This window comes from Mesorhizobium sp. M0028 (assembly GCF_040323855.1).
Taxonomy (GTDB): domain Bacteria; phylum Pseudomonadota; class Alphaproteobacteria; order Rhizobiales; family Rhizobiaceae; genus Mesorhizobium.
Map to the genome: position 1 here is coordinate 1 of NZ_JAMYVG010000011.1, position 57,671 is coordinate 57,671.

General features: G+C 63.4%; 49 protein-coding genes and 1 pseudogene (1 of these 50 running past the window's edge). 24 read left to right on the top strand and 26 right to left on the bottom strand.

The annotated features are described in order from the left end of the window. Positions 1–120: 120 nt before the first annotated feature. Positions 121–2,400: an NADP-dependent malic enzyme gene (locus NKJ93_RS20190; RefSeq protein WP_023717919.1), complete on the bottom strand. Its 2,280-nt coding sequence runs from the start codon at positions 2,398–2,400 to the stop codon at positions 121–123. 203 nt (positions 2,401–2,603) lie between these two features. On the opposite strand from NKJ93_RS20190, the gene mutS reads away from it, so the two are divergent. Further along, the gene (mutS, locus tag NKJ93_RS20195) at positions 2,604–5,252 is read left to right on the top strand and encodes a DNA mismatch repair protein MutS (protein WP_352548835.1); all 2,649 of its coding nucleotides are present in this window, start codon (positions 2,604–2,606) and stop codon (positions 5,250–5,252) included. Positions 5,253–5,475: 223 nt separating this feature from the next. Here mutS and NKJ93_RS20200 read toward each other — a convergent pair whose 3' ends face one another. The 3 genes from NKJ93_RS20200 to NKJ93_RS20210 form a co-directional block, all read right to left on the bottom strand. Further along, positions 5,476–6,321: an aldo/keto reductase gene (locus tag NKJ93_RS20200; RefSeq protein ID WP_352483314.1), complete on the bottom strand. Its 846-nt coding sequence runs from the start codon at positions 6,319–6,321 to the stop codon at positions 5,476–5,478. Positions 6,322–6,430: 109 nt separating this feature from the next. After that, the gene (gene copM / locus NKJ93_RS20205) at positions 6,431–6,817 is read right to left on the bottom strand and encodes a CopM family metallochaperone (RefSeq protein WP_023676379.1); all 387 of its coding nucleotides are present in this window, start codon (positions 6,815–6,817) and stop codon (positions 6,431–6,433) included. A gap of 43 nt (positions 6,818–6,860) precedes the next feature. Next, a complete protein-coding gene (locus NKJ93_RS20210) occupies positions 6,861–9,365 on the bottom strand; it encodes a heavy metal translocating P-type ATPase (protein WP_352590767.1) in 2,505 nt (834 codons plus the stop codon). 228 nt (positions 9,366–9,593) lie between these two features. Between NKJ93_RS20210 and NKJ93_RS20215 the strand changes: the two genes are divergently transcribed. The 5 genes from NKJ93_RS20215 to NKJ93_RS20235 all read left to right on the top strand — a co-directional run bounded on the left by NKJ93_RS20215 (position 9,594) and on the right by NKJ93_RS20235 (position 16,946). Beyond that, complete coding sequence (locus tag NKJ93_RS20215; protein WP_352483311.1) at positions 9,594–12,392, top strand: [protein-PII] uridylyltransferase; 2,799 nt, start codon at positions 9,594–9,596, stop codon at positions 12,390–12,392. 46 nt (positions 12,393–12,438) lie between these two features. Continuing rightward, the gene (gene murJ / locus NKJ93_RS20220) at positions 12,439–14,037 is read left to right on the top strand and encodes a murein biosynthesis integral membrane protein MurJ (protein ID WP_352493727.1); all 1,599 of its coding nucleotides are present in this window, start codon (positions 12,439–12,441) and stop codon (positions 14,035–14,037) included. Between the two features lie 293 nt (positions 14,038–14,330). Next, positions 14,331–15,413 (top strand): tryptophan--tRNA ligase, encoded by a 1,083-nt coding sequence (trpS, locus tag NKJ93_RS20225; protein ID WP_352493729.1) that lies wholly within the window; start codon positions 14,331–14,333, stop codon positions 15,411–15,413. Between the two features lie 193 nt (positions 15,414–15,606). Next, positions 15,607–16,098 (top strand): universal stress protein, encoded by a 492-nt coding sequence (locus NKJ93_RS20230; RefSeq protein WP_023717912.1) that lies wholly within the window; start codon positions 15,607–15,609, stop codon positions 16,096–16,098. A gap of 278 nt (positions 16,099–16,376) precedes the next feature. After that, on the top strand, positions 16,377–16,946 hold the full coding sequence (locus NKJ93_RS20235) for a NifU family protein (protein ID WP_023676386.1): 570 nt from the start codon (positions 16,377–16,379) through the stop codon (positions 16,944–16,946). A 167-nt stretch (positions 16,947–17,113) separates the two neighbouring features. Here the strand turns inward: NKJ93_RS20235 and NKJ93_RS20240 are convergent, their stop codons facing one another. Further along, entirely contained in the window at positions 17,114–17,731 is a 618-nt protein-coding gene (locus NKJ93_RS20240; protein ID WP_023717909.1) for a L,D-transpeptidase, read from the bottom strand. Between the two features lie 222 nt (positions 17,732–17,953). On the opposite strand from NKJ93_RS20240, the pseudogene NKJ93_RS20245 reads away from it, so the two are divergent. Continuing rightward, positions 17,954–18,037 (top strand): annotated as a pseudogene (locus tag NKJ93_RS20245) (Cu(I)-responsive transcriptional regulator); the annotation flags it as partial. 54 nt (positions 18,038–18,091) lie between these two features. Here the strand turns inward: NKJ93_RS20245 and NKJ93_RS20250 are convergent. From NKJ93_RS20250 to NKJ93_RS20260, 3 genes are all read right to left on the bottom strand, one after another. After that, positions 18,092–18,217 carry a hypothetical protein gene (locus NKJ93_RS20250; protein WP_352483308.1) on the bottom strand — a complete coding sequence of 42 codons (126 nt, stop codon included), beginning with the start codon at positions 18,215–18,217 and terminating at the stop codon, positions 18,092–18,094. After that, on the bottom strand, positions 18,218–18,346 hold the full coding sequence (locus NKJ93_RS20255; protein ID WP_352590769.1) for a hypothetical protein: 129 nt from the start codon (positions 18,344–18,346) through the stop codon (positions 18,218–18,220). A 162-nt stretch (positions 18,347–18,508) separates the two neighbouring features. Next, entirely contained in the window at positions 18,509–18,835 is a 327-nt protein-coding gene (locus NKJ93_RS20260; protein ID WP_352483306.1) for a GYD domain-containing protein, read from the bottom strand. A gap of 152 nt (positions 18,836–18,987) precedes the next feature. Here NKJ93_RS20260 and NKJ93_RS20265 point away from each other — a divergent pair, with 152 nt between their 5' ends. From NKJ93_RS20265 to NKJ93_RS20275, 3 genes are all read left to right on the top strand, one after another. Next, positions 18,988–19,287 (top strand): DUF1330 domain-containing protein, encoded by a 300-nt coding sequence (locus NKJ93_RS20265; protein ID WP_023717905.1) that lies wholly within the window; start codon positions 18,988–18,990, stop codon positions 19,285–19,287. 825 nt (positions 19,288–20,112) lie between these two features. After that, entirely contained in the window at positions 20,113–20,613 is a 501-nt protein-coding gene (locus NKJ93_RS20270) for an MmcB family DNA repair protein (protein ID WP_352493730.1), read from the top strand. A 72-nt stretch (positions 20,614–20,685) separates the two neighbouring features. After that, positions 20,686–20,946 (top strand): hypothetical protein, encoded by a 261-nt coding sequence (locus NKJ93_RS20275; RefSeq protein ID WP_198030469.1) that lies wholly within the window; start codon positions 20,686–20,688, stop codon positions 20,944–20,946. Positions 20,947–20,972: 26 nt separating this feature from the next. On the opposite strand, the gene NKJ93_RS20280 is transcribed toward NKJ93_RS20275, so the two are convergent. From NKJ93_RS20280 to NKJ93_RS20305, 6 genes are all read right to left on the bottom strand, one after another. After that, positions 20,973–21,281, bottom strand: coding sequence for a formate dehydrogenase subunit delta (locus NKJ93_RS20280; RefSeq protein WP_352483304.1), 309 nt, complete (start codon positions 21,279–21,281; stop codon positions 20,973–20,975). After that, positions 21,271–22,098, bottom strand: a complete 828-nt coding sequence (fdhD, locus tag NKJ93_RS20285; protein WP_023717901.1) for a formate dehydrogenase accessory sulfurtransferase FdhD — start codon at positions 22,096–22,098, stop codon at positions 21,271–21,273. The genes NKJ93_RS20280 and fdhD overlap by 11 nt, the downstream gene beginning before the upstream one ends. 183 nt (positions 22,099–22,281) lie before the next feature. Beyond that, positions 22,282–25,194 carry a formate dehydrogenase subunit alpha gene (gene fdhF / locus NKJ93_RS20290; RefSeq protein ID WP_352483303.1) on the bottom strand — a complete coding sequence of 971 codons (2,913 nt, stop codon included), beginning with the start codon at positions 25,192–25,194 and terminating at the stop codon, positions 22,282–22,284. A gap of 12 nt (positions 25,195–25,206) precedes the next feature. Next, positions 25,207–26,763: a formate dehydrogenase beta subunit gene (locus NKJ93_RS20295; protein WP_352590771.1), complete on the bottom strand. Its 1,557-nt coding sequence runs from the start codon at positions 26,761–26,763 to the stop codon at positions 25,207–25,209. Then, complete coding sequence (locus NKJ93_RS20300; protein ID WP_352590774.1) at positions 26,760–27,239, bottom strand: formate dehydrogenase subunit gamma; 480 nt, start codon at positions 27,237–27,239, stop codon at positions 26,760–26,762. Before NKJ93_RS20300 ends, NKJ93_RS20295 begins: the two co-directional genes overlap by 4 nt. 133 nt (positions 27,240–27,372) lie before the next feature. Further along, complete coding sequence (locus tag NKJ93_RS20305; protein WP_023717897.1) at positions 27,373–28,272, bottom strand: LysR family transcriptional regulator; 900 nt, start codon at positions 28,270–28,272, stop codon at positions 27,373–27,375. 194 nt (positions 28,273–28,466) lie between these two features. Here NKJ93_RS20305 and NKJ93_RS20310 point away from each other — a divergent pair, with 194 nt between their 5' ends. Both NKJ93_RS20310 and NKJ93_RS20315 read left to right on the top strand, forming a co-directional pair. Next, the gene (locus NKJ93_RS20310; RefSeq protein ID WP_023717896.1) at positions 28,467–29,108 is read left to right on the top strand and encodes a DUF47 domain-containing protein; all 642 of its coding nucleotides are present in this window, start codon (positions 28,467–28,469) and stop codon (positions 29,106–29,108) included. Further along, the gene (locus tag NKJ93_RS20315; RefSeq protein ID WP_352493734.1) at positions 29,108–30,112 is read left to right on the top strand and encodes an inorganic phosphate transporter; all 1,005 of its coding nucleotides are present in this window, start codon (positions 29,108–29,110) and stop codon (positions 30,110–30,112) included. The genes NKJ93_RS20310 and NKJ93_RS20315 overlap by 1 nt, the downstream gene beginning before the upstream one ends. A 43-nt stretch (positions 30,113–30,155) precedes the next feature. On the opposite strand, the gene NKJ93_RS20320 is transcribed toward NKJ93_RS20315, so the two are convergent. Continuing rightward, positions 30,156–30,533, bottom strand: coding sequence for a VOC family protein (locus NKJ93_RS20320; protein ID WP_352493735.1), 378 nt, complete (start codon positions 30,531–30,533; stop codon positions 30,156–30,158). A 195-nt stretch (positions 30,534–30,728) separates the two neighbouring features. Here NKJ93_RS20320 and NKJ93_RS20325 point away from each other — a divergent pair, with 195 nt between their 5' ends. The 4 genes from NKJ93_RS20325 to chrA all read left to right on the top strand — a co-directional run bounded on the left by NKJ93_RS20325 (position 30,729) and on the right by chrA (position 36,423). After that, entirely contained in the window at positions 30,729–31,901 is a 1,173-nt protein-coding gene (locus NKJ93_RS20325) for an Mrp/NBP35 family ATP-binding protein (RefSeq protein WP_352483316.1), read from the top strand. A gap of 227 nt (positions 31,902–32,128) precedes the next feature. Next, positions 32,129–33,934: an IlvD/Edd family dehydratase gene (locus tag NKJ93_RS20330; RefSeq protein ID WP_352493736.1), complete on the top strand. Its 1,806-nt coding sequence runs from the start codon at positions 32,129–32,131 to the stop codon at positions 33,932–33,934. A 264-nt stretch (positions 33,935–34,198) separates the two neighbouring features. Continuing rightward, positions 34,199–35,038, top strand: a complete 840-nt coding sequence (locus NKJ93_RS20335) for a chromate resistance protein ChrB domain-containing protein (protein WP_352590777.1) — start codon at positions 34,199–34,201, stop codon at positions 35,036–35,038. Further along, entirely contained in the window at positions 35,035–36,423 is a 1,389-nt protein-coding gene (gene chrA / locus NKJ93_RS20340; protein ID WP_352590780.1) for a chromate efflux transporter, read from the top strand. The genes NKJ93_RS20335 and chrA overlap by 4 nt, the downstream gene beginning before the upstream one ends. A 3-nt stretch (positions 36,424–36,426) precedes the next feature. On the opposite strand, the gene NKJ93_RS20345 is transcribed toward chrA, so the two are convergent. Together NKJ93_RS20345 and pdxR are read right to left on the bottom strand one after the other, a co-directional pair. Further along, positions 36,427–38,016, bottom strand: coding sequence for a trimethylamine methyltransferase family protein (locus NKJ93_RS20345; protein ID WP_352483296.1), 1,590 nt, complete (start codon positions 38,014–38,016; stop codon positions 36,427–36,429). A 194-nt stretch (positions 38,017–38,210) separates the two neighbouring features. Further along, entirely contained in the window at positions 38,211–39,704 is a 1,494-nt protein-coding gene (gene pdxR, locus NKJ93_RS20350; protein ID WP_352467513.1) for a MocR-like pyridoxine biosynthesis transcription factor PdxR, read from the bottom strand. A 255-nt stretch (positions 39,705–39,959) separates the two neighbouring features. On the opposite strand from pdxR, the gene pgi reads away from it, so the two are divergent. After that, positions 39,960–41,606, top strand: a complete 1,647-nt coding sequence (pgi, locus tag NKJ93_RS20355) for a glucose-6-phosphate isomerase (protein ID WP_352493739.1) — start codon at positions 39,960–39,962, stop codon at positions 41,604–41,606. Positions 41,607–41,611: 5 nt separating this feature from the next. Next, entirely contained in the window at positions 41,612–42,334 is a 723-nt protein-coding gene (locus tag NKJ93_RS20360) for an HAD family hydrolase (RefSeq protein ID WP_023717885.1), read from the top strand. Here the strand turns inward: NKJ93_RS20360 and NKJ93_RS20365 are convergent. Together NKJ93_RS20365 and NKJ93_RS20370 are read right to left on the bottom strand one after the other, a co-directional pair. Beyond that, positions 42,318–42,974 carry a class I SAM-dependent methyltransferase gene (locus NKJ93_RS20365; RefSeq protein WP_084642516.1) on the bottom strand — a complete coding sequence of 219 codons (657 nt, stop codon included), beginning with the start codon at positions 42,972–42,974 and terminating at the stop codon, positions 42,318–42,320. The genes NKJ93_RS20360 and NKJ93_RS20365 overlap by 17 nt on opposite strands. 85 nt (positions 42,975–43,059) lie before the next feature. Continuing rightward, a complete protein-coding gene (locus tag NKJ93_RS20370; RefSeq protein WP_023717883.1) occupies positions 43,060–45,021 on the bottom strand; it encodes a long-chain fatty acid--CoA ligase in 1,962 nt (653 codons plus the stop codon). Positions 45,022–45,499: 478 nt separating this feature from the next. Between NKJ93_RS20370 and NKJ93_RS20375 the strand changes: the two genes are divergently transcribed. The 5 genes from NKJ93_RS20375 to NKJ93_RS20395 are packed head-to-tail and all read left to right on the top strand — an operon-like array spanning position 45,500 to position 50,784. Continuing rightward, positions 45,500–47,092 carry an ABC transporter substrate-binding protein gene (locus tag NKJ93_RS20375; protein WP_352590783.1) on the top strand — a complete coding sequence of 531 codons (1,593 nt, stop codon included), beginning with the start codon at positions 45,500–45,502 and terminating at the stop codon, positions 47,090–47,092. 58 nt (positions 47,093–47,150) lie between these two features. Then, on the top strand, positions 47,151–48,158 hold the full coding sequence (locus NKJ93_RS20380; protein ID WP_023676822.1) for an ABC transporter permease subunit: 1,008 nt from the start codon (positions 47,151–47,153) through the stop codon (positions 48,156–48,158). 1 nt (position 48,159) lies between these two features. Continuing rightward, entirely contained in the window at positions 48,160–49,077 is a 918-nt protein-coding gene (locus NKJ93_RS20385) for an ABC transporter permease subunit (protein ID WP_023717881.1), read from the top strand. A gap of 4 nt (positions 49,078–49,081) precedes the next feature. Further along, entirely contained in the window at positions 49,082–49,957 is an 876-nt protein-coding gene (locus NKJ93_RS20390; protein ID WP_352493740.1) for an ABC transporter ATP-binding protein, read from the top strand. Beyond that, a complete protein-coding gene (locus NKJ93_RS20395) occupies positions 49,954–50,784 on the top strand; it encodes a dipeptide ABC transporter ATP-binding protein (RefSeq protein ID WP_352483289.1) in 831 nt (276 codons plus the stop codon). The genes NKJ93_RS20390 and NKJ93_RS20395 overlap by 4 nt, the downstream gene beginning before the upstream one ends. Positions 50,785–50,806: 22 nt before the next feature. On the opposite strand, the gene NKJ93_RS20400 is transcribed toward NKJ93_RS20395, so the two are convergent. Beyond that, a complete protein-coding gene (locus tag NKJ93_RS20400) occupies positions 50,807–51,724 on the bottom strand; it encodes a LysR family transcriptional regulator (RefSeq protein ID WP_352590786.1) in 918 nt (305 codons plus the stop codon). A gap of 93 nt (positions 51,725–51,817) precedes the next feature. Between NKJ93_RS20400 and NKJ93_RS20405 the strand changes: the two genes are divergently transcribed. After that, positions 51,818–52,690: an NAD(P)H-dependent oxidoreductase gene (locus NKJ93_RS20405; RefSeq protein WP_352483288.1), complete on the top strand. Its 873-nt coding sequence runs from the start codon at positions 51,818–51,820 to the stop codon at positions 52,688–52,690. Here NKJ93_RS20405 and NKJ93_RS20410 read toward each other — a convergent pair. The 6 genes from NKJ93_RS20410 to NKJ93_RS20435 form a co-directional block, all read right to left on the bottom strand. Continuing rightward, a complete protein-coding gene (locus NKJ93_RS20410; RefSeq protein ID WP_023717876.1) occupies positions 52,621–53,913 on the bottom strand; it encodes a cysteine desulfurase-like protein in 1,293 nt (430 codons plus the stop codon). The two genes, NKJ93_RS20405 and NKJ93_RS20410, sit on opposite strands and share 70 nt — an antisense overlap. 30 nt (positions 53,914–53,943) lie before the next feature. Next, complete coding sequence (locus NKJ93_RS20415; RefSeq protein WP_023717875.1) at positions 53,944–54,618, bottom strand: amino acid ABC transporter permease; 675 nt, start codon at positions 54,616–54,618, stop codon at positions 53,944–53,946. A 109-nt stretch (positions 54,619–54,727) separates the two neighbouring features. After that, complete coding sequence (locus tag NKJ93_RS20420; protein WP_023717874.1) at positions 54,728–55,519, bottom strand: ABC transporter substrate-binding protein; 792 nt, start codon at positions 55,517–55,519, stop codon at positions 54,728–54,730. Between the two features lie 177 nt (positions 55,520–55,696). Further along, the gene (locus tag NKJ93_RS20425; RefSeq protein WP_352483286.1) at positions 55,697–56,092 is read right to left on the bottom strand and encodes a RidA family protein; all 396 of its coding nucleotides are present in this window, start codon (positions 56,090–56,092) and stop codon (positions 55,697–55,699) included. A 75-nt stretch (positions 56,093–56,167) separates the two neighbouring features. After that, positions 56,168–57,316 (bottom strand): acyl-CoA dehydrogenase family protein, encoded by a 1,149-nt coding sequence (locus tag NKJ93_RS20430; RefSeq protein WP_352483285.1) that lies wholly within the window; start codon positions 57,314–57,316, stop codon positions 56,168–56,170. A 231-nt stretch (positions 57,317–57,547) separates the two neighbouring features. Beyond that, on the bottom strand, positions 57,548–57,671 hold the 3' end of the coding sequence (locus NKJ93_RS20435; RefSeq protein ID WP_352483284.1) for an enoyl-CoA hydratase family protein. The gene runs 689 nt beyond the window's last position; only the last 124 of its 813 coding nucleotides appear in the window; its start codon lies beyond the right edge, outside the window — the gene reads right to left on this strand; it ends in the stop codon at positions 57,548–57,550.

The following is a 57,671-nucleotide window of genomic DNA, read 5'->3' on the forward strand; positions in this document are numbered from 1 at the left end:
CGTCAAATCCCCCGCAAACAAGCGAACAACCGCCGCAACCCCGCCGCCGCAAGCTTTTGCTCATGACTGCGCAACAGGTCCACAAGGGGAGAAGGAAAGGGCGCTGCCGCTACGTGCCCCTCAAGCCCCAGCGCTATACGCCGCGATCGCCGCCATATTGACGATGTCCGAATCCTTGGCATTCAGCGAGACGATCTGAACCGGCTTGTTCAGGCCGACCAGCAGCGGGCCGATGACGGTCGAGCCGCCGAGTTCCTGCAGCATCTTGGTCGAGATCGAGGCCGAGTGGAAAGCCGGCATGATCAGCACATTGGCCGGACCGGTGAGGCGGATGAACGGATATTGCGCCATGGCACGGGCGTTGAGCGCCACGTCGGCGGCCATTTCGCCGTCATACTCGAAATCGACGCGCCGCTTGTCGAGGATGCGCACCGCTTCCTGGACGCGCTCGGAGCGCTCGCCTTGCGGATGGCCGAAGGTCGAATAGGCGAGCATGGCGAGCCTCGGCTCGTAGCCCATGCGGCGGGCGAAGCCGGCGGCCTCCTCGGCGATGTCGGCGATCTGTTCAGCGTTCGGCATGTCGTGCACGGCGGTGTCGGCGACAAGCACGGTGCGACCCCGCGCCAGCACGATCGACACGCCGATGACGCAATGGCCGGGCCTTGCGTCGATGACGCGGCGGATGTCGTCGAGCGCCGTCGAATAGTTGCGGGTAACGCCGGTGACGATGCCGTCGGCATCGCCCAGCGCCACCATGCAGGCGGCGAAATGGTTGCGGTCGTTGTTGATCAGCCGCTGGCAGTCGCGGAACAGGAAGCCTTTGCGCTGCATGCGCTCGTAGAGATAATCGGTGTAGACGGAGTTGCGCCGCGACAGCCGCGCATTGATGATCTCGATGCCTTGCTTGCCGAGGTCGATGCCGGCATTCCGGGCGTTTTCCTTGATGATGTCGTCGCGGCCGAGCAGGATGGCGGTGCCGAGCCGCTGGTTCACATAGGAGACGGCGGCGCGCATCACCTGCTCCTCCTCGCCCTCGGCAAAGACGATGCGCTTGGGCTGGCGGCGCACGCGGTCGTAGATGCGCTGCAGCGTCGAGGCGATCGGGTCGCGGCGGGCGGAAAGCTCCTGCGCGTAGCGGTCGAGATCGAGGATCGGCTTGCGCGCGACGCCGGAGTCCATCGCCGCCTTGGCGACCGCGATCGGGATCGCCGAGATCAGCCGCGGGTCGAACGGCACCGGGATGATGTAGTTGGGGCCGAATTTCGGCCGGTTGCCCTGATAGGCGGCGGCGACGTCGTCGGGCACGTCCTGGCGCGCCAGCTCCGCCAGCGCCCGGGCGGCGGCGATCTTCATGTCGTCGTTGATGGTGGTCGCCCGCACATCGAGCGCGCCGCGGAAAATGTAGGGGAAGCCAAGCACGTTGTTGACCTGGTTGGGATAGTCGGACCGTCCGGTCGCCATGATGGCGTCGGTGCGGATCTCGGCGACCTCCTCCGGTGTGATCTCGGGGTCGGGATTGGCCATGGCGAAGATGATCGGGTTCTTGGCCATCGACTGCACCATCCTGGTGGTCAGCGTGCCCTTGGCCGAGAGGCCGAGGAACACGTCGGCGCCGTCCAGCGCCTCGGCCAGCGAGCGCGCGCCGGTTTTGACGGCATGCGCCGATTTCCACTGGTTCATGCCTTCGGTGCGGCCCTGGAAGACGACGCCTTTGGTGTCGCAAAGGATGATATTCTCAGGCGCAAAGCCCATCGCCTTCATCAATTCGATGCAGGCGATGCCGGCAGCACCGGCGCCGTTGCAGACCATTTTCGTGGTCTTCATGTCGCGGCCGGTGATTTCCAGCGCGTTAATCAGCCCGGCGGCCGAGATGATGGCGGTGCCGTGCTGGTCGTCATGGAACACCGGTATGTCCATCAATTCGCGCAGCCGCTGCTCGATGATGAAGCATTCCGGTGCCTTGATGTCCTCGAGGTTGATGCCGCCGAAGGAGGGGCCGAGAAAGCGCACGCAGTTGATGAATTCGTCGGCATCCTCGGTGTCGACCTCGAGGTCGATGGAATCGACATCGGCGAAGCGCTTGAACAGCACCGCCTTGCCTTCCATCACCGGCTTCGAGGCCAGCGCGCCGAGATTGCCGAGGCCGAGGATAGCGGTGCCGTTGGAGATGACGGCGACCATGTTGCCGCGAACCGTGTAGTCGAAGGCGCGGCTCGGGTCCTCGGCGATGGCGAGAACCGGCACCGCGACGCCCGGCGAATAGGCGAGGCTGAGATCGCGCTGCGTCGCCATCGGTTTTGTGGCGACGATCTCCAGCTTGCCCGGACGGCCCATGGCGTGGAATTCCAGCGCCTCCTGGGCGCTGACTGAGGGCCCGTTGCTTTCGGTTTTCTTGGCCATGGTACTCTTGGTTTCCTCGCCCGTACGGCACCGCTTGAGATGGGTGCGCATGCTTTCTTTTGTGGAAGGTTCGGGATTAAGGCTACACTTCGCCGCTGTAAACCGCCAAGCATGGCTTGGAAAATTTTGGAAGCAGCTTTTTGAACGACGAGACGCCCATTCGAAGCGACAACGCCACGCCGGCCTTCGCGCCGGCGACGCCGATGATGGAGCAGTACATCGAGATCAAGGCGGCGAACCCGGATTCGCTGCTGTTCTACCGCATGGGCGATTTCTACGAGCTGTTCTTCGACGATGCCGAGAAGGCAAGCCGGGCGCTCGGCATCGTGCTGACCAAGCGCGGCAAGCACCAGGGGCTCGACATCCCGATGTGCGGCGTGCCGGTGCACGCCGCCGACGATTATTTGCAGAAGCTGATCGGCCAGGGGTTCCGCGTCGCCGTCTGCGAGCAGATCGAGGATCCAGCCGAGGCCAGGAAGCGCGGCGGCAAATCGGTGGTGCGCCGCGATGTTGTGCGGCTGGTGACGCCAGGCACCATCACCGAGGACAAACTGCTGGCGCCGTCGGAATCGAGTTTTCTGATGGCGCTGGGACGGGTCAAGGGCGGCGCCGAGCATTCCTTCGCGTTGGCCTGGATCGAGATCTCGACCGGTGTCTTCCGCGTCGCTGAAACCACCGCCGACCGGCTGCTCGCCGACGTCTTCCGTGTCGATCCGCGCGAGCTGATCGTCGCCGAACCGGTGTTTTACGACCCGGAGCTGAAACCGGTGTTCGACGTGCTCGGCCGCGTCGCCAGCCCGCAGCCGCCGTCGCTGTTCGATTCGGCTTCGGCCGCCGGCCGCATCGCCCGCTTCTTCGAGGTGGCGACGCCTGACAGTTTCGGCTCGTTTTCGCGCGCCGAGCTGTCGGCGATCTCAGGCGTCATCGCGTATGTCGAGAAGACGCAGAAAGCGGAGCGGCCGCCGCTGTCGCGGCCGGAGCGCGAGGAGCAGGGATCGACACTGTTCATCGACCCGGCGACGCGCGCCAATCTGGAGCTGCTGCGCACGCTGTCCGGCAGCCGCGAGGGGTCGCTGTTCAAGGCGATCGACCGCACGGTGACCGGTGGCGGCGCAAGGCTGCTCGCTGACCGGCTGATGGCGCCGCTGACCGACCCGGCGGCAATCGCTGCAAGGCTGGATTCGGTGTCGTTCTTCCGCTCCGAGACGCGCCTCTGCCAGGCGGTGCGGGCCAGCCTGAAGAGCGTCGCCGACATGCCGCGCGCGCTGTCCAGGCTGGCGCTCAACCGCGGGGGTCCGCGCGATCTCGGCGCGCTGCGCGCCGGTTTCGAAGCGGCCGGCGCCATCGCCGGACTGTTCGGGCAAACCGCCTTGCCCGCCGAACTGGCGGCGGCGCTAGCGGCCATCAAGGCACTGCCCGGCGCGCTGGCGACGCATCTGGCACAGGCGCTCAGCGACGAGCTGCCGCTGCTCAAGCGCGACGGCGGCTTCGTCCGTTCCGGTTACCACGCCGAACTCGATGAGATGCGGGCACTGCGCGACGAGTCGCGAAAAGTGATCGCCGGGCTGGAGCGCTCGCTGATCGACGAGACCGGCATCCGCTCGCTGAAGATCAGGCACAACAATGTGCTGGGATACTACATCGAAGTCACCGCCAACCACCATGCGCTGATGACCGGCAGCGACGGCGCCAAGGCGCGCTTCATCCACCGCCAGACCATGGCCAACGCCATGCGCTTCACCACCACGGAACTCGCCGAGCTGGAATCGAAGATCGCCAATGCCGCCGACCGGGCGCTGGCGATCGAGCTTGCCGCTTTCGAGGCGCTGACGGCGGAAGTCGTCGGCCAGGCCGACAGGATCCGCGCCGGCGCCGAAGCGCTCGCCGCGCTCGACGTTTCGGCAGCCCTTGCCTTGCTTTCCGAAAGCGAGGCCTGGTGCCGGCCGCTGGTCGATGCGAGCCTTGCCTTCGAGATTTCGGGCGGACGCCATCCGGTGGTCGAACAGGCACTGCGGCGTTCCGGCGAAGGCCCGTTCGTCGCCAATGATTGCGATCTGTCGCCGCAAGGCGATGCCAAGGCCGGCGCGATCTGGCTGCTGACCGGCCCCAATATGGGCGGCAAGTCGACCTTTCTCAGGCAAAACGCGCTGATCGCCATCCTTGCCCAGACCGGCTCCTTCGTGCCGGCGGCATCAGCCCATATCGGCGTCGTCGACCGGCTGTTTTCGCGGGTCGGCGCCTCCGACGATCTGGCGCGCGGCCGCTCGACCTTCATGGTCGAGATGGTCGAGACAGCGGCGATCCTCAACCAGGCCGGCGAACGCGCACTGGTCATCCTCGACGAGATCGGCCGCGGCACCGCCACTTTCGACGGCCTCTCGATCGCCTGGGCGGCGGTCGAATATTTGCACGAGAAGAACCGCTGCCGGGCGATCTTCGCCACGCATTTCCACGAGATGACGGCGCTCGCCGGAAAACTGCCGCGGCTCTCCAACGTCACCATGCGGGTCAAGGAATGGGAGGGCGACGTGGTCTTCCTGCACGAGGTCGGCAAGGGTGCCGCCGACCGTTCCTACGGCGTCCAGGTAGCGCGGCTTGCCGGCTTGCCGGAAGCCGTCGTCGGCCGGGCCAAAGAAGTGCTGCACCAGCTTGAAGCCGGCGAGGTCTCGGGCAAGGCCAACCGTCTGGTCGACGACCTGCCGCTGTTTTCCGTGGCGGCGAAGCGGGAAGCGTCGAAGCCGGCCAGGAGTGATGGGCTGGGTGAAGCGCTAGCGGAGATCAATCCCGACGAGATGACGCCACGCGAGGCGCTGGAAGCGCTGTACCGGCTGAAGGGGCTTGTGGGGAAGTAGTGCTCGTCCGATAGCGCTCTACGGCGCCCCCCTCTGTCCTGCCGGACATCTCCCCCTCAAGGGGGGAGATTGGCAGTTTCGCTGACAGCGCTTTTTCCTTCGACGTTCGAAGTTGGCGAAAGCCGATGCGAGATCCAATCTCCCCCTCAGTGGGGGAGATGTCCGGCAGGACAGAGGGGGGTGTGACGGAACGCTGCTTTGGCTTGCCTTCCGCCCCACCCCCTCAAATCATCGCCAGGCCCGACTTCCGCCTCGGCGGTGGGAAGGCGCGGTCAATTTCGGCGAAATCTTCGCTCGTGAGCTCGATGTCCAACGCCGCGACATTCTGCCGGACATGCTCCGGGCGGCTAGCTTTGGGAATGGCGATCACCCCGTCCTGCGCCATCACCCAGGCAAGCGCGATCTGCGCCGGCGTCGCACCGTGGCGAGCGGCGATGGCATCTAACCTGGCATTGCGCGCCAATACCCCCTGATCGACCGGCGAATAGGCCATCAGCGGCATACCGCGTTGCCGGCTCCACGGGGCGAGGTCGAACTCGACGCCGCGCTGCGACAGATTGTAGAGCACCTGATTGGTCTGGACGTTGCCGCCGGCCGGCAATCGGACCAGCTCTTCCATCTCGCCGGTATCGAAATTGCTGACGCCCCAATGGCGGATCTTGCCGGCTGCCTTCAACGCTTCGAATGCCTCGACCGTTTCCGTCAAGGGCACGCTGCCCGGCCAATGCAGCAGATAAAGATCGATGCGGTCGGTGGCGAGATGCCTCAGGCTGTTCTCGCAGGCCCGTTTCACGCCGGCGCGCGAGGCATTGGACGGCAGCACCTTGGAGACCAGGAAAACCTCGTCGCGGCGACCAGCGATGGCCTCCGCCACCACCTCCTCGGCACCGCCGCTGGCATACATTTCGGCGGTGTCGATCAGCGTCATGCCGAGATCCAGCCCGAGCTTCAGGGCATTGGCCTCGTCGGTACGGCGGCGGCCGTCTTCGCCCATCTTCCAGGTGCCCTGGCCGAGCACCGGCACGGCTTCGCCGCAGGGCAGGGTGGTCGTTCGTATCGTCGATGGCATGGCATGCTCCAGTCCGAGGCCCGGATAGCACCATAGCCGCCAAGGGAAATCCAGGTGAAGCAGAAATCCAGGTGAAGCCTCTCGCCTGGATTCCCCGACAGCGTGACGCCTACTTCACCGGATGGGCGGCGAGCCAGTCCTGCATCTGCTTGATCTCGGCTTGCTGCGCGGCGATCACCGCTTCGGCCAGCTTGCGGATTTCCGGATCCTTGCCATTGGCGAGCTCGACCTTGGCCATGTCGATGGCAGCCTGGTGATGCGGGATCATGCCGCGGGCGAAATCGACATCGGCATTGCCGGAATATTCGATCGCCATCATGTCGGTATGCATCTTGTCCATCGCCGCCTTGTAGCCCTCGGTCGAGGGGCTCTGCGCGCCCATGGCGCCCATGTCGTGCTTCATCTCCTCGGCTTGTGCAGGAACGCTTTCGAGGAAAACAGCAAGCAGCATTCCCGCCGCCATCATCAGCAGCACGATCTTCTTGGCCAAGGTCATTCATCGTCTCCTTTTTTGAACAGGGTGTATCTGGAAGTTTTACTCAGAGTTTCAATGTCCTGAGCCGCAATGCGTTGGCGATGACCGAAACCGAAGACAGGCTCATCGCCGCCGCCGCAATCATCGGCGACAACAGCGTGCCGGTGAGCGGATAAAGCACGCCGGCAGCCACCGGCACGCCAAGCACATTGTAGAGAAAAGCGAAAAACAGGTTCTGGCGGATGTTGCGGATCGTCGCGCGGGCCAGCGTCCTGGCCCTGACGATACCGTTGAGATCGCCCTTGACCAGCGTAATCCCCGCACTTTCGACCGCAACATCGGCGCCGGTGCCCATGGCGATGCCGACATCGGCGGCGGCAAGTGCCGGCGCATCGTTGACGCCATCGCCGGCCATGGCGACGCCGGCACCGCCGGCGCGCAACTCCTCGACCAGCGCGTTCTTCTGTTCGGGCAAAAGCCCGGCATGCACCGCGTCGATGCCGAGCTTGGCGGCGATGGCCTTGGCGGTGCGCTCATTGTCGCCGGTCGCCATGACGATCTTCAGCCCGCTGTCATGCAGCGCCTTGATCGCCTCGGCGGTGGTCGCCTTGATCGGGTCGGCGACGGCGACGAGGCCGGCGAGCTTGCTTGCGACAGCGACGAACATCGCGGTCTTGCCGTCGGACTGCAGCGCCTCGGCACTGGCCAGGACCGAAGCCGTATCGATGCCGAGATCGGCCATCATCGCGGCATTGCCAAGCGCCACCTTCTGTCCCGAAACCGTGCCGGAAACACCCTTGCCGGTGACAGCCTCGAAACCGCTCGCGTCGGGGACCTTCACCCCGCGTCCGCGGGCGCCGTCAACGATCGCCTCGGCCAGCGGATGCTCCGAGCCTTTTTCCAGCCCGGCGGCGAGCGCCAGCAACTCGTCTTGCGCCATGCCTTCGACGGCAACGACGTCGGTCAGTCGCGGCCGGCCTTCGGTCAGCGTTCCCGTCTTGTCGACGATCAGCGTATCGACCGAGGCAAAGCGCTCGAGCGCCGCCGCTTCCTTGATCAGCACGCCGGCATGCGCGCCGCGCCCGGTGGCGGTCATGATCGACATTGGCGTCGCAAGGCCGAGTGCACACGGACAGGCGATGATCAGAACCGAGACCGCCGAGACGATGGCAAACACCAGGCTGGGTTCCGGTCCGACGATCGCCCAGGCTACAAACGCAATGATCGCAACGAGAACAACGGCCGGGACGAAGTAGAACGAGACGCGGTCGGCCAACCCCTGGATCGGCGCGCGCGACCGCTGCGCCTTGGCGACCAGTTCGACGATGCGCGCCAGTGTCGTCTCGGCGCCGATCTTTTCGGCGCGCATGATCAGTGAGCCATTCTTGTTGAGCGTGCCGCCGGTGAGGTTGTCGCCTTCGGTCTTTTCGACCGGCAGCGGCTCGCCCGTGATCATCGATTCGTCGACGGAAGAGCGCCCTTCAAGCACAATGCCGTCGACCGGTACAGCGTCACCTGGGCGGATGCGCAGGCGGTCGCCGGCCTTGACAATATCGAGCGGCACGTCGTTTTCGGAACCGTCCGCGCCGATCAGCCGCGCCGTCTTCGGCGCCAGGTCGAGCAGCGCACGGATCGCCGAGCCGGTTTTCTCGCGGGCACGCAATTCCAGCACCTGGCCGAGGAACACCAGCGCGACGATTACCGCCGCCGCCTCGAAATAGACCGGCACGGTGCCGTCATGGCCGCGGAACTGGTGCGGAAAGAGGCCTGGAAACAGTGTGGCGACGACACTGTAGAGATAGGCGGCACCGACGCCGAGCGAAATCAGCGTCCACATATTGGGGCTGCGATTGAGGATCGAATCCCAGCCGCGGTGGAAGAACGGGAATGCCGCCCACAGCACCACGGGGCTCGCCAGCGCCAGCTCCAGCCAGACCTTCGCGCGGTCGTCGATGAAGGCCTGGAATGTCAGGCCGAGCATCGGTGCCATGGCGATGACCAGCAACGGCACGGACAGCACCGCGCTCACCCAGAAGCGCCTGGTGAAATCGACCAGTTCGGGGTTAGGCCCCTCGTCGCCGGTCGGCACGCCCATCGGCTCCAGCGCCATGCCGCAGATCGGGCAGGAGCCGGGCTTGTCGCGGATGATTTCGGGATGCATCGGGCAGGTGTATTGCGTGCCCTTGGGCATCGCCTGCGGCGCCGGCTTGTCGCCGAGATATTTTGCCGGCTCGGCCTCGAACTTCGCCTTGCAGCCGGCGGAGCAGAAATAGAAGCCTTGGCCCTCGTGGCGCAAAAAGTGCTTGGCCGTGGCGCGATCGACGCTCATGCCGCAGACGGGATCGGTTGCGGTCAGATATTTTTCAGGTTCGGCGACGAATTTCGAACGGCAGCTTTCGCTGCAGAAATGATAGCGATGGCCGTCATGCCCGGCGGTCGGCTTGCCGGCGGCCGGATCGACGGTCATGCCGCAGACCGGATCCCGGACGACGGCGTCCGCGGCAGGCGAGGCGCTCTTTGCCGAGCAGCAGCTGCCATGGCTGTGATGATCGTGGTCGGAATGCGTCATGCCGAAAGCCCCTGTATTTCGATGTTGCAGCGGAGGTAGTGCTTCCAGTAACTGGAAGGTCAAGGGGCCGATTTTCGATTTTTCGCGGCCAGGCCCAAACCGAACCGGCTGCGGGCACGAGACGATCGTCCCGTCGGCGGCCGCGGAGAACGCGTCCGTCCGCCCCATACCCAGCGCCGCGAAAACGCGCTATAGACGCCGCCGAAACGGCGAGGCCGAACGGCATTTATGGCAAGAATATCCCTGAAGCTCGAGGAACTGATCGACGGCGAAGCCTTGCGCCGCGAGATGACCGAACTGACCGCGGCCACGGCAGGCGACGGTTCGGGCAAGGCCGCGCGCGGCGGCGTCCTCAAGCTGCTCAAAAGCCGGCTCGCCGACGGGCGCACTGTCGCCGAACGCATGCTGATGGACGACGGCAGCGGCACCGCCTGCGCCGCCCGGCTGTCGCATCTGATGGATGAGATCATCCGTGCGCTCTACGATTTCGCTGCCACCCATGTCTACCGCGTGAAAAACCCATCGTCGGCCGAGCGCATGGCGGTCGTTGCCGTCGGCGGCTATGGCCGCGGCACGCTGGCGCCGGGCTCCGACATCGACCTGCTGTTCCTGCTGCCCTACAAGCAGACGCCATGGGGCGAGCAGATCGTCGAATATATGCTCTACATGCTGTGGGACCTCGGGCTGAAGGTCGGCCACGCGACGCGCAACATCGACGAGTGCCTCAGGCTGTCGCGCACCGACATCACCATCCGCACCTCGATCCTGGAGGCGCGGTTCCTGTGGGGCGAGCAAAAGCTCTATGACGAGCTTCTGCAGCGCTTCGACCACGAGGTGGTGCGCACCACCGGCCCCGAATATGTCCAGGCCAAGCTTGCCGAACGCGACGAGCGTCACGCCAAGGCCGGCGAGAGCCGTTACCTGGTCGAACCTAACGTCAAGGACGGCAAGGGCGGCCTGCGCGACCTGCAGACGCTGTTCTGGATCGCCAAATATTTCTACCGGGTGCGCACCGGCGAGGAACTGGTCGACAAGGGCGTCTTTACCGACGCCGAATACAGGGAATTCCAGAAGGCCGAGGACTTCCTGTGGGCGGTGCGCTGCCACATGCATTTCCTCACCGGCAAGGCGGAGGAGCGGCTGCATTTCGACATCCAGCGCGACATCGCTGAGCGGCTCGGCTACACCACCCATCCCGGCCTGTCGGCGGTCGAGCGCTTCATGAAGCACTACTTCCTCGTCGCCAAGGATGTCGGCGACCTGACCCGCATTTTCTGCGCCGCGCTCGAGGAGGAGCAGGCCAAGCATGTGCCGGGCTTCAACCGCATCTTCCTCACCTTCTCGCGGCGCAAGCGCAAGCTCGCCGGCACGGCCGATTTCATCGTCGACAACCACCGCATCAACATTGCCGACGACGAGGTGTTCGAGCGCGATCCGGTCAACCTGCTCAGGCTGTTCTGGTTTGCCGACAAGCACGGCCTGGAATTCCACCCCGATGCGCTGAAGCTTTTGACCCGCTCTCTCGGCCTCGTCGGCAAGGCGCTCAGGCGCGACGAGGAGGCCAACCGGCTGTTCCTCGACATCTTGACCTCGGACCGCAACGCCGAGCTCAATCTGCGGCGAATGAACGAGGCCGGACTGCTTGCCAAGCTGATCCCGGACTTCGGCAAGATCGTCGCCATGATGCAGTTCTCGATGTATCACCACTACACCGTGGACGAGCATTTGATCCGCTGCATCGGCGTGCTGGCCGAGATCGAGCGCGGCGACGGCGAAAAGGTGCATCCGCTTTCCCACGCGCTGATGCCGGGGCTGAAGAAGAGCCGCGAGGCGCTCTATGTCGCCGTGCTGCTGCACGACATCGCCAAGGGCAGGCCTGAGGACCATTCGCAAGCCGGCGCCAGAATCGCGCGGCGCATCTGCCCGCATATGGGGCTCTCGCCGGCCGACACCGAAACGGTCGCCTGGCTGGTCGAGAACCACCTCGTCATGTCGATGACGGCGCAGACCCGCGATCTCAACGACCGCAAGACGATCGAGGATTTTGCCGCCATCGTGCAGTCGGTCGAACGGCTGAAGATGCTTTTGGTGCTTACCGTCTGCGATATCCGTGGCGTCGGGCCGGGGGTCTGGAACGGTTGGAAAGGCCAGCTGCTGCGTACGCTCTACTACGAGACCGAGCTTTTGTTGACCGGCGGGTTTTCGGAGGTGTCGCGCGCCAAGCGGACTGCGGCGGCGCGCGAACAACTGGCCGAGGCACTTGCCGACTGGCCGGAAAAGGCCCGCAAGCGTTATGTCGGCCAGCACTACGAGAACTATCTGCTGGCGGTCGATCTTCCCGACCAGCTGCGCCATGCCGAATTCATCCGCGAGGCCGATCACGCCGGCAAGAAGCTCGCCACCATGGTCAAGACCCACCAGTTCGAGGCGGTGACCGAGATCACGGTGCTGGCGCAGGACCATCCGCGCCTGCTCTCGGTGATTGCCGGCGCCTGTGCTGCGGCCGGCGGCAACATCGTCGACGCGCAGATATTCACCACTTCGGACGGCCGCGCGCTCGACACCATCCTGATCTCGAGGGAGTTCGACCGCGACGAGGACGAGCGTCGCCGTGCCGAGCGCGTCGGCCGGCTGATCGAGGACGTGCTGTCGGGCAAGAGCTGGCTGCCCGAAATGATCGAGAAGCGCACCAAGCCACGGCGCGGCGCCAAGGTCTTCCGCATCCCGCCACGCGCCGAGATCCGCAACACCCTGTCGAACCGGTTCTCGGTGATCGAGGTCGAAGGACTGGACAGGCCGGGCCTTCTGTCGGAGATCACCGGCATGTTGTCGGACCTGTCGCTCGACATAGCCTCGGCCCACATCACCACCTTCGGCGAAAAGGTCATCGACACGTTCTACGTCACCGATCTCACCGGCCAGAAGATCGACAGCCCGTCGCGTACGGCGACCATCCGCAACAGGCTGATCGCGGTGCTCGAGGGCACGGCGTCCGAGCGCGGCAAGACCAAAACGGCCGCCGAGTGACTGTTACCTTCCATTTGCCCCAATCCCACAGGCAGTCTTCAAGCGCATGAGCCTTGTCAAGAAATTCGCCACGGTCGCTTCCGGCACGCTGATGAGCCGCGCCCTCGGCTTTGGCCGCGAGATGCTGATGGCTGCCGCACTCGGCACCGGGCCGATCGCCGACGCCTTCAACGCCGCCTTCCAGTTTCCCAACACCTTTCGCCGGCTGTTCGCCGAAGGCGCCTTCAACGCCGCCTTCGTGCCGCTGTTCGCCAAAGAGATCGAGACGCACGGCACCGACGGCGCCAAGCGTTTTTCCGAAGAGGTGTTCGGCGTCTTGTTCACCGCGCTTCTGGCGCTGACCATCGCCATGGAACTGGCGATGCCGCTGATCGTGCGCTACCTGGTGGCGCCGGGCTTTGCCGACACGCCCGGAAAATTCGAGATGACGGTGGCACTGGCGACCGTCATGTTCCCTTACCTGATCTGCATGTCGCTCGGCGCCATGATGGCCGGCATGCTGAATTCGCTGCGCCGCTATTTCGCCGCCGCGGTGGCGCCGGTGTTCCTCAACATCATCCTCATCGCCGTGCTTGCCTATGCCTGGTACAAGGGTTCGGACGCCCGCACCGTCGGTTTCGGGCTGGCCTGGGGCGTACTGGCGGCCGGCTTGGTGCAGCTGGCGATCGTCTGGGCGGCGGTGCGCCATGCCGGCATTTCGATCGGCTTCCGCCGGCCGAAGATGACGCCCAGCGTCAAGCGGCTGCTGATCCTGGCACTGCCGGCGGCGATCACCGGCGGCATCACCCAGATCAACCAGCTGATTGGCACGGCGATCGCGTCGGCGCAGGACAGCGCGGTGTCGTCGCTGGCCTATGCCGACCGCGTTTACCAGCTGCCGCTGGGCGTTGTCGGCGTCGCCGTCGCCATCGTGCTTTTGCCGGAACTGTCGCGGGCGCTGAAGTCAGGCAATCTGGTCGAGGCGGCCAATCTGCAGAACCGCTCGGTCGAGTTCACCCTGTTCATGACCTTGCCGGCGGCGGCCGCCCTGCTGGTCATGTCCGAGCCGATCGTGCGGCTGGTCTATGAGCGCGGCGCCTTCGCCGCCAACAATTCGACGCCGACGGTCGCGGCAATCCTGGCGATCTTCGGCCTCGGTCTGCCGGCCTTCGTGCTGATCAAGGCCTTCACCCCAGGCTATTTCGCCCGCGAGGACACGCGCACGCCGATGATTTTCGCCGCCATCTCGGTGGCGGTTAACATTACGACGGCACTGACGCTGTTTCCGACGATGGGCGCGCCCGGCATTGCCGTTGCCTCCGCCGTCGCCGGCTGGGTCAATGCGGCGATGCTGCTGGCCGTGCTGATCCGGCGCGGCCACTGGGGCCGCGACTTGCCGCTCATGAAACGCATCCCGCGGCTGGTGCTGTCGGCGGCGGTGATGGCGGCGGCGCTCTATTTTGCCGAGCACTGGTTCGCCGCAAGTCTCGGCTCGGGCTCGCCGCTGGTGATCAAGGCGGTAACGCTGCTTGCGCTCGTCGCCGGCGGGGCGCTGCTTTACTTCGTCACTGCGTTTGCCACCGGGGGTGCGGATTTCGGCATGATCCGCCGCAATATCGGGCGTAAAGGCTCCCAGCCGGTCAAGGAGCAATCTCCGGATTCGTGAGGCGGAAAATTCGTCAGGTCCAATTTTGTTCTTGCTTTGTGCCTGCAGCTATGCTACTAATTTGCGTATGGTGCTGATTCGCACCGACGACCCCGCCGCAAGGCGGGTTTTTGATTCTGGTCGGCGCCATCCCCTTCAAACAGCCTTCTGTGGCGTCTTGCTCGGCCACGGTCAAAGCCCCGCGCGGCCTAGCCAACACCCCTCTTGATCGTCTCCTCGCTCTCGTCCATAAGCGCGCCGTCGCAAGACTTTCGCCGCGCGCGAAACGGCCCTCCACAAGCCAGGGATACACCATGACCGGCCTCAACCAGCCCGCCTTCAAGCCACTCGTCTTTTCCGGCGTCCAGCCAACCGGCAATCTGCATCTCGGCAATTATCTCGGCGCCATCAAGAAATTCGTCGCCCTGCAGGACACCTCCGACTGCATCTACTGCGTCGTCGACCTGCATTCGCTGACCGCGCAGCTCGTCTATGAGGATCTTCAGGACCAGACGCGTTCGATCACCGCGGCGTTTCTCGCCTCCGGCATCGATCCGACCAAGCACATCGTCTTCAACCAGTCGCGGGTGATGCAGCACGCCGAGCTTGCCTGGATCTTCAACTGCGTGGCGCGCATTGGCTGGATGAACAGGATGACGCAGTTCAAGGACAAGGCCGGCAAGGACCGCGAGAACGCCTCGCTCGGCCTGCTCGCCTACCCCTCCCTGATGGCCGCCGATATCCTCGTCTACCGCGCCACCCATGTGCCGGTCGGCGACGACCAGAAGCAGCATCTGGAGCTGACCCGCGACATTGCGCAGAAATTCAACAACGATTTTTCGGACCGTATCGCGGCGCTTGGTGTCGGCGTCGAGATGCAGGTGGGCGAAGAGACGGTGAACGGCTATTTTCCGCTGACCGAGCCGGTCATCGGCGGCCCGGCGGCGCGCATCATGTCGCTGCGCGACGGTTCGAAAAAGATGTCGAAGTCCGACCCGTCGGACCTGTCGCGCATCAACCTGACCGACGATGCCGACGCCATCTCGAAGAAGATCCGCAAGGCCAAGACGGACCCGGAGGCTTTGCCCGGCGAACTGGACGGGCTTGCCGGCCGGCCGGAAGCGGAAAACCTCGTCGGCATCTATGCCGGCCTCGCCGAAATATCGAAAGAGGCGGTGCTGAAGGAATTCGGCGGCCAGCAGTTTTCGGTGTTCAAGCCGGCGCTGGCCGATCTCGCGGTGGAAAAGCTGGCGCCGATCGCCGGCGAGATGCGCCGCATCTCCGGCGACCGCGCCTATGTCGACGCGGTGCTGCGGGATGGCGGCGAGCGTGCCGGCACATTGGCCGAAGCGACGATGAAGACCGTGCGCGACATTATCGGCCTGCTGCAAGGCTAATTTATGTCGCGCAAAAGTGTGCAGCGGTTTTGCGATAACGACATGCATAAAACAAGAACCTGAAGCGCGTCGCATGAGGCCGGTCGAACGCGACGCGCTTTAAGCTGCACCAACATCGCCACAGCCGCCGGTCGCTTGCGGGCGGGCTGTGGCGGTGGCAGATTGCGGCCGAAAACCATCGAGCAGGGTGAATATGGTCTCCAAACGCCTCAGCCGCGAAGCCGGTCATCGCCGCAAGTTCCTGGCGATCATCGACGACACGCCGGAATGCGAGCGCGCCGTCGCCTACGCCTCGAAGCGGGCGCAAAGCACGGGCGGCGTGCTGGTGCTGCTCTATGTCATCGAGCCGGATGATTTCCAGCACTGGCTGGGCGTCGAGAAGATCATGCGCGAGGAGGCGACCGCCACGGCGCGCGCCGCGCTCGACAGCTACGCCAACAAGGTGCGCCAGAAGCTCGGCATCGAGCCGGAACTGGTGGTGCGCGAAGGCAAGCCGACCGAAGAGATCCACAAGCTGATCGAGGAAGACCAGGACATCGCCATCCTGGTGCTGGCGGCAGGCGCTGGCAAGGAAGGGCCTGGGCCGCTGGTCGGCGCGGTTGCCGGCAAGGGCGCCGCCTTTCCGATTCCAGTGACTGTGGTGCCGCAGAACCTGTCGGACGAGGAGATCGACAGCCTCGCCTGAGATGTGCCGATATTCAGGTGAGGCCGGCCTACAAATGGCGGCTTCCTGCGCTTCCGGTGCTCACGTACCAAAAGTACGCTCCGCTCCGGTTCTCGGAAACCATCATTTTCGGCTCGGCCTGACCTGAATCTCAACACATCTCCAATTGTTTCAGCGAGCTAGCAAAACATTCCACCAGCCAGCCGTTCCCCGCGATGCCTTTCGCTTGAATGTCGGGCGGATAAAGCCTAATTAGAATTATTCCAAACTAGCTGCCCGAAACGGGCACGGAGATGGCCATGTTCATCCAGACCGAGTCGACGCCAAACCCGGCGACGCTGAAATTCCTGCCCGGCAAGGAAGTGCTGCAAGAAGGCACCGCCGATTTCCGTGATGCCGACAGCGCCGCGACGGCTTCGCCGCTGGCCGGCCGTCTGTTCGAGATCCCCGGCGTCACCGGCGTCTTCTTCGGCTATGATTTCATCACCGTGACCAAGGACGGTCCCGACTGGCAGCATCTGAAGCCGGCTATCCTCGGCGCCATCATGGAGCATTTCATGTCCGGCGCCCCGGTGATGGCCAAGGCCGGCCCCGCCGCCGAGACCAGCCAGACCGGCGAATTCTACGACAAGGCCGACGAGGAGCTGGTCGTCACCATCAAGGAGCTGCTCGACACGCGGGTGCGCCCGGCGGTGGCCCAGGATGGCGGCGACATTACCTTCCGCGGCTTCGAGAACGGCACCGTATTCCTGCACATGAAGGGCGCCTGCGCCGGTTGCCCGTCCTCGACGGCGACGCTGAAGCACGGCATCCAGAACCTGCTCCGGCACTTTGTGCCGGAAGTGCAGCACGTCGAACAGGTCTCCTGACGCGCCGTTCCATCGTCAACGTCGATAGACAACAAAAAACCGGGCCAAAGTGCCCGGTTTTCTGTTTGCGACGTCTGTGTGTTGCCTAGACGGTCCGCGTATAAAGCTCTTCTTGTTTGACCATGATCTTGTCCGAAAACCGGGTCCCGCTTTTCGGGATCATGGTCTTACAGCACAATGACCTTGGCGCCGACCGAGGTGCGGTCGTAGAGGTCGATAATGTCCTGGTTCATCAGCCGGATGCAGCCCGACGACATCGCCTTGCCGATCGAATTCCATTCCGGGCTGCCATGCAGGCGGTAGCCCATGTCGCCGCCCTTGTTGAACAGGTACATGGCGCGCGCGCCGAGCGGGTTCTTCAACCCCGGCTCCATGCCGCCGGCAAACTTGGCCAGCTCCGGCTGTCGCCTGATCATCTGCGAAGGCGGCGTCCAGGTCGGCCATTCGCGCTTTAGTGCGATACGGGCGGTGCCGTGCCATTCGAAACCTTCACGGCCGACGCCGATGCCGTAGCGCATCGCTTCGCCGTCGCCCATGACGAAATAGAGGAACTTGTTCTGCGTATCGACGATGATGGTGCCCGGCTTTTCCCTGGTGTCGTAGTCGACGATCTGCCGGCGGTATTTGAACGGCACCTTTTCGATCGGGATGCGCGGCAGATGATAGCCGGCATCGGTCACCGCGCCATAGTTGTTGGTGAAGATCTGAGAGCCGATGGTGCTGCAACCGGCGACAGCCGTCGACAGCGCCAGGGCCGCGACGATTGCAAGTGACTTCATGCGCATGAAAAGGTCCGATGCCTGCCCAAACAACAGCGGCTCGAGTCGGCCGCTTTTTTCATCTTCATTCATGCTGGCATTTGCTTTGCTTGCCAAGCGGGCGATGCCTATATCCTTGGGCTTGCGTGCTGGTAAACCTGCGACTATGGCATTTCGGCAACAGCCCCCGCAGGATTATGCTGCAAAATCAATGGGCCAAGAACAAGAACCCCGAGACGGGGAATCACCATGAATGTCGGTGACGCTGGCTGGCGCTCTGGCCGGCCAGCCAAGGCCATCCGTTACTACGAGGAGATCGGCCTGATCTCGCCTGAGACGCGGCCGCTGCAGGAGATAATCCTGACAAGCCTGGTTCAATAGGCCGGTTCAATAAAGAACGCCGCGAAGCACCGTCCAAGCCAGAAGCCCGAACGTGCCGATCACCACCACTGCACCAAGGACCGTGCCGATCTTTTCAGGCAGTCCATCGGGGCGACCAGGATCGTCGGCCATTCAACTATCGATCATGACGTAGGCGGCACCAAACACGGCAACGATGATTGCCCCAAGCACCGCCCATCCTCTAACGGCCGTGCGGATTTCCTCCGGTGTCGCCGATTTGCGTCCGTCATCGTCCGTCATCTAATGCTCCTCGTAAAAATCCCGTGGCCGACATTGAAAGCGCAAGCTGCCGGCGCTGCCAAGAGGGTGCAGCGGACTCTTTTGCGCAAAAGTTTAGGAGCGTGCGCCGTTCGATAGCAAGCGTTACCTAGCCTTCGACACTCCGCAAAGCACGGGCGGCCGTCACGATCCCGGTGGGCGATACCGGATCGACTTCGCCCTGCCAAGCGCTTCCATCGTCTCTTCGACACTTAGCAGCACGGTGGTCTCGTAGGAGCTGAGCGCGCCTCCCGCACCAATGGCAAGCATGACCGATGCCATGGAGACGTTGTCCGGCGCCTCCCACAGATTCCAGCCGTCGTGTTCTCCGAAGGCATACCAGAACCCGTGCAGCTTTCCGCCCACCGACTCGATGTAGGAGCGGGCAGCCTCGCGTCTGTCCTCGGGGTTGTCCATCAAGCGCGCCCACGTTTCGGGCCTGTAGCTGAATCGCGTGAGATACATCGGCATGGTTCGTCTCCTCCCAGAGCTACCCCCACGAATGTAGTAAAGCGCCCCAATCCGGGAGAACGCGAGTCGTTTCCGAGGCGTAGTACCGCTGGCTTAGTTGCGGGACCGCTAATGGACCTGCTTCAATGCCTTTCCTAAGGGGAGTAAGGTCAATGGCAGCCTATCTTATTGCCGATGTCGACATAACCGACGCCGCCGTTTTCGAGGAATACCGCCGGGACGTGCCTGCAACCGAAGCCCGCTACGGGGGAAGGTACATCGCTCGTGGCGGAGCCACCAAAGTGCTGGAAGGCGATTGGGAGCCTCATCGCCTTGTCATCGTCGAATTTCCCGACATGGCCTCGCTCCTCGCATGGTACGACTCTCCGGAATACGGCCGCCTCAAAGCCATCCGCGAACGCTGTGCAAAGACGAGGATCATTGCTCTGGAGGGCATGATGCCGGTTAGTTAGAGGGGGTTGTCAACCAGATAATCGCCGCCCAGAAGGCGGCTATATATTTGACAAACCCGGATGACCGCTGACCAAAGCTCCGCTACAAATCAGCCGTGACGCCCGCGCCTATTAGTAGTTTCATTGGAGCCATGATCCTCAGTTTGGTTGGGGTTCTAGCCTACCGCTGGTTTGGCCCTATCGCGCTGGTTATTGTCGGAGGCATTGGTCTTCCAGCGGTGCTCGCCTGTTCCTTATACCGATTTGATTTGAAAAACCGGAAGGCGCGTGAGTGGCTTAATCCGACAGACAAGAGCTCCTAGACCAGCACTGGCCCCAGCACAAAGGCGATTATCTGGTTGGCAACCCGCCTTGGCAGCGGCGACAAAACATGATTCAAATGCGGTTGTGTTGGGGGAAAACATGATCCGCATAGCCATCGTTATAGCCATTGCCGTCAGTGCATCGGCATGCACTAGCCAGGCGAACGTTCCTTATGACACGAGTAAAAAAACCTGTAGAATCTATGTTGAGCCGGGGTCAGGCCACAAGCGTGAACTTTGTCTTCCGGACACTCCAAATAAATACTGTGTGCGTGCTTATTATATAAACACACCAGGTGGAGAAAGGGTAATGTGCGGCCCACTAACCCGCAAGGCAACCACTGCCGAGGGTCGTGCCAGACAGCTTGCAGGCAGTAAATACCCGTAGGAAAACACCCACGGTGGGCCGCTTGCGCTTCAGGGTTCTGCACCGGCGGTGTCCCGTTCTGGTTGGGTTTGTCAACCGGATAATCGCCCCAAAAACCGGGTTCAAACCGTGAACAAAATCTGACATGGTGCGGCCATGCCTATCATCTCACCTCTACCCCTCAACCCCCTTCTCGACGGTCGCCAGTCGGAGCGTGCCATGCTGGTCAGGCGTGGCGTGCAGCGGCTGCTCAAGCAGATGGGCGCGCATGTCTTGCCCGAACTGTCGCTGGCCACCGGGCGCCGCGCCGATCTCGTAGCGCTGACCCGCCAGGGCGATATCTGGATCATCGAGATCAAATCCTCGATCGAGGATTTCAGGGTCGACCGCAAATGGCCGGACTACCGGCTGCATTCCGACCGCTTCTTCTTCGCCACCCATCCCGGCGTGCCCGCGGAGATCTTTCCGGAAGAGTGCGGCTTCATTCTCTCCGACGGCTATGGTGCCGAGGTCCTGCGCGATGCGCCCGAGCACCGGATGGCGGCGGCGACGCGCAAGGCGCTGATGCTGAGGATCGCGCGCGCCGGTGCCGCGCGGTTGCTGGCGGCGGAGCTTGCCGGGGTGTCGGTGCCGGCGCTGGAGGGTGAGAGTGAGTAGGGGGTTTCCCTCTCCGTAGTCATGGAGGCTTGCGCTGCCCCGGCTGCCGCCACCTTGCATAAGAGACGATGTATGACTGCGGTGTTCCGCAAGGAACGCCAACAGCCGGCTGTAGCCTTCGTCTTCCCAGTGCAGGTCGAGATTGGAAATGAAACCCGGCACGAAGACGAGATCGAGCGATCCCTGGCCGACCACCTGATAGGCGATCCGCACGTCGCCGCTGAGCGCGTAGCGAGTTTCGATCGGCCTCACGAGGTTTGTCCGCCCGACCCGACGATTTCTTATCGCCGGATCATAGCAGAGCCGCGAGACTTGCGGCAGATGAAACCTTAGAGGGTGTGAATGTAGGCCCGCGGCGCCTACTTCTGTGACGCAGCCGTAGTCTCGGTGCTCGCTCCGCCGACGCTAAAACCTGCGCCCTCCGGCGCGCCCGGCCGCTTGATGTGTGGGGCGGCCGCGACGACAAGCTCGTTGAAGCCTTCGCCGCCGCTGTCGAGCATCTCGAACAATTGCCGGCGCATCCTCGGCTCCCAGAACTTGTTGATGTGCTCGGCGACGCCGGCAATGCCTTGCTCGCGCGGCTTGGAGTGGAAAAAGGCAGCGATCTGGTTGGCCATGCGAACCAGCTTTTCGCTGGTGCTCATGAGGTGGCCTTCGTCATGCGACATGCTTGGCAACTCCGGAAACCACGCGGTCAGGATGGGTGAAAATATCGAAATCATCGCCGCGCACCAGCGCCACCAGCGTCATGCCGGCGTCGTCTGCGGTGCGGATGGCAAGTGCCGTCGGCGCCGAGACGGCGATGATGAAGGCAGCACCGATCGCCGCGGTCTTCTGCACCATCTCGACCGAAACGCGCGACGTCACGACGACGGCCCCCGACCTGCCGTCGATACCGGCTTTGGCCAGCGCGCCGGCCAGCTTGTCCAGCGCATTGTGACGGCCGACATCCTCGCGCGCCATGACGATGCCCTTGCCGGGGAGGTAAAAACCGGCGGCGTGGACCGCGCCGGTCTCGGCGTGCAGCGGCTGCACCTTCGACAAAAGCTTGACCGAGCGGACGATGTCATCGGCCTGAAGTGTAAGTTTCGACGCACCGACCGGATCGACCGAGCGCATCGCTTCCTCGATCGATTCGATGCCGCACAGCCCGCAGCCGACCGGGCCGGCGAGCCGTCTGCGACGCGCCTCGAAACGGGTGTTGGCCTGGTCCTTCAGCCGGATCTGGATATCGATGCCGGCGCCGTGATCCTCGACCTCGATGGCTTCGATTTCGTCTGGCGAGGCAATGATGCCTTCGGTCAGCGAGAAGCCGAGCGCGAAATCCTCGAAATCGGCCGGGCTTGCCATCATCACCGCATGCGTGGTGCCGGCAAAGGAGAATGCTACCGGCGTCTCTTCCGGCACCATGCGGTTGGCGGCCGCGGTGCCGCCGGCGCGGCGCGCGAGGCGGCTGATCTGGGTGACAGCACGACGTTTGGGCATCACGCGGCACCCCCCTCTGGCCTACCGGCCATCTCCCCCTCAAGGGGGGAGATTGGCAGTTCAGACGTAAGGCACCCTTCGACGCTGGTGATTGGCGAAAGCCGAGATGACATCCAATCTCCTCCCTTGAGGGGGAGATGGCCGGTAGGCCAGAGGGGGGTGCTCCGGCACGACGCCAAAACGCTACTCCGCTGCTTGCAGCGAGGCGATGCGGCGGCTTTGCTTTGCCTGCTCGTCATAGTCGCGCTGCCATTCCGACGGGCCGTTGGATGCACCCACCTGCACCGCGGTCACCTTGTATTCCGGGCAGTTGGTCGCCCAGTCGGAGAAGTCGGTGGTGATGACGTTGGCCTGGGTGTCGGGATGGTGGAAGGTCGTATAGACGACGCCCGGCGACACCCGGTCGGTGATCAGCGCGCGCAGCGTCGTCTCGCCCGAGCGGCTGGTCAGCCGCACCCAGTCGCCATCGCGCAGGCCGCGATTTTCGGCATCATGCGGATGGATCTCCAGCCGATCCTCGCTGTGCCACACGACGTTGTCGGTGCGCCTGGTCTGCGCGCCGACATTATACTGCGACAGGATGCGGCCGGTGGTCAGCAGCAGCGGGAAGCGCGGCCCGGTCCTCTCGTCGGTCGCGACATATTCGGTGCGGATGAACTTGCCCTTGCCGCGCACGAAGCCGCCAATATGCATGATCGGCGTGCCTTCCGGCGACTTCTCGTTGCAGGGCCACTGCACCGAGCCCACCCGGTCGAGAAGGTCGAAGGAAACGCCGGAGAAGCTCGGCGTCGTCTTGGCGATCTCGTCCATGATCTCGGAGGGATGCGTGTAGTTCCAGCCGAGGCCGAGCGCCTTGGCGAGCTCCTGCGTCGTCTCCCAGTCGGCATAGCCGCATTTCGGCTCCATCACCTTGCGCACCATGTTGATGCGGCGCTCGGCATTGGTGAAGGTGCCGTCCTTCTCGAGGAAGGTCGAGCCGGGCAGGAACACATGCGCGTAGTTGGCCGTCTCGTTGAGGAAGAGGTCGTGCACGACGACACATTCCATCGCGGCGAGACCCGCGGCGACATGCTTGGTGTCGGGGTCCGACTGCAGGATGTCCTCGCCCTGTACATAGAGCCCCTTGAACGAGCCGTCGACGGCCGCGTCCAGCATATTGGGGATGCGCAGGCCGGGCTCGTCGTCGAGCTTGACGCCCCACAGGCTCTCATAGATGGCGCGCACCGCGTCGCCCGAAATGTGGCGGTAGCCGGGAAGTTCGTGCGGGAACGAACCCATGTCGCAGGAGCCCTGCACATTGTTCTGGCCGCGCAGCGGATTCACGCCGACGCCCGGCCGGCCGATATTGCCGGTCGCCATGGCGAGGTTGGCAATGGCGATGACGGTGGTCGAGCCCTGGCTGTGCTCGGTCACGCCGAGGCCGTAATAGATCGCGCCGTTGCCGCCGCGCGCATAGAGCCGCGCCGCGCCGCGTATGTCGTCGGGATCGACATTGGCGAGCTGACCGACGACCTCCGGGCTGTTTTCCGGCAGTGCCACGAACGATGCCCAGTCCTGGAACTCGTCCCAGTCGCAGCGCTCGCGGATGAACGCCTCGTCGAACAGGCCTTCGGTGACGATGACATGGGCAAGTGCGGTCAGCATGGCGACGTTGGTGCCCGGCTTCAGCGGCAGATGGAACTGCGCTTCGACATGGGCCGAGCGCACGATATCGGTGCGGCGCGGATCGAGCACGATCAGCTTGGCGCCCTGGCGCATGCGCTTTTTCATACGCGAGGCGAACACCGGATGCGCATCGGTCGGATTGGCGCCGATCAGCAGGATGACGTCCGTCTGCTCGATCGAATCGAAATCCTGCGTGCCGGCGGAGGTACCGAAGGTCTGGCCCAGGCCATAGCCGGTCGGCGAATGGCAGACGCGGGCGCAGGTATCGACATTGTTGTTGCGGAAGCCCTGCCGGACCAGCTTCTGGACGAGGTAGGTCTCCTCGTTGGTGCAGCGCGACGAGGTGATGCCGCCGATCGACGTGCGGCCGTACTGGTACTGGATGCGGCGGAATTCATTCGCCGTATGGGTGAGCGCCTCTTCCCACGACACTTCGCGCCACGGATCGCTGACCCGCTCGCGGATCATCGGCTTCAGGATACGGTCCTTGTGTGTCGCATAGCCATAGGCGAAGCGGCCCTTGACGCAGGAGTGGCCGTGGTTGGCCTTGCCTGCCTTGTAGGGCATCATGCGAATGACCTCGTCGCCCTTGACCTCGGCCTTGAATGAGCAGCCGACGCCGCAATAGGCGCAGGTGGTGACGGTCGAGCGCTCGGGCAGGCCTTTCGCAAGCACGGTTTTCTCCCTCAGCGCATCGGTCGGGCAGGCCTGCACGCAGGCCCCGCACGACACGCATTCGGAATCGACGAACGCCTCGTGCATGCCGGCCGAGACCCTGGATTCGAAGCCGCGGCCCTCGATGGTCAGCGCGAACGTGCCTTGCACCTCTTCGCAGGCGCGCACGCAGCGCGAGCAGACGATGCATTGCGCCGGATCATAGGTGAAATAGGGGTTCGATTCATCGCGGGCGATGTAGTCGATGGTCAGCGAGCCATGGCCGGGCGCCACGCCGTTTTCTTGCTCGACGTGGTTGCGGCCGTCCACGCCATAGCGGTTCTCGGTCAGGCCGACCGTCCTGACGACCTTGTCGAACTCGCTGGCGCCGGTGCCGGCCGTCTCGCCCCACGCAGCCGGATGGTCAGAGACATAGAGCTCCATCACGCCGCGACGAATGGCGTTCAGCCGGTCGCTCTGGGTATGCACGACCATGCCTTCGCCAACCGGCGTCGTGCACGAGGCCGGCGTGCCGCCGCGCCCGTCGATCTCGACGAGGCAGACCCGGCAGGAGCCGAACGAGTCCAGCATGTCGGTGGCGCAGAGTTTCGGGATTTCAACGCCCGCTTCCATCGAAGCGCGCATGATCGAGGTACCCGCCGGCACCGTCACCGGCTTGCCATCGACGGTCAGCGTCACCTGCTGTTCCGCTTCGGAGGCGGGTGTGCCGTAGTCGATTTCCTGGACCAGCGATTTGATGTCGAATGCCGCGTTCATGCCTGTCCGCTCCTATTCCGCTGCTTCGGCGACCGGCGTCGGCCGAAAGTCGTCCGGGAAATGGTTGAGTGCACTCATCACCGGATATGGGGTGAAGCCGCCGAGAGCGCAAAGCGAGCCGAACTTCATCGTGTTGCAAAGGTCGGTGACCAGCGCGATCTGCTTTTCCGGTTCGATGTTCTCAGCGAGCCGGTCCAGCACCTCGACGCCGCGCGTCGAGCCGATGCGGCAGGGCGTGCACTTGCCGCAGCTCTCGATGGCGCAGAATTCCATGGCGAAGCGCGCCTGCTTCAGCATGTCGGCGCTGTCGTCGAAAACGACGATGCCGGCGTGGCCGATCAGCCCGTCCTTGGCCGCGAACGCCTCGTAGTCGAACGGCGTGTCGAACAGGGCGCGCGGGAAATAGGCGCCGAGTGGGCCACCGACCTGCACCGCTTTGACTGGGCGACCCGTTGCCGTGCCGCCACCGATATCGTCGACGATCTCGCCCAGAGTCATGCCGAACGCCGCCTCGTAGAGACCAGCATATTTGACGTTGCCGGCGATCTGGATCGGGATGGTGCCGCGCGAACGGCCCATGCCGAAATCCTTGTAGAAGGCGGCACCCTTGTCCATGATCACCGGTACCGAGGCCAGCGAAATGACGTTGTTGATCACCGTCGGCTTGCCGAACAGGCCCTTATGCGCCGGCAGCGGCGGCTTGGCCCGCACCTGTCCGCGCTTGCCTTCGAGGCTGTCGAGCAGGGCGGTCTCCTCGCCGCAGACATAGGCGCCGGCGCCGACGCGCACTTCCATGTCGAATGAATTGGGTGACCCGAGCACATTGACGCCGAGCACGCCGGCCCTGCGGGCGATCTCGACGGCCTTCTGCATCACCGCCACCGCATGCGGATATTCCGAGCGGATATAGATGAAGCCCTTGGTCGCGCCGGTGGCGATGCCGGCGATCGCCATGCCTTCGATCAGCACGAAGGGGTCGCCTTCCATGATCATGCGGTCGGCGAACGTACCGGAATCGCCTTCATCGGCATTGCAGACGATGTATTTGCGGTCGGCCGACGTATCGAGGACCGTCTTCCATTTGATGCCGGTCGGGAAGCCGGCGCCGCCACGACCGCGCAGCCCGGACTCGGTCACCTGCTTGACGATGTCGGCCGGTGTCATCGCCACCGCATTCTGCAGGCCGTTCAGCCCGCCATGCGCCTTGTAGTGATCGAGCGACAGCGGATCGGTGACGCCGCAACGTGCAAAGGTCAGCCGCGTCTGTTTGGCCAGGAACGGGATCTTGTCCGGTGCGCCCAGCCAGCGCTTGTGATGGCCGCCGGTGAGGAAGCCGCAGTCGAACAGGCTTTTGACGTCGGATGGCTTGACCGGCCCATAGGCGACGCGGCCATTGGCCGTCGCCACTTCGACCATCGGCTCGAGGAAATAGGCGCCGCGCGAGCCGTTGCGCACGATCTTGGCCTCGATGCCGCGCTCGGCCAACTCCGCCCGAACCGCCTTGGCGACCTTTTCCGCACCCAGCGCCAGCGCGCCGGAATCGCCGGGAATATAGATGCGCGGGATCATGAGCGCACCTCGGCAACGATTTCATTGAGCTTTTCGTCGTCGAGCCGCCCGATCACCTCGCCGTCCAGCATCGCCGATGGCGAGCAAGCGCAAAGGCCAAGGCAATAGACCGGCTCCAGCGTCACCGAACCGTCGCGGGTTGTCTCGTGGAAACCGATGCCCAGCATTGATTTGAGCTTGGCGGCAATCGCATCCGAGCCCATCGACTGGCAGGCTTCCGCCTGGCAAAGCTTCAGCACATGGCGGCCGGCGGGCTGGCTGCGGTAATCGTGATAGAAGGTGACGACGCCATGCACCTCGGCCCTGGAGATGTTCAGCGCCTCGGCAATGACCGGCAGCGCGTCCCGCGGCACATAGCCGAACTCTTCCTGTATGCCGTGCAGGATCGGCAACAGCGGGCCTTCGAGGCCTTTCAGCTCGTGGATGATCGCCGCCGTGCGCGATGCGATCTCGGTACTTGCAGGCTGCATCGTCATGCAGCGCCCTCCCTGGTCGTGGCGGTCTTCCGCTAAGTGCTTAGGAAATCAGAGGAAACCCGCTAAATCAATAAAGCCGATCCGTTGCTCGATAGAAATTTTCTATCGATCTCGATCACCAGCATTATCTAGCCTAGCGGCGGGCGCGGAAATCGTCCGCCAGCGCCATTGCCTCGTCCAACAGCGCCGAGACCAGCGGCGTGTGCGGTTCGCGCGGCGCCGCCACCAGCCCGACGGTGTGGCTGGCATCCGGCTCGACGATCGGGATAGCCCGGATCGGCTCGGAAAAGCCGAACGTTTCCGCAAGGTTAAGCGGCATGATGGACGACCATTTGCCGGTGCGGATATGCGAGAACAGCACGATCATCGAGTTGGATTCCAGTGTCGGCCGCACCTGCACGCCGGCTTCGGCCAGATGCTGGTCGATGATGCGGCGGTTCTGCATGTCCGGCGTCAGCAGGCAGAGCGGCAGCTGGGAGAGTTCCGCCCATGTCACTTTGTCGCGGTCGAAATAGGGGTTCCCGACAGCGGTGATCAACTGGTAGCGCTCGTCGTAGAGCGGCACGCTGGTGACGCGTCCGAGCGGCTCGTTGTCGAGATAGGTGATGCCGGCGTCGATGTCGAAATTGCCGAGCAGCGACAGCACCTCGATCGATGTCCGCGACAGCACCGAGAAGGTGACGCCGGGATGCTTTGCCCGAAACGGCGTCGTCAATCGCGCCACCATGGCGAGGGCCGTCGGGATCGCGGCGATGCGGATGCGTCCTGACAGGCCGTGGCGTGCCGCCCGCATCTCCTCGCGCATGGTCCTGCTATCGCCGACGATGCGGCGCGCCCACACCAGCACCTGCTTGCCTTCCGGCGTCAGCCCCTGGAAGCGCGAGCCGCGCAGCACCAGCATCACGCCGAGCTGGCCCTCCAGCTGCTTGATGCCGGCCGAAAGCGTCGGTTGGGTGACGCCGCACACCTCCGCCGCGCGGCCGAAATGTTCTTCCCTGGCGAGTGCTATGAAGAATTCCAGCTTGTCGATCATGCCGTCGGGAGCCTGTCACGGACGCTATGTCCGATCTTAGCGCGCAAGGTCGGGGAAATCGCCTTCGGCCGCAAGCCGCCTGTGCAAATCGCCCGCATCCACATCTTTCAGCCGGCTTACTGTTTCCCGCGATGGAACGCGGCGCTATGTGGATGGGACGGGGTCGTGGACTGGACACGACGGGAGACCGAAACATGCTGGGCTGGTTCCGCAAGCTTTTGCCGCGCGAAGATCGCTTCTTCGACCTGTTCGAGCGGCATTCCCGCACTGTGGTCGGCGGCGCTGAGGCACTGCAGCAGCTTTTGCAGGGCAACGACATCGACCGCTGGTGTCAGACGATCATCGATCTCGAGGACGAAGCCGATCAGATCACCGCGGAAGTTCTGCTGGCCGTGCGCCGCTCCTTCATCACGCCCTTCGATCGCGGCGACATCAAGGACCTGATCCAGTCGATGGATGATGCCATCGACATGATGCACAAGACCGTCAAGACGGTAAGGTTGTTCGAAAAGAAGGAATTCGACCCGCTGATGCAGGAAATGGGGGCCGTCATCGTCGAGGCCGCCAAGTTGGTGGCCGAGGCGATCCCACTGCTCGGCAAGGTCGGGGCGCATACGGTGCGCCTCAACGCCATCGCCGAGGAGGTCATGCGCGCCGAAGGCCGGGCCGACGACCTGCACGAACAGGGCCTGAAGGACCTGTTCAAGCGGCACGGCCGCAGCGATCCGATGGCCTATCTGATCGGCAGCGAGATCTACGGCCAGCTGGAAAAGGTGGTCGACCGCTTCGAGGACGTCGCCAACGAAATCAGCGGCATCGTCATCGAGAACGTATAGTGGAAGCCGCGATAGCCTTTCCGGTGCTGGTCGGCCTTGTCGCCGTCGCACTGTTCTTCGATTTCCTCAACGGCCTGCACGATGCCGCCAACTCCATCGCGACAATCGTCTCCACCCGCGTGCTGAGGCCGCATTATGCGGTGTTCTGGGCGGCTTTCTTCAATTTCATCGCCTTCATGTTCTTCGGTCTTCACGTGGCGGAGACGCTGGGAACCGGCATCATCGACGCCAGCATCGTCACGCCGGCAGTGATCTTCGCAGCACTTGTCGGCGCCATCGTCTGGAATATCGTCACCTGGCTCGTCGGTATCCCGTCCAGCAGCTCGCACGCGCTGATCGGCGGTTTGGTCGGCGCCGGCGTTGCCAAGGCCGGCACCGGCGCCATCGTCTGGGCCGGATTGGGCAAGACGACGGCGGCCATCGTGCTGTCGCCGGCGGCAGGCTTTCTGCTGGCGCTCGTCTTGATCCTCGCGGTCTCCTGGCTGTTCGTGCGGCAGACGCCGTTCGCCGTCGACAGCACCTTCCGCGTCATGCAGTTCTTTTCCGCCTCGCTCTATTCGCTCGGCCATGGCGGCAACGACGCGCAGAAGACCATGGGCATCATCGCCGTGCTGCTTTATTCGCAAGGCATGCTCGGCGCGAATTTTTACGTGCCGCTGTGGGTCGTCATCACCTGTCAGTCGGCGCTGGCGCTGGGCACGTTGCTCGGCGGCTGGCGCATCGTCCACACAATGGGATCGAAGATCACCCGGCTGAACCCGATGCAGGGTTTCTGCGCCGAGACCGGCGGTGCGATCACCCTGTTCGCCGCCACCTGGCTCGGTATTCCGGTATCGACCACACACACGATCACCGGCGCCATCATTGGCGTCGGCGCCGCCCGCCGCGTCTCAGCCGTTCGCTGGGGCATTGCCGGCAACATCGTGGTTGCCTGGATTATCACCCTGCCGGCAACCGCGGTGATTGCGGCCCTCACCTACCTCGCGGTCGGCCTGGCAAGGTGAGAGCACCGCAGCACTGCGCGGCGGCGGTGCGTGAACGCCGTATCTACCTGTCCACAAGGTTCAGGATGTTGCCGTCCGGATCCTTGAACCATGCGACCTTCATGCCCTGACCCACATGAACGTCACCCTCCAGCGTCAGGCCGGGCATGTCGTAATGCTCGAAGGCCACGCCCTTCGATTTCAACGCCTCAACGATTTTGCCGAGCTCGTCGCCGACCGTCCAGGTCACAGCCGTCGCCTTGTTGGTCCCAGCGAAATTCGAACGGTACACGTTGATGCTGGTATCGCCGCTTTTATAGACGATCAGTTCGCCACCTTCATTGTGCACCTCTTTCAGGCCGAGCGTCCCTTCGTAGAAAGCCCTGGCCTTGGCCAGGTCCTTCACTGCGAGATTGGCCGTTGCGTTGCTGTTTGCGAGCATGATCGTCTCCTTCCCTTGATGTCGTGCTCATGCTGCTCCTTCAGATAGGTCGTAGCGGATGGTTGGCGACCGTCGATCAGGCAAATCTGACAGCGTCGGTCCGTTTTCCGGGGCACACCAGGCCGGCTGTTGCTCCACGACTTGGTTCTCTCCGGAAACTGCACTATCTCAGGCGCGAGCTTGCATAAGGAAGATCTGATGTCCGTCACCAAGGAAATCGTCATCGAACGCCTGAAGACGGTCAACGGGCCGGATTTCACCGGCAATATCGTCGACCTCGGCATGGTTTCCGAGATTTTCATTGCCGATGCCAAGGTGTTCTTCTCGATCACCGTTCCCGCCGCCCGTGCCCAGGAGATGGAGCCGCTGCGTGCGGCCGCCGAGCGTGTCGTCAAGGCGATCCCCGGTGTCGCCGGCGCCGTGGTCGCGCTGACGGCGGAAAAGAAGGGCGGCGGCATGGAGGCGCCGGTTCCGCAAAGACCGGCTCAGAGGCCCGCTCCGCCGGCCGCACCTGCTCGTCCCGCGCCGCAGGCGCCCGCCTCGCACAGCCATGGCAAGCGCGGCGTACCAGGCATCGACGCCATCATCGCTGTTGCTTCCGGCAAGGGCGGCGTCGGCAAGTCGACCACCGCCGTCAATATCGCCCTTGGCCTGGCCGCCAACGGGTTGCGGGTCGGCGTGCTCGATGCCGATATTTATGGCCCGTCCATGCCACGTCTGCTCAACATTCATGGCCGGCCGCAGACCGTCGACGGCAAGATCCTGAAGCCGATGCAGAACTATGGCCTCAAGGTCATGTCGATGGGCTTCCTCGTCGATGAGGAGACGCCGATGATCTGGCGCGGGCCGATGGTGATGTCGGCATTGACGCAAATGCTGCGCGAGGTCGAATGGGGACCGCTCGACGTGCTCGTCGTCGACATGCCGCCCGGCACCGGCGACGCCCAGCTGACCATGGCCCAACAGGTGCCGCTGGCCGGCGCCGTCATCGTCTCGACGCCACAGGACCTGGCCCTGATCGATGCGCGCAAAGGCCTCAACATGTTCAGAAAGGTCGACGTGCCGCTTTTGGGCATCGTCGAAAACATGAGCTATTTTCTCGCCCCCGATACGGGGAAACGCTACGACATCTTCGGCCATGGCGGCGCGCGCCGTGAGGCAGAGCGCCTCGGCGTCACCTTCCTTGGCGAAGTGCCGCTCGAGATGGGCATCCGCGAAAGCTCCGATGCCGGCACGCCGGTGGTGGTCTCCAAGCCCGATAGCGCCGAGGCGAAAATCTATCGCGACATCGCCGCCAAGGTCTGGCACCGCGTCAATGAAGAGCGCGGCGCGGCCGAGGCTGCAGTGCCGAGCATCGTGTTCGAGTGATGCGGATATCCCTCCCCTTTGAGCGGAGGGTGGCCCGAAGGACCGGGCGGGGTCCGCGGCGACACGCTCCAACTTTTCCGGGATAGCGGACTGACAAACCACGATCCCGTCTAGCGCGGAGGCAGATGTGTGTCTATCGCACCAAAGTGCGGATTCGGATGGCGCGTGCCCCTTGCCTGCTCCCGCGCGTTGTCATATCGATTTGTCATACAAATACGGAGACCACGATGGCAGGCGCCCCCACCAGCAAGAAAAAATTTCGCTCGCAAGAGTGGTTCGACAATCCCGACAATCCGGGCATGACAGCACTTTATCTGGAGCGCTACCTGAATTACGGGCTGACGCGGGCCGAACTGATGTCCGGCAAGCCGCTGATCGGCATCGCCCAGACCGGCTCGGACCTGTCGCCCTGCAACCGCCATCACATCGAACTGGCCAAGCGCGTGCGCGAGGGCATCGTCTCGATGGGCGGCATTCCTTTCGAGTTTCCTTGCCACCCGATCCAGGAAACCGGCAAGCGGCCGACAGCTGCGCTCGACCGCAACCTTGCCTATCTCAGCCTGGTCGAGGTGCTCTACGGCTATCCGCTCGACGGCGTGGTGCTCACCATCGGCTGCGACAAGACGACGCCGGCCATGCTGATGGCCGCGGCTACCGTCAACATTCCGGCTATCGCGCTTTCGGTCGGCCCGATGCTCAACGGCTGGCACAAGGGCAAGCGCACCGGCTCCGGCACCATCGTCTGGGAATCGCGCCAGCGCCTGTCGGCCGGCGAGATCGGCTATGACGAGTTCATGGACATCGTCGCCTCCTCGGCGCCGTCGACCGGCTATTGCAACACGATGGGCACCGCTACCACGATGAATTCGCTGGCCGAGGCGCTCGGCATGCAATTGCCGGGCTCGGCCGCAATCCCCGCCCCCTATCGCGAACGCGGCCAGATCGCCTATGAGACTGGAAAGCGCATCGTCGACATGGTGCATGAGGATCTGAAGCCCTCCGACATCATGACCCGCAAGGCCTTCGAGAACGCCATCGTCGTCAATTCGGCGATCGGCGGGTCGACCAATGCGCCGATCCACCTCAACGCCATCGCCCGCCACCTCGGCGTGCCGCTCGACAACAACGATTGGCAGAAGGTTGGCCTCAACATTCCGCTCATCGTCAATCTGCAGCCGACCGGCGAATATCTCGGCGAGGACTATCACCATGCCGGCGGCGTGCCGGCTGTGATCGCCGAACTGATGAAGGGCGGCATGCTGCCCTATCCGGAAGCCATGACCGCTAACGGCAAGACCATCGGCGACAATTGCGGCGGCGCCGTGAACGAGAACCTCGACGTCATCCGCACGGTTGCCGAGCCGCTGAAAGCCAATGCCGGCTTCATCAACCTCAAGGGCAATCTGTTCGATTCGGCGATCATGAAGACCAGCGGCATCTCGCCTGAATTCCGCGAACGCTATCTGTCGAACCCGAAGGACCCGGAAGCGTTCGAGGGCAACGCCATGGTCTTCGACGGCCCCGAGGATTATCACGCCCGTATCGACGACCCGGCACAGGGCATCGACGAGCACACCATCCTGTTCATGCGCGGCGCCGGCCCGATCGGCTATCCCGGCGGCGCCGAAGTCGTCAACATGCAGCCGCCTGCCTATCTGATCAAAAAGGGCATCCACGCGCTGGCCTGTATCGGCGACGGGCGTCAGTCAGGCACGTCGGGCTCGCCGTCGATCCTCAACGCCTCGCCGGAAGCCGCCATCGGCGGCGGCTTGGCGCTGCTGAAGACCGGCGATCGCGTCCGCATCGACCTGCGCAAGGGTACCGCCGACATCCTCGTCAGCGACGACGAGATCACGCGGCGCCGCGCCGAGCTGCAGAACAATGGCGGCTATCATTATCCGAAGCACCAGACGCCGTGGCAGGAAATCCAGCGCGGCATGGTCGACCAGTTTTCCGAAGGCATGGTGCTGAAGCCGGCGGTGAAGTACCAGGATGTGGCTCATACAAGCGGCGTGCCGAGGGACAATCACTGACCAGGGTCCGTCGCACGAGCCGTCAGGTCGCCAGCGTTACGGTCACCTCATTTCTCCCCGTTAACAGCCCGCTAACGGGGAGAAATGCCCGCCACAGAGTTGGACGCGGTCATTTGTCAAAAGCGATTGCTCCCGCGAGAACGGGAATGCTTGACAAGCGGGCGTGACAAATCCACGATCATCGTAAGGGGTGCATCGCGACGACCCCGTGAGGCGTCAGCCCAACGTTCGCGTCCAAGCTTCTCTTTCAAGGAGGTGGACGCCATGCCGTCAACAACCGCTATCACTGTATCGCAACTGTCTCGTCTGATTGGGCTGCCGGGTGCGCCCGCAATCATCGATGTCCGCATCAATGATGACTACAACGCCGATCCGCGCCTGTTGCCGGGCTCAATCCGGTGTGACTTCAAGACTATCGCCACCTGGGCTGGCGAATTCACTGGCCAGCAAGTGACGGTGGTCTGCCAACAGGGAAAAAAGCTCTCGCAAGGCGTGGCCGCATGGCTGCGGCACGAGGGCATTGCCGCCGAATCGCTCGAAGGCGGGTTTGAGGCATGGCGCGATGCCAAGGGGCTTTTGGTTCACACCGGCAAGATACCGCCCGCCGATGCCAAGGGCCGCACCGTTTGGGTGACGCGTACGCGCCCGAAGGTCGACCGCATCGCCTGCCCCTGGCTGATTCGGCGCTTCATCGATCCTCACGCGGTCTTTCTCTTCGTCGAGCCGGCCGAAGTGGCGGCGGTCGCCGATCGCTTTCAGGCCGTGCCTTTCGACATCGAGAACGTGTTCTGGAGCCACCGCGGCGAACGCTGCACCTTCGACACCATGATCGAGGAGTTCGGACTAAAATCCGAAGCGCTCGATCGTCTCGCCACGATCATACGCGCCGCCGATACTGCGAGCCTCGATCTTGTCCCACAGGCGGCCGGGTTCCTGGCCGCCTCGCTTGGCCTGTCGCGGATGTTTCACGACGACCTGGAACAGCTCGAGGCCGGCATGCTGCTCTACGATGCGTTCTTCCGCTGGTGCCGCGATGCGACCGAGGAGACGCATAACTGGCCGGCCGCCGGTACGGGCAATCTCGGCGCGGGCAAACCTTCGTGAGCGCCGTCCTTTCGAAAAAGCCGCCGGAGATCCAAGAGCCGGTTGTGCCGAGCTTCCGGCAGGCCGTGAAAGTCTGGGCGAAAATCGGCGTGCTCAGCTTTGGCGGCCCGGCCGGGCAGATCGCACTCATGCACAAGGAATTGGTCGAGGAACGGCGCTGGATCGGCGAACAGCGTTTCCTGCATGCGTTGAACTACTGCATGCTGCTGCCTGGCCCCGAGGCCCAGCAACTTGCCATCTATATCGGCTGGTTGCTGCACAAAACGGTCGGCGGCCTTGTTGCCGGCATTCTCTTCGTCGTGCCGGGCGCGCTTGTCATGCTCGTCCTGAGCAGCCTCTATGCGCTCTATGGCGATGTACCACTCGTCGCGGCGCTGTTTTTCGGGGTCAAGGCGACCGTGCTCGCCATTGTCATCGAGGCGGTGATCCGGATCGGCAGACGCGCGCTGAAAAACCCCGTCATGGTGTCGATCGCACTCGCCGCCTTCATCGCCATCTACGCGTTGAACGTGCCGTTTCCGCTGATCGTCCTGCTTGCCGGCCTGGCAGGCTGGATCGGCAACCGTAGTGCGCCGGCATTTTTTTCCGGCGCTTCGCATGGCAAGGGCGATGTTCCCGAGATCAAGGGCGCGGTCGATCTGATGTTCGAGCGCGGTGAACTGACCCACGTCAGGCCGACGCGATGGCACGCGCCGCGCATCTTGGCGATCTGGCTGCCGATCTGGCTCGGGCCTGTTCTGCTGGTCTGGGCTGTCACCGGCTCGGCCAGCGTCTGGACGCAAATCGGTGGCTTCTTCAGTGTCATGGCGGTCGTTACCTTCGGCGGCGCCTACGCGGCCCTTGCCTATGTGGCGCAGGCAGCGGTCGAGTACTTCGGCTGGCTGGCACCCGGTGAAATGGTCGACGGCCTCGGACTTGCCGAAACCACGCCGGGCCCGCTCATCCTGGTCTTGCAGTTCGTCGGCTTCGTCGCCGCCTTCCGCCAGTCGGGCTCGCTGGCGCCGCTGCTTGCCGGGTTGTTTGGCGGGCTGTTCACGCTGTGGGCGACGTTTACCCCATGTTTCCTGTGGATATTCCTTGGCGCGCCTTACATCGAAGCGCTGCGCGGCAACAAGGCGCTGTCGGCGGCGCTCGGCGCAATCACCGCCGCCGTCGTCGGCGTCATCATGAATCTCGCTCTATGGTTCGGCTTGCACGTCATCTTCGGCGAAGTGCGCAATGTCGGGCTTGGAATGGACGTGCCGGTGCTTTCATCGATAGACTGGCGCGCGGCGCTGCTTTCCTGTGCCTCGATGATCGCCATTCTGAAGCTGAAAATCGGCATGCTGCCGACGCTTGCCGGATCGGCGCTGGCCGGCGTCTTGTTGCTGGCGGCGAGCGGCTAACGCTCAGCCGCCCATTCTGCCGCGCGGCAGCTTGATCATATCGCCGAAACGGGCGCGCAATTTGTCGTCGACGGGCTTCGGCACATGGCGCGGGAAGCGTTCGGCAAGCACGCGTTTCTTCTCGATGATCGCCCGCTGCAAGATGTCGGGCCTGCCTTTCTCATTCCATTCCTTCGGCGAAAAGCGGTCGCCGACGGCCGGATAGAAATATTCGGTCTGCATCAGCCGCAGCGTCTGCTCGTTGCCGAGATAATGGCCCGGGCCCTTCAGGCAGACATCGGCGATGGTGTCGATGGACAGCGACTCGTCCGTCACCTCGATGCCGCGCACGCAGCGCAGGCAGTGGCCGAGCATGTCGTTGTCGATGATCAGGCTCTCAAGGCAAAAGCCGAGCAGCGAGGCGTGCATGCCGGCCGATTCGTAAACCAGGTTGAGGCCGGCAAGACCGGCCATCACGTCGGTTATGCCCTTTTCGTAGCCTGACTGAATGTCAGGCAGTTTCGAATCCGTCATGCCGGCGGCCGAACCGCCCGGCAGGTCGTAAAATTGTGCCATCTGCGCGCAGGCCGCGGTCAGCACCGCCTGCTCGGCCGAACCGCCCGACATGGCGCCGGTCCGGAGGTCCGAGACGAACGGCCAGGTGCCGAAGATTGCCGGGTGGCCCGGCTTGATGGCGTTGACATAGATTAGGCCGACCAGCACTTCGGCGACCGCCTGCACCACGGCACCGGCAATCGCCGCCGGTGCCGTCGCACCTGCCTGGCCTGCCGACAGCAGCAGGATCGGAATGCCGCCCTCGACACAGGCTTCGAGCACGCCGCAGGCGTCCTCGGCAAACTTCATCGGCGGCACGACGAAACAGTTCGAATTGGAGACGAAAGGCCGCGCGCGAAAATTCTCTTCGCCGCCGGCGATGGCATAGAGCATGTCGAGCGCCGGCTTGACGTTCTCACGCACGGTAAACGAGGTGCCGACATGCTTCGACGTGCCCATGACACAGGCGTAGAGCGTGTTGAAATCCATATCGAGCGGGTCGGGGATGTCGCGTGGCACCATCGGCCGCTGGAAGAAATGGATGTTGTCGAGCCCCTCGACCAGACGCGCCGCATCGTAAATGTCCTGCAGCAGCGACTCGCGATACTCACGCTTTTCGACATCGACAAGATGCACCGCAGCACCAGCCGTGCCGTAATGCACACGCTTGCCCTGGATCACCATGTCGTGCTTCGGATCCTGGCCGTGCAGGGTGAAATGCCGCGCCGCTTTCTTGATCGTTTCGACCACCAGACCGCGAGGAAAGCGCAGGCGGCCGTCCTCGCCAAGCGTTGCGCCGGCCTTGGTCAGTACCTCAATGCAAGAGGGGATGGCGTTGGCGAAACCGACCGTCTCCAAAAGGGTAAGCACGGCCTCGTGGATACGTTCGCAATCATTGCCGCTGAGCGGGCTGTAGCTTCCGCCTTCGAGGCCGGCGCGCACCGGCTTGACGTCGTCGGCGAGCGGTGCCGCCCGCATGGCGCGGCGCGCCTCGCGCCCGCCGGACCGCCGCGAACGCTGGTCTGCGGACACGTCCTGCTTCTCATGGGCCATTGGCATGAAGGCACTCCAACTTTAGCTGCGGAGCGGGCGCGGCGGTTGGTCCACCATCGGCCTGCTTCGTCCCCTTTATACAGCGACTATGCCGCCGGCATTGGCACAGCCTATGTGCCAGCCGGTCCCGTCGCATATGCCAAGGAGCTAAAGAACCGGAGCCGCACTACATGCGCCAGGCTCCGGTCGGGGAAGGGAGATCAGGCCGCTGCCGGCCTGCGTCCAGCTGCCGTCGCCAGTTCGCGGATGCCGGGTTCGATGTGCTGCAACGCGATCGAGGAAATGCCCAAGCGCATGAAACGCGATGGCTTTTCGGTGCGGTCGAAGAAGCGGTCGCCAGGCTCGATGATGACGCTGCGCGAGGCCGCGGCCTCCGCCAGCCCGCGCGAATCGGTGCCGCGCGGTCCCTCGAGCCAGAGCGACGTGCCGCCGGCCGAATCGGTCGAGCGCCACTCCGGCAGGAAGGCGGAAATCGCATGGACCAGACGCTTGCGCCTCTCGTCGAAGGCGCTCGACAGCCGCCGCACCAGCGCCTCGTGATGGCCGAGCGACAGGAACAATGCGACGGCGCGCTGGTTGTTTGCCGGCGGGTGGCGCAGCATGAAGCGGCGCAGCGCCCGAAGCTCGGAGATCAGCCCGGCCGAGGCGACGATGTAGCCGAGCCTGAGGCCGGGAGCCAGCGTCTTCGACATCGAGCCGACATAGACGACGCGGCCGGACCGATCGAGGCTCTTCAGCGCCTGCTGCGGCGCCTCGTCCAGGAGCTGGCTGTCATATCCGTCCTCGATGATGATCTGGTTGTAGCGGTTGGCGCGCGCCAAAAGATCCTGCCGCCGCTCTGCCGACAGCGGCACCATGGTCGGGCAATGGTGGCTGGGCGTGACGAAGACGAAGCCGGAATCATTGGGAATGGCCGAGGTTACGATGCCGGAGTGGTCGACCGGAACCGGCTGGATGTCGGCGCCGGCCAGCCGGAAGATCGAACGTGCATCGGGATAGCCCGGGTCCTCCATCGCCACCTTCGAGCCCTTGGTCATCAACAGCGTCGCCAGCATGTAAAGCGCGTTCTGCGCGCCCAGCGTCACGATGATCTCGTCCGGATTGGCGAAGATGCCGCGCCGCGGCAACAGCCGTGCCTGGATCTGCTCGATCAGGAGGGGATCGTCGCGGTCGACCATGTCGGACGCCCAGTTGCGGATTTCGAGCACCGCCAGCGCCATGCGGTTGCACTCGCGCCATTCGGCGGTCGGGAACAGCGCCGGGTCGAACTGGCCATAGACGAAGGGGTAGGACGATTTGATCCAGTTGTCGTGCTTGGCCGGCGGTGGCATGTCGCTCGCCGCGATCTGCCGGCGGGCCTTCCAGTCGATCTCGTTGGCTTGGTCGGGCGCCTTCTGGTGCGGTTTGGCCGGCGTCGCCAGCACTTCGGGATTGACGAAGTGGCCGCGGCGCTCGCGCGCCACCAGGAAGCCCTGGTCGACCAGCTGCTGGAAGGCCAGCACCACGGTGCCACGCGCTACGCCGAGTTTTTCGGCGAGAATCCGGCAGGACGGAAGCGGCATGGAAGCCGCGATCTGCCGGTCGAGGATGGCGGCGACGATCGCCTGACGGATCTGCGCCTGCAGGGTCTGACCGGATTCCGCCGAAATCCGGAACAGGCCGGACCATATGGCCGTGTCGTTTCTCTGTGGCATGGGAGATGTTCCTCGATGGCCAGCTTTTTTCACTTGGCTGGACCAGTCGAATGTACCGGTGGCACAAGGTCTTGCGCCAATCAATTTTTCTGATCGCTGGGATTTATGCCAGTGATCCTTTGCGCCGGCCCACGCTGCTCTGCGGCATCGCTGCGCATTGAAACGGATGGAATTCGACCCGATAGTTTGCCGCGACGACACGCGCCGGAAACATCCGGCCTGATAAGATGCATCTCAAGAGACCGGAGCGAAGCAGTGGATCAATCGTCCTTTCAAAAGCAGCTCGACTTGTTGCGCGATCATCGTGCGGCCAAATCGGGCTCGATGCGCGAGGCTTTCGCTGCCGATCCGCAGCGCTTCGAGAAATTCTCCGCCAGCGACGGCGACCTGCTGCTCGACTGGTCGAAATGCGCGGTCGATGCGCGGACGATGGAGTTGCTGGAGAACCTAGCTGAGGCCGCCGACCTCGAAGGCCGGCGCGACGCGATGTTTGCTGGCAAGAAGATCAACGTCACCGAAGGCCGCGCCGTGCTGCATACCGCGCTGCGTAACCTTACCGGCAAAGGCATCGTGCTCGACGAGGGCCAGGACGTGAAGGCGGAAGTCCTCGGCGTACTCGACGCGATGGGCGCCTTCGCCGACGCGGTGCGTTCCGGTAAGGCGGCCGGCGCGACCGGCAAGAAGATCACCGACATCGTCAACATCGGCATCGGCGGCTCCGATCTCGGCCCGGCCATGGCGACCTTGGCGCTGGCGCCCTATCATGACGGGCCGCGCGCGCATTACGTGTCCAATATCGACGGTGCCCATATCCACGACACGTTGAAGGGTCTTTCCGCCGAAACCACCCTGTTCATCATCGCCTCCAAGACCTTCACCACGGTTGAGACGATGACCAATGCCGAGACGGCACGCAGATGGGTCGAGAAGGCGCTCGGCAAGGAAGCGGTCGGCAAGCATTTCGCCGCCGTCTCGACGGCGCTCGACCTGGTCGCCAAATTCGGCATCGCAGCCGACCGCGTCTTCGGCTTCTGGGACTGGGTCGGCGGCCGCTATTCCGTCTGGGGTGCGATCGGCCTGCCGGTGATGATCGCCATTGGCCCGAAGGATTTTCGCGCCTTTCTCGACGGCGCCCATGAGATGGACGAGCATTTCCGCACCGCGCCGCTGGCGAAGAACCTGCCGGCGCTGATGGGGCTGATCGGCTGGTGGCATCGCGTGATCTGCAAATATCCGGCTCGCGCCGTCATCCCCTACGATCAGCGTCTGTCCAGGCTGCCGGCCTATCTGCAGCAGCTCGACATGGAATCGAACGGCAAGAGCGTCACCCTGGATGGCGGCGCTGTAACGACGCCGACCGGCCCGCTGGTCTGGGGCGAGCCCGGCACCAACGGCCAGCACGCCTTCTTCCAGCTTCTGCATCAGGGCACCGATTTCATTCCGGTCGAATTCCTCGCCGCTGCCGTCGGCCACGAGCCGGAACTGAAGCATCACCACGACCTTCTGCTTGCCAATTGCCTGGCGCAGTCGGAAGCCTTCATGAAGGGCCGCACGCTGGAGGAAGCCCGCGCGCAGATGCTGGCGAAAGGCATGAAGCCCGCCGATGTCGACAGGATTGCTCCGCACCGCGTCTTCTCCGGCGACCGCCCCTCAGTGACGATCCTCTACAGGAAGCTCGACCCACATACATTCGGACGGCTGATTGCGCTTTACGAACATCGCGTCTTCGTCGAAGGCACGCTGTTCAACATCAACTCCTTCGACCAGTGGGGCGTCGAGCTCGGCAAGGAACTGGCGACCGGGCTGCTGCCCGTCGTTGAAGGCAAGGAGAATGCCGCAAAGCGGGATGCCTCGACTGCCGGACTGGTGGAATACATTCACCGCTTGCGCGGCCCGGAGTGAAAAGCTTGGCGGACATCAAGGGAATATTGTTCGACAAGGACGGCACGCTCGTGGATTTCAACGCGACATGGCTGGGCATCGCCGACTTCATGGCGATGGATGCGGCCGAAGGCGATCGCTGGAAGGCAGACAGGCTGCTTGCGGCGGCGGGCTTCGACTTCGCCACCAGGCGCTTCAAGCCGGATTCTATCTTTGCCTCCGGGACCAACATGGACGTCGTCGAACTGTGGTTTCCGCGGCTGTCCGACGAGGACCAGATGCTTGCCGTCGCCCGCTTCAATGCCATCACCTCGGCGCAAGGATCGGCGATGGCCGTGGCGCTGCCGGGTGTGGTCGAGACGCTTGGGCTGCTTCACAGAAAATCCTACCGGCTTGGCGTCGCCACCAACGACTCGACCAGCGGCGCGGAAAAGACCTTGGTCACGCTGGGCGTCGCGCAGCTTTTCGAAGCCGCCTATGGTTACGACGCGGTGGCCAATCCAAAACCGGCGCCGGATACGATCCTTGCCTTTTCGGATCTGACAGGGCTCAGGCCGGCGACGATCGCAATGGTCGGCGACAATCGTCACGATCTGGAGATGGCGCGCGCCGGCGGCTGCGGCCTGGCGATCGGCGTGCTGTCCGGCACCGGCACACGTGAATCGCTGTCACAGATCGCCGACGTCATCCTGGATTCGGTGGCTGATCTGCCCGATTTTCTTGCGGCCCGGGTCAGCGAGACGGTCTAGACTCGTAGTTATCTGGTCCGAACGAGAACACGCCGCTCGGTTTCATCGCCGCATTCCTGCCCTCGCCGACATCCGGCACCTCGTATTCGGCCAGCAGGCGAAGCCGCGAGCGCGGCAGATAGGCGCGGCCCGGATCGCCGATCAGCACGGCGATGCCGGCAGCAAGGCAGCGGTCGAGGAAGGGAACGACCCGGCCGGCAAGATCGCGGGCGTAAAACAGGTCGCCGACCACCACGATGTCCACCGGCGGCGGCGGACCGCCGGTGATGTCGTCGCCAACGATCATGATAGCGACGCCGTTCGCAGTCGCATTGAGGCTGAGCGCAACCACACCATTACGATCGATCTCGGCCGCGACGACCGCGCTGGCTCCGGCTTTCGCCGCAGCGATGCCGACGAGGCCCGAGCCGGCGCCGAGGTCGAGCACGCGACGCCCGGCCACGGTCTCCGGCCGGTCGATTATGTAGCGGGCAAGCACCGCGCCGCCGGCCCAGACATAGGCCCAGTACGGTGGCTCCGGTTCAGGTTCGTCTTCTTCGGTCCCATGTTGGTTCCATTCGAGAAGCCGCCTGAGGCCGCTTCCCGGATGGGCGGTGTAAAGCCGGATTTCGGGAAGCGCGGGCACGGGGGCGATCCGCATGTGCGCCCGGATGAACTCTGCCGGGTCTGGCCGCGAACCTATATCCACGGCGTTAGAGCCGACGATGCAATCGCTCAAGCTGCGCCTAGCCCCGCAACGCTCGTCGCAGGATCTTGCCGACCGGTGTCTTCGGCAGTTCGGTGCGGAACTCGATATATCTGGGGCGCTTGTAGCCGGTCAGGTTCTCGCGGCAATAAGCCGTCAGCATCTCGGCGGTCAGTGCCGGGTCCTTTTTGACGACGAACAGCTTTGGCACTTCACCCGAATGCTCGTCCGGCACGCCGATCGCCGCCACCTCGAGTACGCCCGGATGCTGCGCCACCACCTCCTCGAGTTCGTTCGGGTAGACGTTGAAGCCGGAAACCAGGATCATGTCCTTCTTGCGGTCGACGATCTTGGTGTAGCCGCGCTCGTCCATGAAGCCCATGTCGCCCGATTTGAAGAAGCCGTCCTCGGTCATCACCTTGGCGGTCTCGTCCGGCCGGTTCCAGTAGCCGGCCATCACCTGCGGTCCGCGGATGCAGATTTCGCCGACCTCGCCGAGCGGCAAATTGTTGCCATCGTCGTCGCGGATGGCGATCTCGGTCGAGGGCAGCGGCAGCCCGATCGTGCCGGTGTAGACTCCGTCGCTGAATTTGTTGGCGGTCGCCCCCGGCGAGGTTTCGGAGAGTCCGTAGGCCTCGCTGATCGGGCAGCCGGTCAGCGCCTTCCAGCGCTCTGCGATGCCCTTCTGCACTGCCATGCCGCCACCCAGCGTCAGGATCAGCGGCTTGAAGTCGAGCCTGCGAAAATCCTCATTATTGAGCAGCGCATTGAACAGCGTGTTGAGGCCAGGAAAGATGTGGATCGGGTATTTCTGCAGCTCCTTGACGAAGCCGGGAATGTCGCGCGGATTGGGGATGAGCACGTTCTGCGCGCCCTGCTGCATTCCCATCATCGCGTTCACTGTGAGCGCAAAGATATGATAGAGGGGCAGCGCGCAGAGGAAGTTCATATGCGCCGGTTTCGGCTTGACCGTGTAGGCGTCTTCGACCCAGAGCGCGTTCTGCGCGACGTTCGCCAAGACATTGCTGTGCAAAAGCATCGCGCCCTTGGAGATGCCGGTCGTACCGCCCGTATATTGCAGGAAGGCGATGTCGCCGGCCACGACCTCGGCGGATTTGAAGGTCACGCCGGCGCCGGCCTTCAATGCGGCGTTGAATTTGACATGGCCGGGCAGCGACCATGCCGGCACCATCTTCTTGACGCGGCGCACGACGAAGTTGACGATCGTTCCCTTGAGCCCGCCGAGCATGTCGCCCATCGTGGCGACCACGACATGCTTGACCGCGGTCCTGGCGATCACCGCCTGCAAGGTGCAGGCGAAATTTTCGAGGATGACAATGGCTTGAGCGCCGGAATCCTTGAGCTGGTGCTCAAGCTCGCGCGGCGTGTAGAGCGGATTGATGTTCACCACGACATAGCCGGCGCGAAGCACCGCCATCATCGCCACCGGATATTGCAGCACGTTCGGCATCATCAGCGCGACACGTGCACCCTTCTGCAACCCCTTTGATTGCAGATAGGCGCCAAACGCAGCCGACTGTCGCTCGAGATCGGCATAGGTGATCGATTTGCCCATGCAGACGAAGGCCGGCCGGTTCGCAAACTGCTTGCAGGCGGCGACGAGAAAGTCACCGATCGAGCTGGAGGGCAGGGCGCCGATCTCGGCCGGCACGATCTTTGGGTAACTCTGGAGCCACGGTTTTTCAGGCAGGCCGGCGGTCAGCGAGGTGATCGCCTTCGGCAATCTTCTGGCTGAAGCTGCCGCCTGTTTGGGCGCTGGCACTGCCTTCGCCGCCGGCTTGACGGTGGGGTACTTTGCGGCAGGCGCCGCCTTGCCGGCTGCCGGCTTGGCAGTCTTTCCAGCCGTGATCTTCGTCGCCGGCTTCGCACTTGCCTTCGCGGTAGTCTTCGGCTTGGCGGCGGCCGCTTTTGGCTTGACCGCTTTCGATATTGCCTCGGCCTTTGCTTTCGCCGCGGTTGTTGTCTTTGCCGGTTTCGCCACCTGTCGCTCCCTCAATCATTCTTATTGTTCGGCACGCTTGAGTGCCACCGCCGCCCCTGACAAACAAAGGTATCCCACGCTTGCCGCAATGTCCGGAGCCTGGGGAATCCACCGCGCTGTCCATCTATCTATGTATTGCCACTAGCAGCGGCCGTGCAAGCCTCGCCCACCTGGCAGTGCGGCAAGACTTGCCATCAAAGCTCTCGGCCGCGACCGGTTTTTGGACGCGCATCTCTTGAACCGAACGGCTCGATTCCCCGAATTGGCGGCATCGCCGATCAACAAAAAATTGAAGTCGCTAATAATGTCGTGATCTGCGGATTTGGCTCGTTTTTTCCACAATTCGCCGCATGCCGGAATTTTTTTCTGCTTCCCGTGGGTTAGGCAAACAAGCAGTTCCAAAGCCAGAAAAACGGTGCTTATATGCGGCCTTCGCGAGCCTGATAGAGGGGCTTGGAAGAACATCAGGGAGTGCTCAATGAAAAAGAAACTGACTTTTGCAGCCGCGTTGCTGGCTGCAAGCGTCCTCGGCGGCATGGCCAATGCAAAACAACTGGTCTATTGCTCGGAGGCATCGCCGGCCGGCTTCGACCCGTCGCCATGGAGCGGCGGCAACGACTTCGACGCTTCGTCGCGCACCATCTATTCGCGCCTGGTCGAGTTCGAGCATGGCAAGACCACCATCTCGCCCGGCCTGGCGGAGAGCTGGACGGTTTCCGACGACGGTCTCGAATACACCTTCAAGCTTCGCCCGGGTGTGAAATTCCAGACGACGGATTATTTCACGCCCACGCGCGACCTCAACGCCGACGACGTGATCTTTTCCTTCGAACGCCAGTGGAAGAAAGAAAGCCCCTGGTACAGCTACCTGGAAGGCACCGGCTGGGAGTATTTCACCGGCATGGGCTTCCCCGATCTCCTGAAGGAAATCGTCAAGGTCGACGATCTGACGGTGAAGTTCGTGCTGAACAAGCCTGAAGTCGCCTTCCTGCCGGACCTCGGCATGGATTTCGCTTCGATCGTTTCCAAGGAATATGCCGACCAGCTCGACAAGGCCGGCACCAGGCAGCAGTTCACCCAGAAGCCGGTCGGCACTGGTCCGTTCCAATTTGTCGACTATCAGGTCGATGCGGTCGTACGCTATGCGGCATGGGACGGCTACTTTGGCGGCCGCCAGAAGATCGACGATCTGATCTTCGCCATCACGCCCGATCCGGCCGTGCGCGCGCAGAAGCTGAAGGCAGGCGAGTGCGATATCATGTCATACCCGGCGCCGGCCGACATTGCCGGGCTGCAGGGTGAGGCGAACCTGAAAGTCGACGAGCAGGAAGGCCTGAACATCGGCTATCTCGCCTACAACACGACGCTGCCGCCCTTCGACAAAGTCGAGGTCCGCAAGGCCCTCAACATGGCGGTAAACAAGAAGGCGATCATCGACGCGGTCTATCAGGGCGCCGGCGCGCCGGCCATCAACCCGATCCCGCCGACCATGTGGTCCTATAACAAGGACATCAAGGACGATCCCTACGATCCGGAGGCGGCCAAGAAGATGCTGGCCGATGCAGGCGTCAAGGATCTGTCGATGAAGATCTGGGCTATGCCGGTCAGCCGCCCCTACAACCCGAACGCCCAGCGCGTCGCCGAGTTGATCCAGGCCGACTATGCCGCCGTCGGCGTCAAGGCGGAGATCGTCAGCTACGAATGGACGGAGTATCGCCAGCGCGGCAAAGCTAAGGATCGCGACGGCGCCTTCCAACTGGGCTGGACCGGGGACAATGGCGATCCGGACAACTTCTTTTTCCTGCTCGGTTGCGATGCCATCGGCCAGTCCAATTATGCGATCTGGTGCAACCAGGAATTCGAAGCCCTGCTGAAAAAAGGCAAGGCGACGACGGACGTCGCCGAGCGCACCAAGATCTACGAGGAAGCTCAGGTGGTGTTCAAGCGTGAGGCTCCGTGGCTGACCATCGCCCACTCCAAGGTCTTCATGCCGATGAACAAGAAGGTGTCGGGCTTCGTTATGGACCCGCTCGGCATTCATCGGTTTGACGGCGTCGACGTCACCGAATAAGTCCTGAGAAATTGAACGGCGGCGCTGGACTTCCTGCGCCGCCGTTCTATGAAGCAAGATGCTCCGTTATCTCCTCCACAAGCTCGCTTTGATCATCCCGACCGTGTTCGGCATATCGCTGGCGGCGTTCGCTTTCGTCCGGCTTCTGCCCGGCGATCCCATTCTGGCCCTGGCCGGCGAGCGCGGCGTCAGCCCCGAACGCTACGCCCAGCTCATCGAGCAGTTTGGCTACAACCGGCCTTATGTCATCCAGTACCTGGAATATATCGGCAGGGTCCTGACCGGCGATTTCGGCATATCGATTGCCACCAAGCGGCCAGTGCTCGGCGAATTCCAGGCGCTGTTTCCAGCCACGCTGGAACTGGCGACGGTGGCGTTGATCATCGCCGTCCTGCTCGGCATTCCTGCCGGTATCTTCGCGGCGGTCAAGCGCGGCTCGTGGTTCGACCAGGCGACGATGGGTGTCGCGCTGACCGGCTATTCGATGCCGATCTTCTGGTGGGGGTTGCTGCTCATCATCTTCTTCTCCGGTTATCTCGGCTGGACGCCGGTTTCCGGCCGCATCGGCCTGCAGTATTTCTTCAGGCCGACGACCGGGTTCATGCTCATCGACAGCCTGATCTCCGGCAGGAGCGGCGCTTTCAAATCCGCCGTCAGCCATTTGATCCTGCCGTCCATCGTGCTGGCGACGATCCCGCTTGCCGTCATAGCGCGCCAGACTCGCTCGGCGATGCTCGAGGTGCTGGGCGAGGACTATGTCCGCACCGCGCGCGCCAAGGGCCTGGCGCCGCGCCGTGTCATCGGGCTGCACGCTTTTCGCAACGCGCTGATTCCGGTGGTCACCACCATCGGACTGCAGGTCGGCACGTTGATGGCGGGCGCCATTCTTACCGAAACCATTTTTTCCTGGCCCGGCATCGGCAAATGGATGATCGACGCCATCGGCAAGCGCGACTATGTCGTCGTTCAGAGCGGATTGCTGATCATCGCGCTGATCGTCATGGCGGTGAACCTGATCGTCGACGTGCTCTACGCCGTCATCAATCCGCGCATCCGGGTGCAGTGAGATGACCGACGAATCCGCCGCCGAAGCCACCGCTGCCTCCATCCCGACAGGCGGCAGGCAACGCGCCTTCGCCGAGTTCTGGCACTACTTCTCGATGAACACCGGCGCGGTCATCGGCCTTGTCGTGTTTTCGGCGTTGGTGCTGGTGGCGGTCTTTGCGCCGTTCGTCGCGCCGCATTCGCCCGACGAGCAGTTTCGCGATGCGCTGCTGGCGCCCCCTGCCTGGCAGCAAGGCGGCAAATCGATGTTCCTGCTCGGCACCGATGCGGTCGGCCGCGACATGCTTTCGCGGTTGATTTTCGGGGCGCGTTTCTCGCTGTTCATCGGCCTGGTGGTGGTCGTCTTCTCGCTCACCAGCGGCATCGTGCTTGGCGTGCTCGCCGGCTATTTCCGCGGCTGGGTCGACACGCTGATCATGCGCATCATGGATATTATCCTGGCCTTCCCGTCGCTGCTTCTGGCGCTGGTGCTGGTGGCGATCCTAGGCCCCGGGCTGTTCAACGCCATGCTGGCGATCGCGCTGGTGCTGCAGCCGCATTTTGCGCGTCTCACCCGCGCCGCCGTGATGGCCGAAAAGAACCGCGAATATGTCATCTCCGCCAAGGTGGCTGGTGCCGGTCATCTTCGCTTGATGGTGAGGACGATCTTGCCGAACTGCCTGGCACCGCTGATCGTGCAGGCCACCCTGTCCTTCTCCAACGCCATTCTCGAGGCTGCGGCGCTCGGCTTCCTCGGTGTCGGTGCGCAGCCGCCGACGCCGGAATGGGGCACGATGCTCGCCTCGGCGCGCGAGTTCATCCTGCGCGCGCCTTGGGTAGTGACCTTCCCCGGCCTTGCCATTCTGATCACTGTGCTTGCCATCAATCTGATCGGCGACGGCCTGCGCGATGCCTTCGATCCCAAGCTGAAGAGGTCATAATCCAATGCCTCTTCTCGAGATCAAGAACCTGACCGTTTCCTTCGACACCGCCGCTGGACCATTCATGGCGGTACAAGGCATCGACCTGTCGGTCGAACCGCGCGAGGTGTTGGCGATCGTCGGCGAATCCGGTTCCGGAAAATCAGTGGCAATGCTGGCAGTGATGGGGCTTTTGCCCAACACGGCGACGGTGAGGGCGGACCGCATGGCCTTCGACGGCATCGACCTGCTTAAGCTCGGCCCGTCCGAGCGGCGCAAGATTGTCGGCAAGGACATCTCGATGATCTTCCAGGAGCCGGTCGCCAGCCTCAACCCGTGCTTTACCGTCGGCTTCCAGATTGAGGAGGTGCTGCGCTTTCACATGGGCATGGACCGCGCCCAGCGCCGGGCACGCGCCATCGAACTGATGAAGTTGGTCGGCATCGCCGACCCTGAGGAACGGCTGGGCTCCTTCCCGCACCAGATGTCGGGCGGCCAGTGCCAGCGCGTCATGATCGCCATCGCCATCGCCTGCAATCCCAAGCTTTTGATCGCCGACGAGCCAACCACGGCCCTCGACGTCACCATCCAGAAGCAGATCCTCGATCTGCTGGTCGGCCTGCAGGCCAAATACGGCATGGGCCTGATCATGATCACCCACAATATGGGGGTGGTTGCCGAGACCGCCGACCGTGTCATCGTCCAATACAAGGGCCGCAAGATGGAAGAGGCCGACGTGCTGTCGCTGTTCGAATCCCCCAAGAGCAATTACACGCGCGCGCTTCTGTCGGCGCTGCCGGAAAACGCCGTCGGCGACCGGTTGCCTACTGTTTCCGACATGCTGTTCGAGCCGGCCCCATCTGTAGTCGCAGCCCGATCCGCGGGAGGAACCGCCACATGAGCGTGACGGTAGTCGAAGGCAAGAACATCGTGCGCGACTATCATGTCGGCGGCGGGCTTTTCCGCCCCTCCCGTACGGTTCACGCGGTCAAGGGTGTTTCGTTCAGCGTCGACAAGGGCAAGACGCTGGCCATCGTCGGCGAGAGCGGCTGCGGCAAGTCAACGCTCGCCCGCATCATCACTCTGATCGACCCGGCGACCTCCGGCGAGCTTTTCATCGACGGCAAGAAGGTAGACATCGCGAGGGACGGCCTGTCGAAGGAAATGCGCCGCAAGGTGCAGATTGTCTTCCAGAACCCCTATGGTTCGCTCAATCCACGCCAGAAGATCGGCGACGTGCTTGGCGAACCGCTGCTCATCAACACCGACAGCACGGCCGGCGAGCGGCGCGATCTCGCCATGAAGATGCTGAAAAAGGTCGGTCTCGGCCCCGAGCACTACAATCGCTACCCGCATATGTTTTCGGGCGGCCAGCGCCAGCGCATCGCCATTGCCCGCGCGCTGATGCTCAACCCCAGCCTCCTGGTGCTGGACGAGCCGGTCTCGGCACTTGATCTTTCGGTGCAGGCGCAGGTTCTGAATCTGCTCGCCGACCTGCAGGATGAGTTTCAACTGACCTATGTTTTCATCAGCCACGACCTGTCGGTGGTGCGCTATATCGCCGACGATGTGATGGTGATGTATTTCGGCGAAGCGGTCGAATACGGCTCGCGCGACGAGGTCTTCGCCGACCCCAAGCACAGCTATACCAGGACGCTGTTCGCGGCGACGCCGCGTGCCGACGTCGCCAGCATCAAGGCAAGATTGGCGAAAAAGAAGGCCGCCTGATCCGGCGAGGTTTGCCGGCCGGCTACCGCTTCTCGATCCCCGGAATGCCGGAGATCTGCTCGGCGAGAAAGTCGACCAGCAGCCGCACCCGGGCAATGCCCGCACGCTCCGGAACGATCAGCATGCTCAGCGGGACGGGAGGCGGAAAATAGCCCGGCAGGATAATTTCCAGCCGGCCGGCCGCCAGAAGATCGTCGACAAGCCAGTGGTGGGCGGGTGCGATACCGCGTCCGGCGACAAGGGCTTTGCGCGCAGCAAGCCCATGGTCGACCCGAAATCGGCCGCCAAAGGGCACCGCAAAGCGCTCGCCGCCCGGCCCCTGCAGGGCGAGCGTGTCGCTTCCCGCGATGTTCGACATCCGAATGCCTTCATGGCCAGGCAGATCCTGCGGGACAGCCGGTCTGCCCCGGGCCGCCAGATAGGCCGGCGCCGCCACCAGCAGACGCCGGGACTGACCGAGCGCCCGCAGCTTCATCGAGCTGTCGGTGAGCGGACCGAGGCGAAGCGAGATGTCGACGCCCTCCCGCACAAGGTCGATGCGCTCGTCGGTTAGGCTGAGATCGATGCCGATGTCGGGATAACGGTCCTGAAAGGCGAAGATCAGCCGGCTGACGTGCAAGATGCCGAGCGCCGCCGTGCAGGATATCCGGATCGTGCCAGCCGATGCGCCGCGCGTGCCTCGCGCCTCATCGCCGGCCTGCTCAACGAGGCGCAGGATCTGGACGCTGTCGGCATAGTAACGGCTGCCTTCATCGGTCATCGTGACACGCCGGGTGGTCCTGCTGAGCAAGGGCACGCCGACGGCCTCCTCGAGCTCCCGCAGATGCCGCGTGACCGTCGACTGACCAACTCCGAGCTCGCGCGCCACCGCCGAGAGGCTGCCGCGCTCGGCGACGCGAACGAAGGTGCGCATGCGCTCGAGGGTGACCGATTTATCCATTATTCGGCATTATCTTATACATTTCCTACATATAGTGGATTAGCCGACGGCTGGCTACCTTTGGTGTCTATCGTCCTTCTTCGGAGTAGACCCATGAAAGTCCTGCTTGTTTTTGCTCATCCTGAACCGAATTCGCTCAACGGCGCACTGCGTGACGTCGCCATCAGGGAGCTCGAGACCCAAGGCCACGAGGTGCGGGTGTCTGACCTCTATGCCGATGGCTGGAAATCCGAGGTGGACCGTGCCGACTTTCCGTCGTGGCCGCCCGAAGCACGCTTCCTGCCGGCCGGCGCCTCCAAAAAAGCTTTTGCGAGCGGCACTCTGACCGATGACGTCAAAGCGGAGATCGACAAGCTGCTATGGGCCGACACCCTGATCCTCCAGTTTCCCCTGTGGTGGTACGCCATGCCGGCGATCCTCAAGGGCTGGGTCGATCGGGTGTATGCCTACGGCTTCGCCTATGGCGTCGGCGAGCACAGCGATAAGAGGTGGGGTGACCGCTTTGGCGAGGGAACGCTCGCCGGCAAGCGCGCGATGCTAATCGTTACCACCGGCGGCTGGGAGGAGCATTATTCCGCCCGCGGCGTCAACGGCCCGATCGACGACCTGCTGTTCCCGATCAACCACGGGATTCTATACTATCCGGGCTACGACGTGCTTCCGCCGTTCGTGGTCTACAGGGTGGACCGTTTCGGGGAGGCCGATTTCGAGCCTGTCGCGGAGCGACTGCGCGAAAGGATGCGGACGCTCGAGACAATCCAGCCCATTCCTTATCGGCAGCAGAATGGCGGCGATTACCTGATCCCAAGCATGCAGTTGCGCCTCGGCTTGGAGAACCCGGGTGCGACCGCCTTCGCCCTTCACGAGGATCGCGCCGGCGCCGCCGGCCAGCCCGATCAGGACAGCCGGGCAATGATGGTGCGAAGCGCCTCGCCGAAGCGCCGGACTTCCTCGATCGTATTGTAATGCACCAGCGAGGCGCGGACGGCGCCGCTGTCCATGCTGAGGTTGAGCCGCTTCATCAGGCGCGGCGCATACATGTGGCCGTCGCGAATGCCGATCTGCATCTCGGCCATCTCCTCGACGATCCTCTGCGGCGACAGCGTGCCGATGTTGAAGCAGAAGGTCGGCACGCGCTCGCGGAGGCGTGCCTCTTCGGCCACGCCGTAGATCGTCGCGCCGCAATCTTTGAGCACCGCCAGCATTTCGCGCGCCAGCACCTGCTCGTAATCGCGAATGGCATTCATACCGGCGACGATGTTGTCGCGGCGCGATCGGTTATTGGCTGGAGCGAAATTGCGGCCGATCGATTCGAGATAGCGCACCGCGGCATCCATGCCGGAGACGTTCTCGTAGATGAAGGTGCCGGCCTCGATCTTATAGGGCGGCTCGTCGGGAATGAAGTCCTCGCGGAAGGTCGGCAGACGCTTCAGCGTTTCGAAGCGGCCCCACAGGAAGCCCATATGCGGCGAGAAATTCTTGTAGCCGGAGCAGACCAGATAGTCGCAGTCCCATGCCTGCACATCGATCAGCCCGTGCGGGCCGTAATGCACGCAGTCGAGGAACACTTCGGCGCCTGCCGCATGCGCGATCCCAGCCACTGAAGCAACGTCGACGATCGAGCCGATCGAATGCGCCGTCACCGTGCAGGCCACGAGGCGGGTGCGCTCGGAGACCAGCGGGCGCAAATCGTCGACATGCAGATTGCCGTCCTCGCGCATCCGCCACCATTTGAACTTGGCGCCGGCGGGTGCCAGCGCCAGCCACGTCGCGATATTGGCATCGTGATCCATGTCGGTGATGACGATCTCGTCACGCTCCCCGTTTGGTCGCTCAGAAAGCATCTGGCCGATGCCGAGGCTGACCAGGCGGATGAACGAAGTGGCGTTCATGCCGAAACAGATCTCCGCCGGGTTGGTGGCGTTGATCAGCAAGGCCACGCTTTCGCGCGCGCCGGCGACGGCTTGATCGACGGTGACGCTGCGGCCGTAGCGGCCGCCGCGCTGCACATTATGCGCGACCAAATGGTTGGTGACCGCGTCGAGCACACTTTGCGGGATCTGCGCGCCGGCGGCATTGTCCATGAAGATGAAGTCGCCGGCCTGCTGCAAGGCGGGAAACATGGCGCGGATCGTCTCGACCGGGAAAGCTGCGGCATCGCCCGTTTTCGAAATCTGATGCTGGTTCAAGGTCGTCTCCTGCGAAGTGCGCTGACAGATTCAGCGGGTCTTTTCGGTTTGAAATCGGCGTTCAAGGAGGCTGACGAGACGGACCATCGGCCAGAGAAAGATGAGATAGACCAGCGCGGCGCCAATCAGCGGTGAGGGGTTGGCATAGAGCGATTGCGCGTTGGTCGCTTCCTTCAGCAGTTCGGGCAGCGCCACGGTGGAGGCGAGCGAGGTGTCCTTGAACATCGAAACGCAGTTGCTGGTCATCGGTGGAATGACGACGCGGATCGCCTGCGGCAGCACTACCTTGCGCAAGGTCAGCAAGAACGGCAGGCCGAGCGCCTGCGCCGCCTCGAACTGGCCGCGCGGAATGCTTTCTATGCCGGAGCGGAACACCTCGGCCGAATAGGCCGCCATGATGATGGCGAACGCCATCACCGCGGAAGTCCAAGACGACAGGCGTATGCCGAGAAACGGCAGCGCATAGTAGATCAGGATCAGCACGACCAGCACCGGCATCGCCCGGAAAATGTCGATGTAGCCGACAGCCAGCAGCCGAAGCGGCTTTGGCGCATAGAGCCGCACCAGGCTGATCGCGAGGCCGACGGGAATACCGATGCCGATGCTCATGATTCCGAGCAGCAGCGTGTTCAGGAAGCCGCGCAGCAGTGCCGGCAGGCTGGAGATCATGACGTCGGCGTTGAAGAAGGTGTCCAGCAGCGACATCGCAGCATTCCCGAAACGTTTGGCGTCCCGCGACGCTCGAGCCCGAGCCCGAAATCCGAAATCGTGCCGGCATCGAAAGCCGGCACGACATTTAAGCGCGAACTGCCGCTCAGGCCTTCGGCATAGGCATTTCCTTGACGGTCGAGGAATCGGCCGGTGCGTCGCTGCCGAACCACTTCTTGTGGATCGCGGCCAGCGTGCCATCCGTCTTCATCGCGGTCAGCGCGTCGTTCAGCTTGCCGAGCAACGGGTGGTCCTTGGTCATCATCAGGCCGTACTGCTCGCCGGTCTTGATGCGCTCTTTTACGGCGAGATCCTTCATCCTGGTGAAAGAATATTCCAGGCCCGGAATATCGCTGACCGCCGCATCGACGCGGCCGGAGCTGAGATCGAGCAGCAAATTCTGCTGCGTGTCGTAGCCCTTGACGTCACTGAACCCGTCCGCTTCCTGGTGCGCCTTGACCCAGGTTTCGCCGGTCGAGCCGGACAGCACGCCGACGATCTTGCCCTTGAGGTCGGCCTCGGCCTTGATTGGGCTGTCGGCCTTCGCGGCGATGCCCATGTCGGAATCATAGTAGGGTTGCGTGAACGACTGCGACTTCAGCCGCTCCGGCGTGATGGTGATCGACGAAATGGCGACGTCGATGCGCTTAGAGGTGGTGGCGGCGAACAGCGCCTGGAAACCGAGGTCGGCGATGTCAGTGGTCATGCCGATACGCTTTGCCGCTTCGTTGATGATGTCGACTTCGAAACCCTCGAATGTACCGCTCTCGTTCTTGTATTCAAAAGGCGGATTGGTCGGATAGGCGCCGACATTCAGCGTGCCTTCGGCATAGGCCGGGCCGCCGGCGATGCCGATGGCGGCAGCAACAAGAAGCAGGTTGCGACGGGTGAAGTTCATTTTCGTTCCCTCTGGTTGTGATCGGACGGGTTGGCCCCGCACGGTTTTGATACGCCAAGTAACCGGACTGCCGGAAAGCCCTCCCGGCACGGCAGTCGTAAGACATCGGATGCTATCCAAAGTACCGCGCTTTTCAAGGCGAAAGTTTTAAGCTTAAAAAATTGCCGCGTGTTGCCATCAGTCCGGAATAACCGCCGTGGCCTGGATCTCAACCTTGGCGCGATCCTCGACCAACGCCATCACCTGCATGGCGGCCATCGCCGGAAAATGCCGGCCGATCACCTCGCGATAGACCTCGCCGATCCCCTTGAGATTGGCCAAATATTCCGCCTTGTCGGTAAAGTACCAGGTCATCGAGGTGATATGCTGCGGCTTGGCGCCGGCCTCGGCGAGCACGGCGACAATATTGGCCAGCGTCTGCTTCACCTGGCCGACAAGATCGTCGGTCTCGAAGCGGCCCTGCCCGTTCCAGCCGACCTGCCCGCCGACGAAGACAAGCTGCCCACGCGCGGCGACGCCATTGGCGTAGCCGACGGGTTTCGCCCAGCCTTCCGGCTGCAGGATGGTGTGCATATCAAAGCCTCCCAATGCTCAAATCCGGTCGCTCAAAACTCAAAGACAATCAATTCTTCCACACAAACTCCGGTCTCAGGCCGCTCCCATCACTTGCCGTGCAATCACCACCTTCTGCACGTCCGACGCTCCCTCGTAGATGCGCAGTGCCCGGATCTCGCGATACAGTCTTTCGACGATATGGCCCCTGCGGACGCCGTCGCCGCCATGCAGCTGCACAGCCCTGTCGATCACCTCCTGCGCCTTGTCGGTGGCGAACAGCTTGGCCATCGCCGCTTCGCGGGTGACACGGGCGGTCCCCATGTCCTTGGTCCAGGCGGCGCGGTAGACCAACAAGGCGGCGGCATCGACATCCAGCGCCATCTCGGCGATGTGGCCCTGCACCATCTGCAGCTCGGCCATCGCTGCACCGAACAGCCTGCGCTCGGCCACTCTTTTGATGCTTTCGTCCAGCGCGCGCCGGGCAAAGCCGAGCGCAGCTGCCCCGACCGTCGAACGGAACACGTCGAGCACCGACATGGCGATGCGAAAACCATCACCGGGTTTGCCGATCAGCGCCGAGGCTGGAACGCGGGCATTGTCGAAAGACAGCCGGGCGAGCGGGTGCGGCGCGATCACCTCCAGCCGCTCGGCGATGGTCAGGCCCTTTGTCTCGGCCGGCACGATGAACGCCGAAAGCCCCTTGGCACCGGGCGCTTCGCCAGTACGGACAAAGACAACATAAAAGTCAGCGATACCGCCGTTGGAGATCCAGGTTTTTTCGCCGGATAGGATATAGCTATCGCCGTCACGCGTGGCCGTCATTTCCATATTGGCAACGTCCGAGCCCGAACGCGCCTCCGACAGTGCGAAAGCCGAAATCGCCTTGCCGGCCCGTGTCTTCCCCAGCCAGTGCTGCTGGTCTGGCGTGCCGAACAGGCTGAGCGCGCCGGTGCCGAGCCCTTGCATGGCGAAGGCGAAATCGGCCAGCCCGTCATGCCGGGCCAGCGTTTCGCGCGTGAGGCACAATGTGCGCACGTCGAGTGCTGCAGGGTTTTCGGTGTCGAGCGCTGTCGGTTTCAGCCAGCCATCCCGGCCGAGCTTGGCCACCAGCTCGCGGCAGGCTGCGTCGACATCGTCATGCGCGACCGGCAGGTTCTTGGCGCACCATGCCTCCAGCCGCTCTGCCAACTCGCGGTGATGGTCCTCGAAAAACGGCCAGGTGAGGAAGGAACGGTCAGGCATTTCTGCCTCCACAGTTCTCCGGCCCTGGCGCTCCACGGCGCCCCCCTCTGTCCTGCCGGACATCGCCCCCTCTAGGGGGGAGATTGGCGGCTTCGCTGCCACTGCTCTCCCGGCGATGTTGGAGATTGGCGAAAGCGGGCCTGACATCCAATCTCCCCCCTTGAGGGGGAGATGGCCGGCAGGCCAGAGGGGGGTGCTGTCTTGCCAGCGTGCCCATGGAAGCGATCATCCTCAATCCCCCTCGAACACCGGCTTCTCCTTGGCGACGAAAGCCTTGTAGGCCCGTTCGAAATCGCGGGTCTGCATGCAGATCGCCTGCGCCTGCGCTTCCGCTTCGATAGCCTGGTCGAGGCCC

Bases quoted from the DNA above. Each gene is read 5' to 3' on its own strand.
- NKJ93_RS20200 (WP_352483314.1), bottom strand. From the start codon at position 6,321: ATGCCATCGACGATACGAACGACCACCCTGCCCTGCGGCGAAGCCGTG.
- NKJ93_RS20255 (WP_352590769.1), bottom strand. From the start codon at position 18,346: ATGACGGACGATGACGGACGCAAATCGGCGACACCGGAGGAAATCCGC.
- NKJ93_RS20275 (WP_198030469.1), top strand. From the start codon at position 20,686: ATGACTGCGGTGTTCCGCAAGGAACGCCAACAGCCGGCTGTAGCCTTC.
- trpS (WP_352493729.1), top strand. From the start codon at position 14,331: ATGACCGGCCTCAACCAGCCCGCCTTCAAGCCACTCGTCTTTTCCGGC.
- NKJ93_RS20270 (WP_352493730.1), top strand. From the start codon at position 20,113: ATGCCTATCATCTCACCTCTACCCCTCAACCCCCTTCTCGACGGTCGC.
- NKJ93_RS20260 (WP_352483306.1), bottom strand. From the start codon at position 18,835: ATGCCGATGTATCTCACGCGATTCAGCTACAGGCCCGAAACGTGGGCG.
- NKJ93_RS20420 (WP_023717874.1), bottom strand. From the start codon at position 55,519: ATGAACTTCACCCGTCGCAACCTGCTTCTTGTTGCTGCCGCCATCGGC.
- copM (WP_023676379.1), bottom strand. From the start codon at position 6,817: ATGACCTTGGCCAAGAAGATCGTGCTGCTGATGATGGCGGCGGGAATG.
- NKJ93_RS20210 (WP_352590767.1), bottom strand. From the start codon at position 9,365: ATGACGCATTCCGACCACGATCATCACAGCCATGGCAGCTGCTGCTCG.
- NKJ93_RS20375 (WP_352590783.1), top strand. From the start codon at position 45,500: ATGAAAAAGAAACTGACTTTTGCAGCCGCGTTGCTGGCTGCAAGCGTC.
- NKJ93_RS20300 (WP_352590774.1), bottom strand. From the start codon at position 27,239: ATGACGATGCAGCCTGCAAGTACCGAGATCGCATCGCGCACGGCGGCG.
- NKJ93_RS20265 (WP_023717905.1), top strand. From the start codon at position 18,988: ATGGCAGCCTATCTTATTGCCGATGTCGACATAACCGACGCCGCCGTT.
- NKJ93_RS20405 (WP_352483288.1), top strand. From the start codon at position 51,818: ATGAAAGTCCTGCTTGTTTTTGCTCATCCTGAACCGAATTCGCTCAAC.
- NKJ93_RS20400 (WP_352590786.1), bottom strand. From the start codon at position 51,724: ATGGATAAATCGGTCACCCTCGAGCGCATGCGCACCTTCGTTCGCGTC.
- NKJ93_RS20395 (WP_352483289.1), top strand. From the start codon at position 49,954: ATGAGCGTGACGGTAGTCGAAGGCAAGAACATCGTGCGCGACTATCAT.
- NKJ93_RS20215 (WP_352483311.1), top strand. From the start codon at position 9,594: ATGGCAAGAATATCCCTGAAGCTCGAGGAACTGATCGACGGCGAAGCC.
- NKJ93_RS20190 (WP_023717919.1), bottom strand. From the start codon at position 2,400: ATGGCCAAGAAAACCGAAAGCAACGGGCCCTCAGTCAGCGCCCAGGAG.
- NKJ93_RS20230 (WP_023717912.1), top strand. From the start codon at position 15,607: ATGGTCTCCAAACGCCTCAGCCGCGAAGCCGGTCATCGCCGCAAGTTC.
- pdxR (WP_352467513.1), bottom strand. From the start codon at position 39,704: ATGCCACAGAGAAACGACACGGCCATATGGTCCGGCCTGTTCCGGATT.
- NKJ93_RS20345 (WP_352483296.1), bottom strand. From the start codon at position 38,016: ATGCCAATGGCCCATGAGAAGCAGGACGTGTCCGCAGACCAGCGTTCG.
- NKJ93_RS20380 (WP_023676822.1), top strand. From the start codon at position 47,151: ATGCTCCGTTATCTCCTCCACAAGCTCGCTTTGATCATCCCGACCGTG.
- NKJ93_RS20385 (WP_023717881.1), top strand. From the start codon at position 48,160: ATGACCGACGAATCCGCCGCCGAAGCCACCGCTGCCTCCATCCCGACA.
- NKJ93_RS20335 (WP_352590777.1), top strand. From the start codon at position 34,199: ATGCCGTCAACAACCGCTATCACTGTATCGCAACTGTCTCGTCTGATT.
- NKJ93_RS20365 (WP_084642516.1), bottom strand. From the start codon at position 42,974: ATGCGGATCGCCCCCGTGCCCGCGCTTCCCGAAATCCGGCTTTACACC.
- NKJ93_RS20295 (WP_352590771.1), bottom strand. From the start codon at position 26,763: ATGATCCCGCGCATCTATATTCCCGGCGATTCCGGCGCGCTGGCGCTG.
- NKJ93_RS20235 (WP_023676386.1), top strand. From the start codon at position 16,377: ATGTTCATCCAGACCGAGTCGACGCCAAACCCGGCGACGCTGAAATTC.
- NKJ93_RS20320 (WP_352493735.1), bottom strand. From the start codon at position 30,533: ATGCTCGCAAACAGCAACGCAACGGCCAATCTCGCAGTGAAGGACCTG.
- fdhD (WP_023717901.1), bottom strand. From the start codon at position 22,098: ATGCCCAAACGTCGTGCTGTCACCCAGATCAGCCGCCTCGCGCGCCGC.
- NKJ93_RS20390 (WP_352493740.1), top strand. From the start codon at position 49,082: ATGCCTCTTCTCGAGATCAAGAACCTGACCGTTTCCTTCGACACCGCC.
- NKJ93_RS20425 (WP_352483286.1), bottom strand. From the start codon at position 56,092: ATGCACACCATCCTGCAGCCGGAAGGCTGGGCGAAACCCGTCGGCTAC.
- fdhF (WP_352483303.1), bottom strand. From the start codon at position 25,194: ATGAACGCGGCATTCGACATCAAATCGCTGGTCCAGGAAATCGACTAC.
- NKJ93_RS20280 (WP_352483304.1), bottom strand. From the start codon at position 21,281: ATGTCGCATGACGAAGGCCACCTCATGAGCACCAGCGAAAAGCTGGTT.
- murJ (WP_352493727.1), top strand. From the start codon at position 12,439: ATGAGCCTTGTCAAGAAATTCGCCACGGTCGCTTCCGGCACGCTGATG.
- NKJ93_RS20250 (WP_352483308.1), bottom strand. From the start codon at position 18,217: ATGGCCGACGATCCTGGTCGCCCCGATGGACTGCCTGAAAAGATCGGC.
- NKJ93_RS20240 (WP_023717909.1), bottom strand. From the start codon at position 17,731: ATGCGCATGAAGTCACTTGCAATCGTCGCGGCCCTGGCGCTGTCGACG.
- NKJ93_RS20330 (WP_352493736.1), top strand. From the start codon at position 32,129: ATGGCAGGCGCCCCCACCAGCAAGAAAAAATTTCGCTCGCAAGAGTGG.
- NKJ93_RS20415 (WP_023717875.1), bottom strand. From the start codon at position 54,618: ATGTCGCTGCTGGACACCTTCTTCAACGCCGACGTCATGATCTCCAGC.
- NKJ93_RS20430 (WP_352483285.1), bottom strand. From the start codon at position 57,316: ATGCCTGACCGTTCCTTCCTCACCTGGCCGTTTTTCGAGGACCATCAC.
- NKJ93_RS20310 (WP_023717896.1), top strand. From the start codon at position 28,467: ATGCTGGGCTGGTTCCGCAAGCTTTTGCCGCGCGAAGATCGCTTCTTC.
- mutS (WP_352548835.1), top strand. From the start codon at position 2,604: ATGATGGAGCAGTACATCGAGATCAAGGCGGCGAACCCGGATTCGCTG.
- NKJ93_RS20305 (WP_023717897.1), bottom strand. From the start codon at position 28,272: ATGATCGACAAGCTGGAATTCTTCATAGCACTCGCCAGGGAAGAACAT.